The organism is Anaerorudis cellulosivorans (genome assembly GCF_025943985.1).
Taxonomy (GTDB): Bacteria; Bacteroidota; Bacteroidia; order Bacteroidales; family Dysgonomonadaceae; genus Anaerorudis; species Anaerorudis cellulosivorans.
The window spans coordinates 204,694-249,153 of sequence record NZ_JAPCWE010000001.1 but is presented as its reverse complement, the minus strand read 5'-3'; the positions used below and the strand labels follow the sequence as shown (position 1 = coordinate 249,153).

At 42.4% G+C, this 44,460-nt stretch carries 30 protein-coding genes and 1 pseudogene; 14 read left to right on the top strand and 17 right to left on the bottom strand.

What is annotated here, in order from left to right; translation table 11 throughout:
- A partial coding sequence (tnpC, locus tag OLM34_RS00900; RefSeq protein WP_264404558.1) for an IS66 family transposase occupies positions 1–908 on the top strand: 908 nt, incomplete at its 5' end.
- Positions 909–1,004: 96 nt separating this feature from the next.
- Here tnpC and OLM34_RS00895 read toward each other — a convergent pair.
- From OLM34_RS00895 to OLM34_RS00815, 16 genes and pseudogenes are all read right to left on the bottom strand, one after another.
- Positions 1,005–1,133: pseudogene (locus OLM34_RS00895) on the bottom strand (IS66 family transposase); the annotation flags it as partial.
- Between the two features lie 561 nt (positions 1,134–1,694).
- Positions 1,695–3,065 carry an MraY family glycosyltransferase gene (locus OLM34_RS00890; protein ID WP_264404556.1) on the bottom strand — a complete coding sequence of 457 codons (1,371 nt, stop codon included), beginning with the start codon at positions 3,063–3,065 and terminating at the stop codon, positions 1,695–1,697.
- A gap of 115 nt (positions 3,066–3,180) precedes the next feature.
- Positions 3,181–4,137, bottom strand: coding sequence for an NAD-dependent epimerase/dehydratase family protein (locus OLM34_RS00885; RefSeq protein WP_264404554.1), 957 nt, complete (start codon positions 4,135–4,137; stop codon positions 3,181–3,183).
- A 10-nt stretch (positions 4,138–4,147) separates the two neighbouring features.
- The gene (locus tag OLM34_RS00880) at positions 4,148–4,996 is read right to left on the bottom strand and encodes a hypothetical protein (RefSeq protein WP_264404553.1); all 849 of its coding nucleotides are present in this window, start codon (positions 4,994–4,996) and stop codon (positions 4,148–4,150) included.
- A gap of 66 nt (positions 4,997–5,062) precedes the next feature.
- Positions 5,063–5,809, bottom strand: coding sequence for a glycosyltransferase family 2 protein (locus OLM34_RS00875; RefSeq protein WP_264404574.1), 747 nt, complete (start codon positions 5,807–5,809; stop codon positions 5,063–5,065).
- Positions 5,810–5,813: 4 nt separating this feature from the next.
- Positions 5,814–7,802, bottom strand: coding sequence for a right-handed parallel beta-helix repeat-containing protein (locus tag OLM34_RS00870; protein ID WP_264404552.1), 1,989 nt, complete (start codon positions 7,800–7,802; stop codon positions 5,814–5,816).
- A 134-nt stretch (positions 7,803–7,936) separates the two neighbouring features.
- Positions 7,937–8,668 (bottom strand): glycosyltransferase family 2 protein, encoded by a 732-nt coding sequence (locus OLM34_RS00865; protein WP_264404551.1) that lies wholly within the window; start codon positions 8,666–8,668, stop codon positions 7,937–7,939.
- Entirely contained in the window at positions 8,634–9,845 is a 1,212-nt protein-coding gene (locus tag OLM34_RS00860; protein WP_264404550.1) for a hypothetical protein, read from the bottom strand. The genes OLM34_RS00865 and OLM34_RS00860 overlap by 35 nt, the downstream gene beginning before the upstream one ends.
- Before the next feature lie 43 nt (positions 9,846–9,888).
- Complete coding sequence (locus OLM34_RS00855; RefSeq protein ID WP_264404549.1) at positions 9,889–10,716, bottom strand: glycosyltransferase family A protein; 828 nt, start codon at positions 10,714–10,716, stop codon at positions 9,889–9,891.
- Positions 10,716–11,627 (bottom strand): glycosyltransferase family 2 protein, encoded by a 912-nt coding sequence (locus OLM34_RS00850; protein ID WP_264404547.1) that lies wholly within the window; start codon positions 11,625–11,627, stop codon positions 10,716–10,718. The genes OLM34_RS00855 and OLM34_RS00850 overlap by 1 nt, the downstream gene beginning before the upstream one ends.
- Positions 11,628–11,681: 54 nt before the next feature.
- A complete protein-coding gene (locus OLM34_RS00845; protein ID WP_264404546.1) occupies positions 11,682–12,746 on the bottom strand; it encodes a glycosyltransferase family protein in 1,065 nt (354 codons plus the stop codon).
- Positions 12,747–14,135 (bottom strand): glycosyltransferase, encoded by a 1,389-nt coding sequence (locus OLM34_RS11415; RefSeq protein WP_320051494.1) that lies wholly within the window; start codon positions 14,133–14,135, stop codon positions 12,747–12,749.
- Positions 14,128–15,129, bottom strand: a complete 1,002-nt coding sequence (locus tag OLM34_RS00830) for an NAD-dependent epimerase/dehydratase family protein (protein WP_264404545.1) — start codon at positions 15,127–15,129, stop codon at positions 14,128–14,130. The genes OLM34_RS11415 and OLM34_RS00830 overlap by 8 nt, the downstream gene beginning before the upstream one ends.
- Before the next feature lie 20 nt (positions 15,130–15,149).
- Positions 15,150–15,839 (bottom strand): WbqC family protein, encoded by a 690-nt coding sequence (locus OLM34_RS00825; RefSeq protein ID WP_264404544.1) that lies wholly within the window; start codon positions 15,837–15,839, stop codon positions 15,150–15,152.
- Position 15,840: 1 nt separating this feature from the next.
- Entirely contained in the window at positions 15,841–16,959 is a 1,119-nt protein-coding gene (locus OLM34_RS00820; RefSeq protein ID WP_264404543.1) for a DegT/DnrJ/EryC1/StrS family aminotransferase, read from the bottom strand.
- Positions 16,960–16,986: 27 nt separating this feature from the next.
- Positions 16,987–18,426, bottom strand: a complete 1,440-nt coding sequence (locus OLM34_RS00815; protein ID WP_264404541.1) for a lipopolysaccharide biosynthesis protein — start codon at positions 18,424–18,426, stop codon at positions 16,987–16,989.
- A gap of 155 nt (positions 18,427–18,581) precedes the next feature.
- Between OLM34_RS00815 and OLM34_RS00810 the strand changes: the two genes are divergently transcribed.
- Positions 18,582–19,856 carry a beta-galactosidase gene (locus OLM34_RS00810; RefSeq protein ID WP_264404540.1) on the top strand — a complete coding sequence of 425 codons (1,275 nt, stop codon included), beginning with the start codon at positions 18,582–18,584 and terminating at the stop codon, positions 19,854–19,856.
- A gap of 250 nt (positions 19,857–20,106) precedes the next feature.
- Here the strand turns inward: OLM34_RS00810 and OLM34_RS00805 are convergent, their stop codons facing one another.
- Positions 20,107–20,535, bottom strand: coding sequence for a UpxY family transcription antiterminator (locus tag OLM34_RS00805; protein WP_264404538.1), 429 nt, complete (start codon positions 20,533–20,535; stop codon positions 20,107–20,109).
- Positions 20,536–21,141: 606 nt separating this feature from the next.
- Here OLM34_RS00805 and OLM34_RS00800 point away from each other — a divergent pair.
- From OLM34_RS00800 to OLM34_RS00745, 12 genes are all read left to right on the top strand, one after another.
- On the top strand, positions 21,142–23,610 hold the full coding sequence (locus tag OLM34_RS00800) for an SLBB domain-containing protein (RefSeq protein ID WP_264404536.1): 2,469 nt from the start codon (positions 21,142–21,144) through the stop codon (positions 23,608–23,610).
- Between the two features lie 6 nt (positions 23,611–23,616).
- On the top strand, positions 23,617–24,789 hold the full coding sequence (locus OLM34_RS00795; protein WP_264404534.1) for a Wzz/FepE/Etk N-terminal domain-containing protein: 1,173 nt from the start codon (positions 23,617–23,619) through the stop codon (positions 24,787–24,789).
- Between the two features lie 135 nt (positions 24,790–24,924).
- Positions 24,925–29,196 carry a hybrid sensor histidine kinase/response regulator transcription factor gene (locus OLM34_RS00790; RefSeq protein ID WP_264404532.1) on the top strand — a complete coding sequence of 1,424 codons (4,272 nt, stop codon included), beginning with the start codon at positions 24,925–24,927 and terminating at the stop codon, positions 29,194–29,196.
- 202 nt (positions 29,197–29,398) lie between these two features.
- A complete protein-coding gene (locus OLM34_RS00785) occupies positions 29,399–31,093 on the top strand; it encodes a bacterial Ig-like domain-containing protein (protein WP_264404531.1) in 1,695 nt (564 codons plus the stop codon).
- 70 nt (positions 31,094–31,163) lie between these two features.
- The gene (locus OLM34_RS00780; RefSeq protein WP_413777172.1) at positions 31,164–34,328 is read left to right on the top strand and encodes a SusC/RagA family TonB-linked outer membrane protein; all 3,165 of its coding nucleotides are present in this window, start codon (positions 31,164–31,166) and stop codon (positions 34,326–34,328) included.
- A 29-nt stretch (positions 34,329–34,357) separates the two neighbouring features.
- On the top strand, positions 34,358–36,112 hold the full coding sequence (locus OLM34_RS00775) for a RagB/SusD family nutrient uptake outer membrane protein (protein ID WP_264404527.1): 1,755 nt from the start codon (positions 34,358–34,360) through the stop codon (positions 36,110–36,112).
- An 87-nt stretch (positions 36,113–36,199) separates the two neighbouring features.
- Entirely contained in the window at positions 36,200–37,864 is a 1,665-nt protein-coding gene (locus OLM34_RS00770) for an arabinan endo-1,5-alpha-L-arabinosidase (protein ID WP_264404525.1), read from the top strand.
- A 558-nt stretch (positions 37,865–38,422) separates the two neighbouring features.
- Complete coding sequence (locus OLM34_RS00765) at positions 38,423–40,117, top strand: sodium:solute symporter (RefSeq protein WP_264404524.1); 1,695 nt, start codon at positions 38,423–38,425, stop codon at positions 40,115–40,117.
- Positions 40,118–40,129: 12 nt separating this feature from the next.
- Positions 40,130–40,834, top strand: a complete 705-nt coding sequence (locus tag OLM34_RS00760; protein WP_264404522.1) for an L-ribulose-5-phosphate 4-epimerase — start codon at positions 40,130–40,132, stop codon at positions 40,832–40,834.
- 141 nt (positions 40,835–40,975) lie between these two features.
- On the top strand, positions 40,976–41,116 hold the full coding sequence (locus OLM34_RS00755; RefSeq protein ID WP_264404521.1) for a hypothetical protein: 141 nt from the start codon (positions 40,976–40,978) through the stop codon (positions 41,114–41,116).
- Between the two features lie 13 nt (positions 41,117–41,129).
- Complete coding sequence (gene araA, locus OLM34_RS00750; protein ID WP_264404520.1) at positions 41,130–42,635, top strand: L-arabinose isomerase; 1,506 nt, start codon at positions 41,130–41,132, stop codon at positions 42,633–42,635.
- Positions 42,636–42,639: 4 nt separating this feature from the next.
- The gene (locus OLM34_RS00745) at positions 42,640–44,316 is read left to right on the top strand and encodes a ribulokinase (protein ID WP_264404519.1); all 1,677 of its coding nucleotides are present in this window, start codon (positions 42,640–42,642) and stop codon (positions 44,314–44,316) included.
- Positions 44,317–44,460: the final 144 nt, after the last annotated feature.

Below are 44,460 nucleotides of genomic sequence, written 5' to 3'. Positions count from 1 at the left end.
TATTTTTACAATATATAAGCTGTTTTCTTGGATATATGACAAAATGGTTGATTTTCGAAGAATTTGCTATCTTCTTAAATCACCGGATTTTGACCGGAAAGTGGGTGGACATGCTCCGGATTATCCACTATGCAAAAAAGGAGTACCTCTGGATGGTAAGATCCGTAATGAAGAAACTGGTTTTCTTTCACTATGATGAAGGGTCAAGATCCGGAGAAACAGCCTGTTCTTTATTAAAATCATTTGAAGGTTACCTTCAAAGTGATGGGTTTAGTTCCTATAATGTTTTTGAAAGTAATGACCGGGTATGTCTTGTCGGCTGCATGGCCCATATAAGGCGACGATATGAAACAGCGTTGGATGAAAATAAAACGCTGGCCGAATATGCATTAAAGCAGATACAGCAACTTTACCGAATAGAAAGAATGGCAGATGAGCAGAACCTGTCGTTTGAGGAGCGCTGTAAAAAAAGGAATGAGCTTGCCGGTCCCATATTGCTATCTTTTGAAAAGTGGATGGAGAAAACATATCCGACTGTATTACCCAAGAGCCGTATGGGTGAAGCAATCGGTTACTCCTACTCTTTATGGCCGCGTATGAAAAATTATTTAAAAGACGGCAGATTAAAAATAGATAACAACCTGGCAGAAAATGCCATCAGACCGATAGCAGTATCACGGAAAAACTTTTTGTTCTGCGGTAACCACGAAGCTGCTCAGAATACTGCCGTAATCTGTTCTTTGCTTACATCGTGCAAAGAATCCGGTGTAAACCCCAGAGAGTGGCTTAATGATGTAATCTCAAAAATGCCATACCTTCAGAAACCGGGAAATGATGAAACCCTGAAGGCACTCTTGCCTAACAGGTGGAAAAAAGAGGAATCTAATAATACTCTAATAATACTCTAACGATTACCGGTAAAGTTTGGAATCTCTGTACCGAGATTATGAACGCCAAAGTTAATGAGGAATAAATCAAGGGGTATTTAATCGGGTGCTTACGGTTGTATCTTTGAACCGGTCATTCACCGTAGGAGGTGGTAGATTCACACCCATTTGCCCCGGCATTTGAAGCTGACGATAAAAAGGAAGATGATAGACATACTTGCCGATCATCAGCTCGGCCAAAAGGGTTGTAAACAGGAAATAGAAATACAGTGATTTCGGGAAAATCGACTACAGTGATTTCGGGAACAAGAGTACAGTAATCGTGCCTCAAAAATACATATTTTTTTACTGTAAAACAACCTCTTTTTTATTTTTTTCAGAAAATAGTTTGCCTGTTTTCCATCCGATAACTTGGTCCTTTTTTATGGAAAGCTTTCCATAAATCCGGCGAGTCGATGAGACGCAGAAAGAAAAAATAAATTACTTTTGTGGTATATATTTACAGGCTTTGGAGCGGTACCCTTTGCTCCGCTACAGCCGGTACCCTTTCGAGCGCTACAAGCGGTACCCTTACACCGCTATCATCACCGATTCGTAATTAATTTCCGATTTATTCTGAAGTTCACTCATTATTTACAAATCAATAGTAATAATTCAATTGCTAAGCAAAGCATGATTTTTCTCACAAAGGTAGGCAATTTAGCATAGAAAAAATAATTTTTACCCCTTGAGTTCACTGTTATTGAGGTGAGATTTAAGGGTCGGCAGAGTGGAAATGATTGGGTTGATTGGATAGATTAAGGATGGTTAGGGTTGGTTGGGATGGTTGGGTCGATCAGGGTTAGTCAGAAGAAAAATATCGTCTTTGTGTGGGTGGGCAATACTTTCGGCCGGTTCGGTTTCGTCCAGGTGCGACAGCGCAGGGTTTTTGGCTGCCGGTTGCGGCGCGTAAGCAGCAGATGATGCAGCGGTTGACGGTTGAGGCTTCGCAGATGCGGGTTTAGTTTTGGATGCGCCGGCTTGGGGGTAGCTTGCGTCATGGGTTGCACAAGATTGTGGGTGTGCCAATTCGGTTGCAGGTGCAATATATGTCTCATTCTCAATATCTTCCGCCTCGGTTGATGGGGAAAGATCTCCGTGAGCTGTGGAGATAGCAATGTTTGCTAAGTTATACGCAGATTGGCAGCTCATAACAGCCTGTTTGCAAAGATTATTCATCAGCTGCGGGCTGTTCGTCATTTTCATTAATTTAAACTTAAGGAAATACGTCGCCGTCAGTATGCCGGCAAGAATAAAGAAAATGCCCCAGCCCATGGAAGGATAAAGGCGGATGATGAGAACCGAACAAAGCAACTGCACCAGCGCGTAGGCCGTCGATACACCGAGGTGCGGCAGGTGACATTCGTTAACAAGTATCTGAAAGAAATGCAAGCGGTGAGGTTCTAATATGTTTTCTCTTCGAAGAAGGCGATGGGAAATGGTTCCGCAATTTTCTACACCGTATACCAACAGGAAACCGATCCAAATCAGGTTTTGTGTTTCGATCATCAGCCGCAGCAACAACACCACCACCCAAAAACCGATGCTGATGCTGCCCACGTCGCCGGCAAAACATTTGGCTTTCTTTCGGAAGTTGAAAAACAAAAAAACCACCGATGCAATCATCGGGTACCATATCAGATCGGGATTGACAAACGGAGAGATATAGAGGTTGACATATTGCATCGAACCCAGTATCACCAGCGAGCAAAGTCCGGTCATACCGTTGATGCCGTCCATAAAATTATACGCATTCAGGATAGCCACAATTAAGAAATAACCCAACCCGATTGCCCACCACGGATATCTTCCAAATGCACCGATGGCAATAAAGGCACACGTTATGCTCAGCAGTTGGAAAATCAGTCGGATTTTCTGCCTCACTTCAGACACATCGTCCAGAAAACTTACGGCAGCAATAGCCGTCAGTCCCAAAAAAATCCAAGCTGTCTCCTCCGATGGGTTCAGGGCAAAATAGATTGCTGCCGCCAGCCAGTAGATCACGCCCCCGCCTCTCAATGTTGGCTGGTTGTGCGAACTGCGACCGTTCGGTACATCCACAATTCCGTATTTTCGTGCAATCCGAAAATAAATCAATTCAGCAGCAAACAGCACCACCAACATGAAGGCGTATTCCATAATTCCTTATTTTTTCACGCCGGCGATCCGGCGATTACGAATTGAAATATTGACAAAGATAATTAAAAAATATATAGTATATCATCGACTGCCGGCAAAAATCGTGTTTTTATGGTTACTGGCTATAACGCATTAAAAAGCTTTCCAGTGTTTTCTTTATCCCCTCGTGTGCCGAAATCGGCATTTTTTCGATACCCAAAGCCGATTTTATTTTTTCGTTGCTCACCACGTAATTCTCCGTCAGTTTCCGCAACCGCTCCTTGTTGAGCGGCAGATGCAAAGCGCCACAAATGCCGGCAGCGCCGGTCATGAAAGACTTCGGTAGTTTCCATATCCGCGTCTTTTTTCCCAACGATTCATTTATCAACTGTATCAGTTCGTTAGTCGACAACGCTTCATCGTCGCACACCTGATAAATCCCCGAAGGAATATCGTCTCTCACGATAAGCTGTTCAACAACGAAAGCCATATTATCGATAGAACAAAACGAACGCCTGTTGTCGAAAGCCCCCAACGGCCAGGGAATTCCTTTGCTCACCACATTATACAGCAGGTTCAGATTTCCTTTGTTCCCCGGTCCGTGAATCATGCACGGCCGCAAAATATATATCTTTTTATCCTTTACTCTTGGATCTTGTTTTTCGGCTCTTAAAATGAATCCTTCTGCTCTAATCTTCGATTTCCCGTAAGGCCCCACTGGCGCAGGCGCCACCTCCTCCGTAAGTACATCACCCAGTACACTATTCGCAGCCGCTTTCACCGAACTGAAGAAAATGAATTTTCGTGCAGACGATTGTAGAAAATAATCAAAAATCTTTTGCGTAAGTCCTGTATTCACGGCAAAATATTCTGCAGCCTTACTCCTGTTCTTGGTATCGTGCGCTTTCCCCGCCAAATGCACAATTGCATCCGTTTCAGGAATTTCCGCCAATTGCTCCCAACTGTAAATTGCTTTCACCCCGTTTTTTGGAGTTTGATTTATATCCAATCCATAGAGGACGTGACTTTCTTTCCACTTTTCGGTGAAGTTGGAACCCACAAACCCGTTAATGCCCGTGATGAGAATGTTCATATTTTGTTGATTATATCTCAGGATCTGTAATTAATGCCATAAATGACTCAAGTGTAAATCTGCGATAAAACTTAATAAATCCAAGATAGAAAGTATATGCAATTAGCCCGCATATTGTTATAAATATAATCATTTTCCAATCAAAAGGCATTCTCCAATTTATACTTAAAATTCCTTTGATTAACAAGCAGTCAAAAAATAATGTAAATATTAGAGCTAAAGATCTTAAAAAACCATATAATGCCACATAATTATCCATTTTTTTGCTGTGCTTTGACTGTTTTTCATATTCATAATGGTAAATAATTCGGTGATAATCATAATTATTAAGGGTCTCTTTGTCGGAGACAGATAAGTTTAATTTTTTTAAAAGTCCGGGATATTTTTCTTTTAAATGCCTTTGGGTTGTTTCATCCAATGACCTGATTACGTAACTGTTTATTCTAAGACATTTTCCAATAAGGAATGAGCATATTGAAATGGGGAATAGCACGAAACAAAAGATTATTCTCCAAAATATCTTGACTATTTCAAGATTTTTAAAATTAAAGAGATTACTTTTCGGTGACTCTTTAGCCATAAGATAGGAAGATGGGTAATCATAATTCCATAATGAAAATCTTTCAACAATCAATGATGATAAATAGGCGAATAAATGACCTGCAACATAAGAAGCTAAAATTAAAAGAATTAAATTATTTGGCTTAAAAAGGGAAAATAAATTATCGTTATTATTATTCAATAAATCATAGATGCTGTTAGGTGATACTCTTAAGATAAACCAGAAGAGTATAATACTAATGGCTCCCGGGAAAGCATATCCTAAAAAATCATACAAGGAAAAAGGATTTTTACTCATTTCTAATAATGCATTTTTTCATTTGCAAAAAAGATGTCGTTTAATGAATGCCAGGGAGGACGATGCTCATACTTTCAACTCGAATATTTTATAAAGGTACTTAAGCATGATCATAAATATATTGGTAGTTATACCATATTTTCTACAAGCTTTTAGATCTTCTTTGTTTATTAACATTCTGTTATTCAGATTTTTGGTACTTTCACCTCCTGTTCGCATCGTAACAAAGTCTTTTTTTAAATATTGATATTTTATTTTGTGGGTGTATAAAAAACGAATCAACAGATCGAAATCGGAAGCAATTTTATAATCCAACGAATAAAGACCGTATTTTTCGTAACAACTTCGTTTGACATAAAAAGAAGGATGTGCGGGCATGATGCCAAATTTAAACAATGAGAGGTTAAAAGCTGCAGAAGAATAATAACGGACACATTTGTTCAGGTTATCAGGATTCACATAGTGAATATCGCCAAATACAGCATCAATTTCATCATTTTCAAATGCATTGACCATCGTGGCTATTACATCATTCGATGTAAAAAAGTCATCCGAATTCAATATTCCGATTACGTCACCGGTTGCAGCTTTTATTCCTTTATTCATCGCATCGTAAATTCCTTTGTCGGGTTCGGATATGATTAGAGACACTCTTTTTCCGTATTTTTTCACAAGATCCAATGTGTTATCCTTACTGGCCCCGTCCACAATAATATGTTCAATATCGGGATATGTTTGTGCATTTACGCTCTCCAACGTATCTTTTATGGTGGCTTCACTATTGTATGTAGCTGTAATAATGGATATTTTCATTGCATTATTTATTGCCATCCTGCATTATTTTTTTTGCAATCGTTGCATTGTAGGCATGGATTATTGCTGAATCCAGTTCAGCTTTTTTAACCCAATCATCGTCTCCGTATACACCTGCATGCGTGTAATCGAATGGTTTAAATCTTATTTTATTTATATTCCGTTTGTTTTTAAATCTGAAGTCATTGTGCTCCGGATCAACAAACATGGGGTCTGCAATAATGGAATTTTTATCTTTCCCCGTTTTTTGTTTCCATTCCTCAAATGAATAATTCAAAAAGCGAATATCCGTCGTTCGTGTATCCCAATATAAATTTTTATTCGCATCGATGCGTATTACATCCCATCCGGGTTTTCCAATCAATACACCTCTATTAAAAAAAACAATATTATTGGTAAAGGTGAATGAAAGATGGTTTTCTTTTCGTGTAGCTTCCAATTGAGCCTTGATATTATTTGCAAAAATATTGTTGCGAACAATATTCTCTTTTCCGTAGTGTTGATGAAATCCTGAACTTTTGCAATTATATACCAAATTATTTTCCAATATTATGCCTGTTGAACCTTCATCCGTATATAAACCCCACCCGCCATAATCATACGAGTATATATCGTGTATTACATTATGACTCACCTCTGTCCCTTCCGAAGGTCCTAAGGTATATATGCCTCCCATATCGCTCAATTCACCCCACCCCAAATGATGGATATGATTGTAAATAATTTTATTGTTTTTTGCAAGACTTGGTTTATAACCCCATACCCATCCTACTGATATGCCGGAATACCGGAAATCTGCTATATCGTTGTGTGAAATCGTATTGTTGCCCGAATGAAACAGGATAATCCCTACGCCCGTGGGTATTTCGTAACCTCCGGAGTGAACGATGTTATTTTCGATGATATTATTTTCGGTCATGAAAAATGGATTGGTCGGTATAGAAGGATCCCCGATTTTTATGCCTCCGATACCCAAATCGTGAAAATGACAATGAACAATTTTGTTATTGATACACCCGTTTTTCAGCCATATTGCATTATTGCTCGTATTGCCGATTTCACAATTTTCAAAAGTAATGTTTTGTGCAAAATTGACAGTTACTGCTGCCTTTGTATTGGCGGCAGCCTGCTGAGGCATTTCACCTTCTTTGGGCATGATATGTTTGGTATACTGGAACGATAAATTTTTGAAAACCATGTTTTTTACTTTATTCTCCGGTTCCCCTTCAATTTTAAGCAATTCATCCAATATGGGTATTTCTGCAAAAGTTGTTTCGATATTTTCTCCTTTACGCGGTATATAATAAAGTATCCCTTTTTCATCCAGATACCATTCACCGGCTTGATCTAAAAATTCTATTGAATTTTCAAAATAGAATAAGGAAGGAGCGCTTTCCAGATTAATTGCTTTAGGCAGAGGATGAGTAATTAAGGTAATGTTTTTTTCTTTTCTCGATATATTGGCAAGATGGCCTCTCAGTCTGTCCCATTTGAGATTAAAAGAGATAACTACATTCTTTAAATCTTCGGATGATATTCCATTTAATGCATTAATTTGATCGTTTGTCAAGAAAATCTTTTGAGTGGCTAAATTGTTGGAACCTTTCATTGGTACTTGTTGTACTCTGAATGTACGATAAAAGTCTCCCTGATTGGGCGTTCGGGCTCTTATTGCTCTTTTTCCGTTAATAAATACCTGCTGCGCATCCAATTTGTTGTTTTTTACAATATCGGATATATCCATCTTCCATAATATATCGGTTACTTTTTCGAATTTGCCTAAAGGAATACTTCCTTTAAAAACAGGCATTGTTTCCTTTTCACCTTCTATGATGAGTTGATATTCCTCATTCAGGATTTTGTCTGAGATAATAATAGGTTTATTCAGATAATATTCTCCTTTTTTTACAATAATTCTTACCTCTTTTTGATTGTTTTGTCCTTTTTCAAATGATACTTTTTTTAATGCGGCATCAAGACTTTCTAATGGCATGTCATATGTACCTGAATTGTTATCATTTCCTTGTTTAGATACATATATTGTTTGTGCTATTGTTTTGTTTATTGGCAGTGAAAACAATAAAATGGGAACAAATATAAAAAAGAATTTGTGGAAAAAATTTTTTATCATGGTTGAATTTTTATTGCTCCTTTTGTTTCCTTTTTTCTTTTGATTAATTCTTTCAAGATATAATACCGATATCGAATTCTATAACTTAATGGGTATGTACTCTTTCCTCCGCTTGGACTGGCATTATCGTTATGTCTTCTATATAGAACGAGTGGCTCGTTTAAAAAAAATGGTTTACCGTGAATTTCTACTGACAGTCCAATCCATATATCATGCATGGCGATATTTAAAGGGAAAGGGAGTGCATAATTTAATATTTCTTTCTTAAATGCCATACAACAACCCAGGTAAGTGTTTTTTACAAAATTTTTCCAAAATCCTGGTCCTGAATGCATAATTTTAAAAAAGGACCTTTCTGTAACTTGCAAATCTTTATCTACAATTTTACAGTCGGAAACAACGAGATCATATTCTTTTAAATAAGGAATGATTGTTTCAACTTTATGAGGTAACCACACATCATCTTGGTCACAGAGAAAAATATAATCTCCGGTTGCTAAATTTAAAGCGTTTTCAAAATTGGAAATGATCCCTTTGTTTGGATTTTTGTAAATCTTAATTCTTTGATCGTACAGATCATTGATTATATTGAGTGTATTATCTGATGAATTATCATCAGAAATTATTATTTCATCGGTATCGTTTAATTGCTCCAATATTGATACTAATTGTTCTTCAATATATTTTTCTCCATTAAATGTTGCTATGCAAACTGACTTTTTTCGCATTGTTTTTTTCCATTTTAATGTGGTATAAAACGATAGAATTTAATATCGCCAAGGAAGGATGAAATAATAGTGGGTTTCCTATTGAAGGGAAAAGGTATCCTAAACTCGACAACATAATAACATTAGCAATTATATTTTTTTTATTCCAACATTGTTTGAATAAATATAAAAACATATATATCCAATTAAAAAAAAGGATGATTGAAAAAATGCCAAATTTATGGATTACATTAACGAATGTGAGTTCAAAACCATAAGGTAATTCGGGATTACTGATATATCCTGGCACTGTGGCGCCTAATCCATTTCCAAATAATTTTAAATCAGCTAATAGAAAATTCAACTGTTCATAACGAGCTATATTAGAAATGTCTTCTTTTTTAAACATGTTTGTGATTATATTGAAGTAACCGGAAGTAATGATTACAGATAATAAAATTATAATCAAAAAAATAAAGAAAAAGAAAGAAAGATGAAGTTTGTTCCTTTTAACTTGACTTCCATAACTAAAAAGAACAATAATACCTATCACATAAATTATCCCAAGAGCAAACCCTTTGGACGCACATAAGAAAAATAATGTGATGAGAGATAACATAAAGTAAATAAAGGAAATTATTCTTTTATCAAGACCCATAAATTGGAAATCTTTTTTATTGTATAATATTTGATAAAAAGAAATGCCAAATAAACAATATATGATTGCAAGATTAGGGAAGTATATTCTAAATTGTCCCGTGCTGGAGAAACTTATATTGGCATCTACAAGAGGTATTGGATTTCCAGAAGCTATAGATATCATAAAAGCAAAAGCAAAAATACCTAACAAAAATCCAGACGCCAAAATAATTTTTACCAATAATTGTGTATCAATTTTATATCGGACGAGAACAAAATAAATAAAATAACATGTCATCCCGGCAAAATTAGAAATAACATATGAGGTATTATTACCCTTGATTAAACCTAAAATAAATCCATATGCCCAAATTAAAATAAAACTCAATGCGATTAAATCGGTAGTGGTAATTTTCTGTATTTTGTGTATTATTAAAGTATATATAAAAAAAAGGATAATAATTATTCCCAAAAAAATATAATAAATACCTGTTTCAAAACTTGTCGATAATGAAAGAAAGATTAATATTAGGGTTGTTGATCTAATTAATCTCAGCATTTGAAAATTGATTTTATGTAGTTAATTTCACAATTTGAAAATATTATTGTTTTAGTAAAATATTTTTTGCAGTAAAAGATGATTTTAATTTCTTTATATAAAGAATCAGAATTTTATATTTATTTTCCAATTTCCATATTTTTCTATATGAGATGATAGGATGTCCGAAACTATCATTGTACAACTTTTTGTGTTTGAAATAAATGTAATCAAGAGTTTCAAGTTGTTTTGTTTTATCTTTATTAATAAAAGTTATCATTGAACTTTCTTTTATTCGGTAGTAGAATCCTTTATAATTCAATTTGATCACTTTTTTATCTAATGAATAAACCATATTTATCCAAAATTCCCAGTCTTCCCATCCATACTTTAAATTTTCGTCATACCCGCCTATTTTTTTCCAGTCTTCCTTACGATATAGCGCACTACAAAAAATCAAATTTTCGCACAACAAATGTTTTTTATCGAAAGTTGGTAAAATCCAATCTTTATTTTCTGTTCCAAACAAATGGGCTTTACAGTAAACAATCCCCACGTCTTTGTCTTTTTCGAGAACTTTGATCCCCCTTTCCAAATATTCACTCCCTATTTTGTCATCACTGTCAAGAGGTAATATGTATTTTCCACTTGCATGTGCAATACCGTAATTGCGTGCGCTGCATAAACCTCCGTTTTCTTTTTTTAAATAAACAAATCGCGAATCTTTTTTTTCCCATTCAAGTGAAATTTTTTCGGTTTCATCGGTGCTGCCATCATTTACAATAATACACTCCCAATCCTCATAAGTTTGATTCAAGACAGATATCAGGCATTCATTCAAAAATTCTACCTGATTATAACAAGGGACTATAACTGAAACTTTTATGCTCATCAATTCCGATTTAAAGTAAATTTCATTTTTAAAAGTTGAATAAAATCACTAATTAAATGGGCTAATCTTATATTGTGAAAAGCGGGGATTAACCCTACCTTTATCCATTTACCATTACTACATGATCTTTTGAGCTGGATAATAAAAGGTATTACATTCATCCGATATTGGGGCTTGTCAATTGACATTAAAAAATTATATTTGTTTATTGCGACTTTAAGTCTTGATGTCACATGGTCATAACTATATTCATAATCGAGCGAATTGTTCCTGACTGTTGAACAGTACAGAAAATGAGTGTCTATAATAATTTTTTTAGCCAAATTGCCGCTTTTAGATGAGAACATAACGTCATTGGCTGTAAAAATTTCATCAAATTGTATTTGATTAGCCTTTATAAACGAGTTTGAAAATATTTTTGCCCATGGCGGATTGATGCAGTATCTTACTTCTTCCAGTATTATTCCTTTTTTAAGAGATTCAATCAGCCATTCATTATAAATCTTTCCTCTGCTTTCAATAGGATGCATTGTATCACATTCAACCGAATTCGAAAGGAAAAAAATGATATCAGCATCAACCTTTTGGTACTTATCCATTATTTCATTAAAACAATCATTAAAGAAATCATCTGCATCAGCAAAAATCAACCATTTTCCTTTTGCTTTTGATAAACCGATATTTCTTGCATAGCCGGCACCTTTTCCTTCTTTGGTAAAATATACTTCTATATTTGTTTCATTCAGGCCAGGGAATTTTGAAAAATCCACCATTCCCGGATCACTATTATCATCTACTACGATAATTTGGACATCATTTCTTTTTGGTATTGAATCCAAACAGCGTCTCAATAGTGTAGGGATATTTTTGTGAGGAATTATAATTGAATAATTTGTATTAAGCGGATTCATAATAATATTTTGACTACACTGAATTCAAAAATAAGAAATATATTTGTTACGTTTTTACAATACAGATTCATATATTGATTTTATTTCAATAGCTATTTTATGAGAATTGAGATTTTTTGTTGCATATTCTTTATTTTGTGCCCCCCAATGAGCTTTTGCTTTTTCAATTCCTTCAGACATTGCTGAAACAACAGACGAGTTATTTTTTGGATTAAAATACGGGTTTCCTGTATTTCGAAGTATTTCACCTACATTTCCAATATCAGGGCCTATAACAACTTTTCCAAAAAGAAATGCCAGCGGGATATTCCCAGAATTCAGAATTTGACATCTCTGTATAAAAATGATGTCGGCAGCAGAAAAATAAAATGGAAGTGCTTCATTCCCTATGAAACCTGCTTTTAATCGGCTATTAGCTGTATAATGTTGAACATTGCATCTTTCTTTAATACCTTTTATAAGACTTCGAGGATGATTTACAGAAAGTTTGAATTGATAAAATCTTGGAGCGAATAAATACTTATTCGGGAGTTTTAATTTTTTGAAACCATCCAGTACCATTTTTCGCTCCTCGTTATTTCGGAATGAGCCAAAACACAAGAAAACAAATTTGTTTTGAGGTATTTTTAGTACTTTCCTTGAATCGATTTGAGAAATATTTGTTTCGTACAATGCATCGTAGGTATGGTGCGGAATTATATAATGAAGGACTTTGTCATTTCTGACATTTTCCTCAAATTGTTTTTTGCTAAAATAACCCATGTGAAAAACAACATCACAATTTTCTTCGATGATTTCATACAGTTTTATTGTAAATGGATTATTACAATAATGAGGTTTTATGTTATGCCGAGTATATATTATTGTGATTTTCCTTTCTTTTATTAAATTAATTTGATTTATCAGCATCGAAAGTTCTTTTTCTGATATCCTTTGCCACTCGAAAATTGCTTCGGGCCATTGGAAATGGATAATGTTATATTCTTCAAAGTTGTTCCAGAAAAGATCTAATCCCCAATCTACTTTGCATCCTATATTTTCGAGTTCCTTTTTTAATGTGAACACATAAGGATTATCGATATTTTGATTTTTATTGCTATAAACTAGTAATACTTTCATTTATCGGAATTTAGGATGATAATTTATTGTATATTTTAGTGCGCTTTTTCGTATTCCTATAGGTTTGGCAGGTACTCCTCCTACAATGGTCATAGGTGGAACATCTTTTGTTACGACTGCCCCACATGCAATTACTGCCCCTTTTCCAATTTTCACAGATGGCAATACTGTAACTCTTGATGCAATCCAAACATAATCTTCTATAATTACATCTCCACCAACGGTCCTATGATAGTCGTCATGGACGTCGTGTTCCAACGTCCAAATATTCGTCTCACGTGCAATATCAACATTATTGCCTATTTTTACTTTTCCTCCTCTACCATCTAAAAATACATTATTATTGATCACGCAATTATTGCCTATTTCTATGTTATCTGGAGCAATAAAATTTACACCTCGTAAGAAAAATGAATTTGATCCAACCTTGTGAAACTTTTTTTTAACTACAAACATTCTTAAGGAAGAAATGGGCATTCTCATGATAAAGGGTATTAATACAAAATTGTTATATTGACTTAAATATTCCCTAAAATGATTCGCCGATCCCATAATTTTTTTTGGAATATATTTTAATAAAAAGTTTTGTTTCCTTTTTAAACTTCTTTTATATAGATACTTGGTAAAAGAGTTGGGGGAAATTTTATAAAGTTCCCTATATGAGTGAATGTCCATATTTTTTCTTTTTAGTTGGGAGGAACCAGCCCAAACCCCATCTTTGTGCCTTCTATAAATTGCCATATTATCATTTAAAAAGTACGCATTTTTATTTTCAAGGCAATAATAGAAAAGATGTAAATCGTAAAAATTGCTATATTTATTTATTAAATCAAAGATTAGAACATCTTTGCGGAAAACGATTGTAAGCGTTCCAATAAACCATTCTTCAAATAATTCCTGAAGTGTGAATTCAAATCCTTTTTTATCAGCACTTTTTTGAATATGAGCATCTATGATATTTTTATTCAGTTCCTTAAATTCACCATTCTCAAGTCTATAAAATTGATGGAAACATGCGTTGTATTCAGGATGAGATTCAAGTATTTCTACCTGTTTTTGCAGTTTATACGGGTCAGTCCAGTAGTCGTCGCCTTCGCACAAAGCGATGTATTTTCCCTTAGCACGAGGAAAATTAAAAATAGCTGATCCTCTTTTACCTTTTTCCCATTGATTTTCAATTTCATAAATAGGCTTAATAATGTCGGGGTATTTTGCTTCATATTCTCGTATAATATCTGCCGTACCATCGGTTGATGCATCATCGTGAATCAATATTTCAAAAGGAAAATTTGTTTTCTGCATTAAAAAACCTTCAATAGCATCACGAATATATTCTACATGATTATAGGTTAGGCAAGAAATTGAAACTACAATTTTTTCATTAATCATTATTATTCATAATTATTTTAAACATTGGATTGTTCATCTCTTTTTTCATATCCTCTAACATTATTTTATAGGGATATTTTACTTTGTAACCGAGTTCCTTTTTTGCTTTAGTAATATCATACAAATACGATATTTGGGAAGGTTTATCTGGCCTATATATTATTGGGGATTTTTTACCTGGTTTGCCAAAAGCTTCAACAATTCCTTTAATTTGTTCTTCTAAAGAAATAGGGGTTCCGCTACCAACATTGTAAATGCCATGAGCAGTAGGATTTAAAATTGCTTTTTCGATCAGTTGAATAAAATCTTTGATATATACAATATCTTTTTTTATTGTTGGATCTCCCCATATTTCTATTGTTTCTCCTCTTTGTGCTTTTTCTATAAAAGTTAGATAAGCCATTTTAGTTTTTAAGCCGTTTACATACATAGTATCATCTGGCCAATAACAATAAATAGTTGGCATTCTAAATATAATATTTTGAATTCCATATTCTTGATGGTAATATTCTGTCAAATCTGCAGCTGCTATTTTACTTATTATATAAGCTGCATGATCTCCTTTCAAAATAGGTTTACGTACCACATCATCTTTGATATATATTCCTGTATTCCAGTAACCTGCAACGTCCGAATGTGATAATGCAAAAATAATTTTATTTATATTGTTTTCTCTGCAATATTCCAACACATTTAACGTGCCCGTTATATTAATATCTATATATTTATACGGATTATAGCCAGACATTCTTGCAGGCATCATGCCAGCAAGTAAAACCACGCAATTGAAATTATTTTTAGGTATTTTTTTAAATGATTCTTTTTTTGATATGTCCAATTGAAGATAATTAATCCCTTTATTTTTGAAATAATCAGAATTTCTTTCTTTAAATCCAGTTGCAACTATGTTATAGTTTTTATTGCTCAAATAATCTGTGAGATAAAGACCGGTGGAACCAGTTGCTCCAATTATAAGGATTTCTGTCTTGTGCATATAAATTATTTTTAATATTGCTAAATTAATTCATAATCATCCAACATTTTATTTATTTCTTCTATAGAATTAAACATCATAACATCTAATATAGAAAGCCAAGGGATGAATTCGTTCTTGAATTGAGTGTATGAAGTAGAATAGGTTTTTATGAATTTTAAATCGATGCATGCTTTCTTAAATGATTCTTTATCATATAAATCTTGTCCTCCAATAGCATTGATATATGTATCTGCATTCAGCAATTTGCTTATATGTATAATTTTTTCTTGACCTTTTAATTCGTTATTCTTTTCCATGGATGATGAATAAATAATTTCTGTATCGATTTTTAAATAGTTACAAATATGGATGATGCTGTTCCCGATAAATTTTGCCAGATTTTTATCTTCGTAGTTTAAAATATTTTCTATAACCGAGAAAGCAGATTCGAAATAGGGGGCTTTATTATATGAATGATATATCGTTTTTAATAATTTATTTTGATTCGGTTGAACGGATATTTCGTTTATAAGTTTATTTGCGCTTGCTCCCTTTAAAATCAAATTAAACATAAATTTACTACCATTTAACAGCATATAGTTTCTATTTATCCATCCTCCTTTTATAAATTGTACATCATCATAAATTAGAAAGGTATCTGCTGCTTTAATTAGTTGGAAGTAACCTATATAGGGTAAAAAATAAGGCTGCATGATTGCTAATTTCATCTTACAGTTTATTTTTTATACTATTAGAAATTAGGGTTACTTCATTTAAATCGAGTTCCGGGTAAATGGGTAAACAAATCACCTCGTTAGCTATCTTATGTGCATTGGGCAAGTTTTCCTTAGCTGCAGAGGGTAACCCCCTATACGTAGAAAATTCGCTAATTAACGGATAAAAGTATCTGCGTCCATAAATGTTGTGTGCCTTTAATTTTTCATACAGCTCGTCGCGGCTCATTCCGTATTCTTTTTCATCGACAAAAATGGGAAAGTAGGAATAATTGTGTCGCACCTCCGGAAAATCTTCCAAAAAGGTTATTCCCTTTACGTCTTTTAGCTGCTCTCTGTATTGTTGGGCAATGGCTTTTCTTTTTGCAATGGCATCGTCCACATATTTCAACTGCAACAAGCCAAAAGCTGCCCGAACTTCATCCATTTTGCCGTTGATACCAGGAGCAACAACAGTGGTTTCTCCGGCAAACCCGAAATTTTTCAAGTAATCGATGCGTTGTTTGGTTTTGGCGTCATGACACACCAATGCGCCTCCTTCGAAGGTGTTGTAGGTTTTGGTGGCATGAAAACTTAACGTAGCCAAATCGCCGGCATTCAACAGGGATTCCCCTTCGACTTCTACGCCAAAAGCGTGGGCGGCATCGTAGATTACTTTCAAACCATACGTATCGGCAATCTCTTCTATTCTTTTGGTGTTGCACGGATTGCCGTATACATGCACCGGCATGATGGCTGTTGTTTTGGGCGTAATGGCAGCCTCAATCTTTTCGGGATCCAGATTTCCCGTTTTTGGATCGATGTCCACAAACACCGGTTTTATGCCGTTCCACCACAACGAATGGGTGGTTGCCACAAAACTGAAAGGCGTGGTGATGACTTCACCTGTGATGCGCAACGCCTGTATGGCTACCATCAGAGGAAGTGTTCCGTTGGTAAATAAACTGATATAGGGTACCTTGAGGTAACTGCACAAAGCCCTTTCCAACTCTTGATGATAGGGGCCGTTGTTGGTAAGCCACTTGCTCTTCCAAATATCTTCCAGATAAGGAATAAATTCCTCCAGCGGAGGCAGGAGCGGAGAAGTTACGGTTATTTTTTTCTGATTATTCATATTGACTACAAAAATATCCAAAATATTTTATTTTCTGATAATAAGCAGATCTTTTATGAGCTTCAATTCGTCAAATTTGATAAAATAAGCTGTCGATATATATAATATTACTCCTATTCCGGAGCCAACAAACAATCGTATGAAATCTCGAGAAGCTATCATCATGTGGGTATCGAATACCCACAAAAAGGCTCCCATGAATATACTTAAAAAAACACTCGGGGCCAAATCTTTAAATTGATCCCATACCGAATAATTCAGGAATTTACCGCTGTAATGGCAATTAATAAATAAAGCAACAAAGGAAGTCGCAACTTTTCCCCATAATAGGCCGATTATTCCCAAGCGGTAAGTAAATAATAGAGTTATCACAGTGATTATTTTTTTTATAATTTCCAGTTTGAGAAAAAGATCGCTTCTTCCTTTGGTCTTCAAAATGTTCAGATTATAGGAATGAATGGGATATAAAACACCTGCTATACATAGAATTCTGAAATAAGGAACGGCTGGTAGCCATTTTTCGGTAAACAGAAATCGGAATAATGGAATCCCTAAAACGCCCATGATAACTATTAAGGGTGTTATAATAAAAATGACTATTTTCATAATTTGACTGTAAATGTACCTTAATTGTATATTATCTTCTTGAATTTTTGAGAATAAAGGGTAGGTAACCTTATTTAAGGCCGAACTTATGTTGATCACCGGCAGTTGTTGCATGGAATTGGCTTTGTTGTAATAGCCAAGTGGGGCGGCAGTATAGATTTTACCGATCACAATTGTATAAATATTTTGAAAAATGGTATCGATTAATCCTGATAAAGCCAATTTATATCCGAAATCAAAATGGAATCGAAATTTTTCTTTATCAAAAATCTTTTGGGGACGCCAAGAAGAATAAAACCAAAATTGGACGGAAGAAAGTAATGTTTGCAAAAGAGCCATTATTACCAACGACCATACTCTAAAACCGCTATATGCCAGTATAATGCCCGTGGTTCCTCCTATAAGTAAGGAGGGTAGTTGAATTTTCAGTTGTGTTTTGAAATCCATTTTTTTGGTAAATAGCGTTTGTTGAACGGAGGAAAATGCTCCAATTGGCAATGAAAGCGCATAAACTCTTATTATACGAGTTAATTCGGGCATGTTAAAAAAAATGGCAATCCAAGGTGCAACTAAGACTAGGAGAAAGTAAACAAGGATACTTGTGACTAAGTTAAAATAAAAGACAGTTGAAAAATCGGCATCATCGGGATGTTGAGTTCTGATTAACGAATTGGTCAATCCTCCGTCAATTAATACAGAGCCAATGTTCATGAATACTCCAAAAACGGCAATTGTTCCAAAATCGCTTGGCATAAGGATCCGCGCTAGGACCAAGGAAACAATAAAGCTAATGATTTGTGTGCCAAATTGTTGTGCAAATGACCATACGATTCCCCCTAATGCTTCTTCTTTAAGCGACATGGTTTCTTATTTGTCAAATGTGTAAATTCAGAATTGATGTGCAAGTTACAATAATTATTTGATTTTCCTTTTAATGATTTTTATCGTTGTGGAAGATTATTTCTATTTATTGAAATAATTTATATCTTTACGGCATAAAAAATTAAATCAAATTTATGATAGTTCATTATCGGAAAGCGTATCTCCTGCTTTTATTGATATTCATATTTACCGGCTGTTTGACTGATGCAGGAGAAGATTATAAAACCATCATAACAACAGCTAAAGATATTGCTACATTAACCACTAATGTGGATTTAAGCAGATATCCTAAAGTAAAAGATACAACAGATTTTCCCATTATAGCATGGTTGGGAGTACCACCCAAATATACAAATATCGAACGTTTCCGCGAAGCTAAGGATGCAGGTATAACTATTAATTATTCTGCCTACCCGAATGCCGATAGCGTGCAAAAAGCGTTGGATATTGCTAAGCAGGTAGGAATGAAAATATTAATCCGTTGTCCCGAATTGGAGAGTAATACCCTTTCAACCGTAAAAAAGTTTAAAGATCATCCTGCTAATGCTGGGTATTTTATTAAAGATGAACCAACACTTTATGATTTGCCGTACTTGAAAAAGATTATTCAAACAATAACTTCAATTGATGACCAACATTTATGGTATGTAAATTTATACCCTAATCATGCATTTAATTTAGGAATGCCCAATTATCAAGAATATGTAAGACAATTTGTAGAAGAATTATCATTGGAAGTAATATCGTTCGATTTTTATCCTATTCTTAATGGTAACAATATCCGATATGGATGGTATAAAAACCTCGAGATCATTCGAGATGAAAGCAGAGATACGGGAAAGCCCTTTTGGGCATTTGCTTTAGCCACTTCTCACGGAGATTATCCCATACCTACTTTAGAACATTTGCGACTTCAAGTATATTCTAACTTAGCCTATGGTGCAAAAGGAATTCAATATTATACCTATTGGACTTATAACAGCCTGAACTTTCAATATTATTCCGGTCCAATTGAAAAGGACGGATCAAGAACCCTTGTCTATAATCATCTAAAAAAAATGAATAGCGAAATAAATGCGCTAAAGCATATTTTTTTATCCGGTGAAGTAAAAAATGTAAGTCATTATGGATCCCAGATACCTGATGGAGTGAAACGCTTAGCAGCCTTGCCTGATTATGTGAAGTCTTTGGAAATAAGATGTAATACGGCACTTATTTCTGAGATTGAAAATGATTCCAATAGGTTCTTGATGATTCAAAACAATGATTTGCATAGTCCTATTGAAGTAACTATTAAAGTGGATTCATTGACGAAAATTGTTTTGAAAAACGGTTCCATTATACCTTTTTCGCTTATTAATCAACCTTTTAAAATTGAATCAGGGGATATGGTATTATTTATGAGATGAATGTTTTTTCAAACGATCAATAATCCTTATTTAGTTAATTATTTATCACTAGTTCCAATCCCTACTTCACGGCTTCGCCCTTTCAGTCCCATGTGCGTTGTTGCCACAAGACCTACTCTTCTTTATTTTAACCCGTTTGAGCGAAAACGGTTTCGCTGTTGGTTGTCAACCTCCGGTTACCGCAATACTTCCAGCACCTGCGGCGAGAGGGTGACCATCATCACCTGCCGGATGGCTTCGATGCGCAGGGCTACCTTCTGCTTGCCCACGTGCTGTACCAGTTCGCCTTCAACGCCCGTGAGGGGCCCTTGGACGATGCGCACCCGCGTGCCGGGCTGCAGGTCGTCGGGCAGGCATTCCACTCGAGTTCGGCATCCATCACCCGCTTCAGCGTGTCGATCTCCTCATCGCGCACTACGGCGGGCTTGCCGTCGAAGAAAACGTAACGCACAATGCCCGGCGTGTTCAATACGTTGTAATAGTGGAGGTGATTGATGCGGACAAAGACGTAGGAACGAATGGCCGGTTCGAGTACCAGTTTGCGCCGGTCGCTCCACTGCCGCATTACCCGCTGCAGGGGCACGTAGGCTTCGATACCTTGCTCCGTCAGCCGTTCGGCCGCTTTTTTTTCGAATCGCGAGCGCGTGTAAAGCGCATACCATTTGAGTGCTTTGTCCATTTATAGAACCCGATTGCATTTGTATGCGGACGCAAATTTAGTTAATTCTTTTTATATGGTGTCCGATTTCTTGTTAAAAATTGAGTTTTTTCTTATACCCTTTGGTTTTTGGCGTCCGGGTATTCGGTTTAACAACGCTTTTTCTGCCTTTTTATTGCATGTCCTTCGCTCCTTCTTCGCTCTTCCTTCGCTCTTCCTTCGCTCTTCCTTCGCTTCAAGGCAGGGACGACAACATCGGATTCCGCGTGATCGGTATAAAACGAAGCTATATCTTTGCCGCATGTAGAGCGGGATACAGGAGTGGAGACAGCGCAAACTTTAGGCGAGGATGACGCAAGCCTGATGCAACCATGGAGCGAGGAAGGTGCAGCCTTGGTACGGAGAAGGTACGGAGAAGGTGTCTTGTTCCGAAATAGATTTACCGTAAATATAAACAAAAATCAGTATAATGCAGTGAGTTGAAAAAAAGTGAGCAGAATTTTTGGAGGGGGATGGGTTGTTTTTTGAAAAATTCCATTAATTTTGCTCCAAAATAGTGTTCCGGGTCAACAAATCCGATCGACCAAACCCGATTGAACGCGATCAAACATAGACAAACAGCACGTTATGAAGCAACTGACACGTATTTATGGGATCCTGGTGATTTTGTTGTGCATCTCGACTTCGCTTGTTGCGCAAATGAGCGACGAACAAATACTACAGGAGATGATGAATTACAGCAATGCCGGGATGACACAGGAACAAATCTATTTGGAACTGACAAAAAAGGGGGTTACCGTGGATCAGTTCCAACGCTTGAAAAAGCGATACGGATACGAAAAGAATTCTCAACCAAATGTTTTACGTTCCAATTATGATCTGAAAAATCAATATGGGAGAACATCAAAAGGAATGTTCCCTTATCCAGATGAAAAGGAAAGAATGAAAGATGAAGGTATGTTTCTGCAAGATTCGTTGATAAGGGATATACCGGGGTGGATGATTATTCCTCAGGAAGAGCAAATTTTCGGGCAGGATTTTTTCTCCACCCATCGCCTTACCTTCGAGCCGAACATGAATATGCCGACGCCGGCCAACTATGTACTGGGGCCGGGCGACGAGGTGATCATCGATATATGGGGAAATTCCGAATTGAATGTGCGTTATACCATAGCTCCCGACGGGCATATCACCGTACCGGGATTGGGACGGATTCAGCTGAGCGGCATGCGGGTGGATCAGGCAACGGCGCATATACGCAATGCTTTTTCTACGATTTATTCCGATCTGGATTCCCCCGAACCGCGTACCTTCCTGGCCATATCGGTAGGGAATGTGCGTACCATTCGGGTAAACGTGATGGGTGAGGTGGTGACGCCGGGTACCTACACGCTGTCGTCGTTCGCATCGGCTTTCCATGCGCTGTATGCAGCGGGGGGCATCAACAAAATCGGCAGCCTGCGTACGATCCGTGTTTTTAGGGCGGGCAAGACGGAGGCGGTCATCGATATCTACGAATACCTGATGCACGGCAACAATGCGGGAGATATTACGTTGCGCGACGGCGATATTATCAAGGTGGATCCGTATGGTGTACTGGCTCAGGTAACGGGCGAGGTGAAGCGACCGATGTGGTACGAGATGAAGGAAAACGAAACGTTGGACGACCTGATTCGTTTTGCCGGCGGGTTCCGGGGTGAAGCATATAAGGAGAATGTGCAACTGCGCCGCAAAGGAACAAGCGAGATGGAGGTATATACGGTGAATGCGCTGCAGTTTCCCGATTTTCGGATGCGCGACGGCGACCAGATCTCCGTGGGCAATATTCTTACCCGCTTTGCCAACAGGGTGTCCGTCGAGGGTGCCGTGATGCGTCCGGGAAGTTATGCCATCGGAGACGATATAAAGACGGTGGGCGATCTGATGAAGATGGCTCAAGGTCCGCGCGAGGATGCTTTCCTGTCGCGGGCGTTGCTCTATCGCGAGAAAGAGGATCTGACTCCCATTGTGGAGTCGGTGGATGTGGAGGCGTTGCTGAACAACCGCATTCCCGATGTTCCCTTGCGCAAAAACGATCGCCTGTTCGTTCCTTCGGTGATTTCGCTGCTCGATAATTTTACGATCAGTGTGGGGGGTGAGGTGCGCGCTCCGGGTACGTATGCCTATGCCGACAATATGTCGATCGAGGATGTGATTGTGCAGGCGGGCGGGTTGCGCGAATCGGCTTCCACTGCCCGTATCGATGTGTATCGGAGGATAAAGAAACCCGAAAGTACAATCGATTCCGGTGTGACGGGCGAGGCGTTCAGCTTTTCGTTGAAAAACGGACTGATCATCAGCGGCGACAAATCGTTTACATTGGAGCCTTTCGACGAGGTGTTCGTGCGTCGTTCGCCGGGATATGAACCCCAACAAAATGTGGCGATCGAGGGTGAGGTGTTGTTTGGCGGGCAGTATGCCAAATTGACCAAAGACGAGCGGTTGTCGTCGCTGGTGAATAGGGCAGGAGGGCTTACCCAATTTGCTTATCCTAAGGGAGCACGACTGCAACGTCAACTGACCGAAGCGGAACAGCGGCGTACACGTGAAGCATTGATGGCCAAAACTTTGTTGGAAAGTGAGAAAGTCATGCCATCGGATTCCCTGATGAAGAAAGATTCTACTTTGGTGGCCGATTTGGATTTGCGTTATCAATATGTGGGTATCGATCTCGAAAAGGCATTAAAAAACCCGGGAAGCGAAGACGATATTGTGCTGCGGGAGGGCGATGTGCTTTCTGTACCGATTTACAACCCTACCGTAAAGATTTCGGGAGGGGTGCTGTATCCCAATATGGTGGCATTCAGCAAAAAGAAGAATTTGGACGATTATGTGGAGATGGCCGGCGGTTATTCGCGTCTGGCCATGAAGGGCAAAGCGTTTGTGATTTACATGAACGGGCAGGTGGCTACGGGCCGTAGGGCGAAAATAGAGCCGGGATGTGAAATCATTATACCGGAGAAGCCGGAACGTTCACAGATATCGCTTCCCGAAATATTGGGTATCGGCAATTCGATTGCCACACTGGGACTGCTCATTACGAATCTGATAAAATAAGCCGCCATGGATGAAAACTACAAACAACCGATCCCTACGGTTCCGGTATCTTCGACACCGGCTGGCGAGGAAGAAATCGATCTGACGGAGCTGCTGGGCAAATTGTGGCATAAACGCAAATTCATCCTCAAGACGACAGGAATTTTCTTGCTTATAGGATTGTTTATTGCGTTATTTTCGCCGGTGGAATATACGGCTCAATGTGTTGTAGTTCCACAAGGGAAAGATAACCAAGGAGGGAATTTAGGTGGTTTGGCATCGATTGTAGGTGTAAATATTGGAACAAGCATTATATCGGAAGGGGTTATTTCTCCTGTGATGTATCCGACCATCATTCAAAGTTTCCCTTTTGCCGAAGCAATGATGGAAATCCCGATCACAGTAAAAAAGTCGAAGGATAAACCCATTACGTTGTATGAATATTACTCCGACAAAAAATACCGTACTTTTAATATTGTCAGCACTATCAAAAAATATACGATAGGATTGCCGGGCACCTTAATTTCGTTATTCAAACCTGCCGGGATTACAAATCCAACTTCGCTTGCCAAAGAAAATAATGACAGCGTTCCTTCCGTATTCGTAATTACACCTCAGAAACAGGCTGTTTGCAATGCGATCAAAAATGCCGTTCAATACGAATATAATCAAAAAGAAAAGTATATTACCCTTGGGTATACATTTCCTGAACCTGAGGCTGCTGCTCAAATTACAGAGCAACTTCGTAAAACGCTCGAAGAATATGTAATAACTTACAAGACTGAAAAAGTGAAAGAAAATTTGGCATTTGTTGAACGAAGCTATGAAGAGGCTAAAAAAGAATTTTTTCGAAAACAGACGGCTCTTGCTGCATTTCAGGATGCAAATCGAGGGCTGACTACTGCAATGGCTAGGACAACTGAGCAACAATTGCGGAATGAGTATAATATTGCTTTCACGGTGTATAATGAGTTAGCCAGACAATTGGAACAGGCTAAATTATCCGTTAAGGAAACTCAACCGGTTTTTACGGTAATTGATCCCGTTATAGTTCCTTTAGAAAAAAGTGCTCCCCGTCGAGGGATGATCCTGGTGGTGTTTGTATTTTTGGGGCTGATTGTTGCTATCGGCTGGGTGTTTGCCGCGCCCTTTTTCAACCACCTTTCCCGCGAAATCAAGCAACAACCCGCCGACGCTTGAACGCGGTACGTTATTGCCAATAAAAATCTCCATTTTTCTGCTTGGAGGGCGGTGTATTTTACCCAAACCGATCTGCTGTTTTGCGTATTGTATTTTTTGTGCTAAATTTGTGGAAACTCCATTGATTTTAGTAGGATGAAAATGCGACCCTTTCTTATCGTGGTTTTCATGCTTTGGCTGTCCTCGGTTGTGTGTTTGGCCCAACGCTTTACATCCGATAATTACCTCATCGATTATATCGTGATGGATAACGGGTTGATGCACAATTTTGTTGACGATATTTATCAGGACAAGCGCGGATTTGTGTGGTTTGCCACCGGAAACGGTCTTTCGCGATTCGATGGCTATGAATTCGTGCATTATACCATGAACAGTTTTCCCGTCGGCCTGAAAGGAAATTCCGTGCACAAGGTATGCGAGGATGATTTCGGAAGGCTGTGGATTGCTTCGGATGGAGGGTTGGATGTGTTGTCGCTTTCGGAACAAAAACTTGTGGATTTGTTTCCGGGGGCGGATGGCGATTTTTCTTTTTCGAATCAAACCGTCCTTAATCTGGAAAAAGATGCGAAAGGCGATTTTTGGTTGTTTTCGATAAACACGTTGTACAAAATCGTGTTGAACGCGGATGGGGAAATCGAATCGGTTTTCAAACTGACCATCGACGATCATCCGGTGCGCTATATTGCCATGGCCGACATCGATGGGGATGGGAATATCTGGATCGGCGTAAGCGACAAAATTTTAAAAACGTTTGTCGATAACGGAAATGAGACGATACGGACGCAACCGGTTTCGCAGAAATTGGTTTTCCCGCGCCATACGCAGGTTAATAAAATCCTGTGGAAAGAAAACGAGGTTTGGATGGCAACCGACCGGGGGTTGTACCGGTATTTCAAAAATGAAGATGCCGTAAAAATATACGTACACGACGCAAATGACGGGCGATCGATATCGCAGGATTTTGTTACCGATTTGTGTGTGACGTCTTCCAAAATGTTGATTGCTTCGACCCTCAACGGCATAAATATTTATCAGCCGTCGACCGATCGATTCGAGCGCGTTTGTCGGGACGAAAACTCAACCAAAATTACCCTGAACAGCAATTTCGTTAACTGTTTGTTTTCGTCGGGCGATATCCTGTGGATAGGGACCGAAACCGGGGGTGTGAACAAAATTACACCTCGCAACGTGTACGTGAAAATTTATACCCATCAAGAAAATACGCCGGGCAGCATTTCCAAAAATCCGGTGAATGCGATTTTGGAAGATGGGGACGGAAATTTGTGGGTTGGAACGGTGGAAGGTGGGCTTAACCGGAGAAAAAAAGGGACGAATTTTTTTGAACATTTCACTGCCGTTTCGTCGGCACGCTTGGGCCATAATTCGGTAAGTGCGTTGAGTATCGACGATGAAGACCGCCTTTGGGTGGGTACATGGGGAAACGGCGTCACCCTGTTGGATCGGAAAAATCCGGCGAAACCGGCATCGCGCTACCTGAATGCGGCAAGTGAGCCGGGCTTTTTGATCGATTTCGTAGGTGCACTGCAATACGATACAATTAACCGGGGGATGTGGCTGGGAACCAATCAGGGATTGTATTTCTACGACCTGAATACGGAAAAGCTCACGGTTCCGTTTAACGACCGGTCGTCAACGTCCATCAGTAACATCATCGGATCGGCCATCGACAGAAACAACCGGTTGTGGATCGGCTGCGACGAGGGGGTGTATGTGGTGAATTTGAATCGTGAAGGGAAGGATTTTTTTTCATATACGCATTACAAATACAAACCGGATAATCCGCAATCGCGACTGATCGATAAAATTACCTGTATTTATTTGGACAGCAAAGGCGTTTTATGGCTGGGGAGCGACCGGTTCGGCTTGTACCGGCGCATGACCGATAAGCAAGGGAACGATACGTTCAGAAATTATACGATGGCGGATGGGTTGGCGAGCAACAATGTGCGGGGTATCCTGGAAGACGATTCCGGCAATTTGTGGATCAGCACGAATAACGGCCTTTCTTTCTTTGATGTGAAAAACGGCCAATTTTCGAATTTGTATAAGGAGGACGGTTTGTGCAGCAGCCAGTTTTATTGGAATGCCTACTGCAAAACCGACGACGGTACCTTGTATTTCGGTACGGTCGACGGACTGATCGGCATCGATGCCAAATCCATATTTTCGGATGTTCGAAAATATACGGTGACGTTGACCAATTTGGTGGTAAATAACCGGCCGGTTTTTCCCGGTAAATGTATCGATGCCGATATTTCGATCAGCAATCGCATGGTGATCCACGAAAAAGACAAATCGTTCAGGATCGGTTTTTCGGCCCTGAATTACTTTTCGACATACCATTATGTATATGCTTACCGACTGTTGGGCTATGATGAAGACTGGATAGAGGCGCCCAAAAACGAGCATTCGGCGGCTTATATGAATCTGCCTCCCGGCAAATATGTTTTTCAGGTGAAATATACGCCCAAAAACCGGAAAGATTACGGAGAAATAACGCAGTTCGAGATCCGCATCAAACCCTATTTCTATAAGACGTTTTGGTTTAAATCGCTGATTGTCGCTTTCCTTCTTTTTTTGATTTTGTCGTGGTATTTTTGGCGTATCCGTTCGTATGAAGAGCAGCACAAAAGATTGGAGGAAATAGTGGACGAACGCACGCAACAACTTGAAAACCAAAATGAAATACTGAAAAGACAAAAATTTGAATTGGCGCAGCAAAATGTGGCGCTCAATCAGCAAAAAGAGGAAATTTTGCGCCAAAAAGAGCAGATTGTGGATATGTCGCGAAAAGTGCAGAAAATGAATCAGGAACGGTTGGATTTTTTTACCAATCTGACTCACGAATTCCGCACGCCGATTACCTTGATTGCCGGTCCCGTGGAACGTGCGCTGCGGTTGAGTACCAATCCGTATGTGATTGAACAGTTGCATTTTGCCGAACGTAATTCGAAATATTTGCTCACGCTTATCAATCAGTTGATGGATTTCCGGAAAATCGAATCGCAACGCACGGAAATCAATTATCAGCAGGGCAATTTTATGGTTTTTCTGAATTCGCTTTCCGAGCAGTTTGCCTTTCAACTGAAAGAACGGGATCTTGAATTGCGTATGGTTTGCGATTTGCCGGAACCGGATTTTTTCTTCGATGAAGATGCTTTCCGTAAAATACTGACCAATTTGCTGTCGAATGCCATAAAATATACCCCCAACAGTGGAACGATAACCCTGTATGCCAAATCGCTCGGCGATGGGTCGAATGGGCAATCCGAAAGATTGTACCTGGCGGTAAAAGATACGGGTACGGGGATTCCCGAAGAAGAGTTGGACGAAATATTCAAGCGCTTCTATCAGAGCCGAAATCATGCGCATTATACGGTTCAGGGACAGAGTGGAACGGGAATCGGATTATATCTGTGCAAGCAACTCGTTGACATGCTTGGAGGAAAAATCCGGGCAAAGAATAACAAAAGCGGAGGGAGCACTTTCCGAATGATCTTGCCGTTGCATCGGACAAATCCAAATGCGGCGGAAGGGGTTTCGACCGAGCCGGTTTCCGTACATGCAAATGAGCATAAGGAGAATATCGAAGACAGGAATAATTACAAAGAATGGGACAAGGATAAGCGTTGTTTTCTGATTGTGGAAGACAATATAGACATGGGGAAATACATTTGTTCGATTTTGAATCCGTATTACAACACCATAGAAGCGGCTAACGGGGAAGAGGCCTTGACGATTTTGCAAAGACACAATATCGATTTTATTATCAGCGATCTGATGATGCCTGTGATGGATGGTTTGACCTTGTCGAAGCGGGTAAAAGAGAATATCGAGTTGTCGCATATTCCGTTTTTGATGCTAACTGCCAAATCGTCGGAAAGTACCCGAACCGAAAGTTACCGGTTGGGCGTAGATTCCTATTTGGTGAAACCGTTTAGCGAAGAAGTGCTGCTTGCCCGAATACAGAATATACTGAAGGCAAGAGATCGTTATCAACAACAGCTGATCAGTCAAATGGATACTTCGGTACTTGAGTTGAGCGAAGAATCGAAAGACAAAAAGTTCATGGAAAATGTGCTCGAAATCATGAAACAGAACTATCAGAATCCGGCGTTCGATGTGCGTGATTTCGTGGAGGCGATGAACGTCAGTAAATCGTTGTTGAACAAGAAACTCAATGCGTTGAGCGGGAAGTCTGCCGGACAATTTATTCGTGTTTATCGGCTGAATTTGGCTTACAATCTTATTCTTCACAACAAGGGAACCAAAAACAAAACCATATCCGATATTGCTTATGAAGTCGGATTCAACGATCCGAAATATTTCACCCGCTGTTTCACCCGCCAGTTCAACATTACCCCGAGTAAATTGATGGAAGAGTAAGCGTATGCTGTGTTAAAAATAAACCTGTGTTCGTTTATCCACTTTATTTAATCTTTTGTCCACCCTTGTTAACCAAACTATTCGAATCTTTGCATTCATAAAAGTGTCTTGCTGTTTGTTAAGTTACGTTACGTTAGATTCATATTATGATAGCATGCACCTTAATTTCGATAATAAGTGATAAATAATCAAATTTAATTTTATGAAGACAACTAAATTAATCAAGTGCGCTTTGTACGCGGCAATGTTGGCTGTAATTGCCTTTGCCGGGTGCGAAAAATTGGAGGGTTATTCCATTGATGCGCCCGCTGACCTGCAGAGCAGGATCGATTCGATTGCGGCCGAAAAGGCTAAGCATTCAACCGGCGATACTACGTATATCGACATCGCTACGACGATAGTTGGAGCGGAAGATAACAGTGCTGCCTGGTGGACGGCTTTTTCGGATTATTTCGTTATTCCTTCAAACAAACTGTTGCATTTGGAGTTTGTGAACCACGGTACCGGTGTCAACAACTGGAACAACTGGAATCTTGTTGTTGCCAATGTTGCCGATCGTGATGCCGCCGACTATGCGGAATATTTTGTTCTTCGCTCGGATGCCTACGGCTGGGGTAACGATGATTTCGATCTCAAGATGATCTCCCATAACTATCCCGACATCGATGGGGATGGTGATATCTGGAACGACTTTCGAACTACCATGCAAGGGGCTCATGTTACGTTGGAAATTGATCATTCGCCGACCGGCAATGTGTTTGTAACGGCTACGGCGGTGGGTACAAATGGGGTAGAGCTGGTGATGACGTATCAGCAACCGGTTTCTGCTACGGAAGATATCGTGGCTTTCTTGGTTTGCGACGGGAGTCATTTCGAGATGAAGGAAGCTTATCTCATCCCTTCGAAAGTGACTGTTGTGGAAGATGTCGAACCGGTTTCAATTACGGTCGAGGGTGCTCCGGAGTTTGTCGAATTCGGCAACGACGATTTCTGGGGCGACGCGAAAGCTGTGGTTACTTTTGCCGACGGATCTTCCACTGAAGTCGATTTTTCGGATTTGTCTTTCAATGTTATTCCCGATATGACAACTCTCGGGAAAAAGACGGTGGTTGTGGCTTACAACAAAACCAAACAGGGAGCATACTGCAAGGCTGTATCGACCGTCTATACCCTGGAGGTGACAAATCCTGTGGTGAGTCTGGAGGTTACGACGTTGCCGTACATAACGACCTACTATTTCTACAATAGCGATCCTATCCGGTTCAATCCGGCAGGCATGGTTGTGACGGCTACCTATTCCGACGGTACAACGGCGGTTATGGATAACGATAAGCTTCAGTTCGGCAAAATCCAACCTGTGGAAGGTGCTCAGGAAGTGACCGTGTCTTATACGGGTACATCAGGCACGGTGACGACCACCGTTTCGGTGACTCTTGTAAAGGGTATAGGTCAGGTAGGTGCTACCGACTTCTCTTCTGCATGGTGGACGGCATTCTCCGATGACTATGCTGTTCCGTCGGGTCGTAGCAAGACGATAAAAATGTATTGCTATTCCGACAACCTTGCCAACTATCACAGTCCTTCCACCATTTTGCGGAAAGCCGACAAAACCGAATATGCCGTGGTCCGTATGGATAATTTCGGATGGGGCGACGGTTATAGTACAGCCACCGCCACAAGTGACTGGAATTGGGATACCTTCGCTTCAAACATCAGTGGCTCCAAGATCATTCTTACCGTTACAAACAACGGGAACAACACGGCCGATGTGCTTTACGATGTTACGTATGCCAACGGCGAAAAACATTTCCAAAAGTATGCGGGTATTACCGTTGACAGTGCCGACCTGAATTGTGCACTCGTAATAGAAGGGGCCTACATTGTTATTGTTGAATAATCACAAAGCTAATAATAAGTAAACTATGAAATATTTCTATTTAATTCTGTCGGGATTGCTCACGTTAGCAATGGCAACTTATGCAGACGGGATCGGCAGTGCCGATGCGATGTCGATAAATCAAACCGGTGAAATTACCGTAAAGGGAAAAGTCGTCGACGAGAACGGTGAATCGCTTCCCGGTGCGACGGTGCAACAAAAAGGCACCACACATGGTGTCGTTACCGACATCGACGGTAACTTTTCTATTGTTGTTCCTTCGGATGCTACACTGACAGTATCGTATGTGGGATACAAAAGTACGGAAGTAAATGTGGGTGGAAGAACCGATCTCGGCAACATCACCCTGGTTTCGGATATAAAAGAACTCGAGCAGGTGGTGGTGATCGGTTACGGTACACAACGCAAGGTCGATCTCACCGGGGCTGTTGCCATAGTCAACACCGAAGAGATGAAGAAAGTTTCGCACTCCAACATATCGACAATGCTCGAAGGAAAAGTTCCCGGTGTTCAAATTACCTCCGACGGACAACCGGGAGCCGACCCAAACGTGCGGATTCGCGGTATCGGTTCGTTCGGCAGTACCGCACCGCTGTATGTCGTAGATGGGGTGCCGATGGGAACAACCATACGCGACTTCTCGCCAAACGATATCGAGACGCTGCAGGTACTTAAGGATGCTTCTGCTGCCGCAATCTACGGTTCGCGTGCTGCCAACGGTGTGATTATCATCACCACCAAGCAGGGGAAGAAGAACCAACCCATGAGAATAGATTACCGCGGTTACTTTGGTGCAGACCAAGTGGCTTCCGGTGTATATGATGTGATGGATGCCGTACAATATGGCCGGTATATCACGATGGCTTACCAAAACAGTGGGATGAATGTTCCTTCGGGATACGATCCGACAAGCCCCAATTATTTGTATAACGCCGACGGTACGCCGAAAGTCAACACAAATTGGTTTGACGAGGCGTTCAAAACCGGTATTCGTCAGAATCACAACATCAATATGTCGGGCGGTGGTGCCAACAATACCTACAACATTGCGCTCGACTACTATAGCCAGAAAGGGACAATGGAGGGTGCGGGTCCCAACTTCGAACGTTACACGGCTCGTGCCAATAATGCCATGGATGTTAAGTTTATCAAATTCAAAACGAGCGTCGTGTACAGCCACAGCAATCAGGACAATATGGCGCTCAGTAACGCCAACGAGTATGTTCAGGGATTGTATGGTGCACAATATCCGGTAATGGCCTCGGCTTTGATTTTACCCCCGACCATTAAGGCTTACGACGAATCGACCTGGGTGCTCGACGATAAAATTTCGGCGGCCTCGCAATATACGTACGACTCTTACGGATACGGTACGTATTACGACGACGTGCATGGCGACTTGCGGGTAACGAACGTTTTGCTTACCAATAGTTTGCTGAAGAGAAACACAATTGTCGATCGCTTTGTCGCTTCGGGTTCTGCAAATGTCGACCTCCTGACCATGGTTGGCCGCGAGAGCAGCAATCACAAGTTCGATTACAACCTGAACTTGTCGTACAGCAAAACCACGGCAAAGGACTTGACATTCGTTCCTGCATTTATACAAAGTACAACCAACTATTTGTCAAAGAGCAATGAACGCCTGTCGCAGGGTTACCGCAATTATAGCGATGCACTGATAGAAAACTATGTAAACTACGAGGGCAAACTGGGTCGCCATAGTATCAATGCGGTGGTTGGTCAAACTTTCGAGCGCGAACTCTACCACACGCTTACCGGCGATGGCGTTAATCTGCCCGAACCCTACTACCTGCAGGTGAGCAACGCCGAAGAGACTTCAGCAGGAAGTTACGAAAGCGAACATGTGTTGGCTTCCTATATTGGTCGTCTCAACTACAATTTCGACGAGAAATATCTTTTCTCGGCAACCGTGCGTCGCGATGGTTCGAGCCGGCTTTCTCCGGATGACCGCTGGGGTTGGTTTCCTTCGGTATCGGCCGGTTGGCGTATCGAACGCGAGAACTTCTTCACGGTACCCGAATCGACGATCAACCTGTTTAAAATTCGTGCCAGCTACGGTGAACTTGGCAATGAAAACATAGGCGAATACCAATACATGGATATCATGGCAAGGAATAATTACACCTACAGTTTCGGGAATAACAAGGTTACCGGTTCTTCGATATCCAACTACGTAAACACGGCCATCCGATGGGAAAAGAAGAGAACTCTCGATGTGGGTCTCGACCTCGGTATGTTCAACAACAGGGTGGAATTTACGTTCGATTGGTATAAATCGACATCCGATGACCTTCTTTACAGTGTGGCTGTACCGGCCAATGCAGGTGTGACGAACGAAACCGTAACGATGAACGCAGCAACGATGGTAAACTCGGGTCTCGAGTTTCAGCTTACCTATCGCAATCATCAACATCCGGTTAAATATGACATTACCGGCAACTTTTCTACCTTGAAGAACAAGGTGACAAAGCTGGGTGTTTCGGGCGAACCGCGTACCGATGGTTATTGCCGTACAGAGGTGGGTCGTGAAGTGGGTTCATTCTACGGCTACGTTTCCGAAGGTATTTTTCAGTCACAGGCAGAGATCGATAACCGGGTCAATGCCGAGGGCTTATACATCAATCAGCCCGGGGCAAAACCGGGTGATGTGGCCTATGCCGACCTTAACAGCGACGGGGAGATTACCAACGAAGACCAAACTTATCTTGGCAGCGGCATCCCCGACGTGCATTTCGGTTTGAGTGCAAGTGTGGAGTGGAAAGGATTCGATTTGAGCATATCCACATTTGGAGCCGGCGGTTTCAAGGTAGTGGATTTCGTGGATGTTACCTTGCACAGTTCCTATGGTGCGCTCAACAAGAGCGTGGATCTGTTGAACGCCTGGACACCGGAGAACACCAATACCGATGTGCCGCGCGTGGCTTACAAATCGACAGGTTCGATCACCAACGATATGTTCAGTCAACGTTTCCTGCAAAACGCAACCTATTTGAAAATTGCCAATGTCGAATTGGGCTACAACCTCCCCGACAGTTGGTTTGGCGGGTTTGTACACGGCATTCGTTTATACGTATCGGGTCAAAATCTGGCCACATTGACGAAGTACAGAGGATACAACGTGGACTTTGCCGGAGGTACATTCACTCCCGGTTATAACTATTGTTCGTATCCGACGCCTCGAACGATCATGTTCGGAATAAACCTGTCATTTTGAAGATTTAATTTATAAAAAAGCGTATCATTATGAAAAAGTTAAATATAATGCTGTCGATGTTGGTGCTTATCGCGGGTTTGACGGCCTGCAACGACGCACTCAATGTTGTAAACCCGAACAATCAGACAACGTACGATTTTGGTGATTCGGAGTCGGAACTTCAGGAGGCTATCATTGCCTGCTATAACCGAATACGGCTCGAAGGTACTTTTGCCCGCGTGGGCTACACGTTGGATGCCGTACGTGGCGATGAAGTTTGGAACTCGTCTCAACAGTGGTATTTGGAGTACGACAACCTCAATTCTCCGGGTACAATCGAAATCGGCGACTTGTGGCCGTGGCGCGACTTGTATCATGTGGTGAACCGCACAAACTTCGTATTGTCGAAAGTCGATGCGGTGGATATGTCGGAAGAGGCGTATAATCAGATAGCCGGACAGGCACTTTTCCTCCGATCGTTGGCATATTATCACCTGGCTACCTATTACCAGACTGTTCCATTGATTACCGACTATGCTTCCTATTCAAACATCAACACCATGTATGCAGCCAACAATACGCAAGACGAGGTGTTTGACCAAATAGAAGCCGACCTCACGAAAGCAATGCAGATGTTGCCTTCGCGCGATAAAGGCGGCGAATGGGCTCAAGGTCGTGCCACATGCGGTGCGGCTGCCGGATACCTGGCTCGTGTATTGATGTTTCGTCATAAATATGAAGAGGCTTACGTGGTACTGAAAGATATCATCAAAGGTGAGTATGGACATTATGAGCTTATGGACGACTATGGCGACAATTTCAGGGAAGGTTCGCCATACGAAAATAACAAAGAGAGCCTCTTTGAAGTGCAGTTTATGGATTATGGCACAGGAGGTACCGATGAAGAATGGACGCCGGTAAACATAAGTTCTCAAGCAACTCAGGGTCACGCTGTGGAAAGCAATTACGCTTCTCAGGAAATGGGTAGTTGGGGCGACTTGGCGGGCTCACCTTGGCTGTACAACTTATTCAAAAAAGAGAAATGTACGGATGGTCGTCTCGATCCGCGTTTATACTGGACACTGGTTACGTACGAAAGTGAATATAGTTCCTATACGGGGTTGAAAACGGCGGCATATCCTGACGGGGATCCGCGTTGCAACATCATTTATCAGAAAAACATTACGGCAACGCCCGTGTCGAATACCGCACAAGGCGGTATATCGATAGCCAAGTTTACCAATGCACGAACCAATCTCTACAGCTCGATTACCAACGGATTGCATTGTGGAATCAACTTGCGGTTGATGCGGTATAGCGATGTGTTGCTGCGTGCGGCAGAATGCGAAAACGAAATCAATGGGCCGACGCAAACGGCGATTAATTACATAAATGAAGTTCGCCGTCGTGCCGGACTTGAAGATCTGAAACTCGAAGACTTCCCGACTGCTGATCATCTTTTCGAACAAATAGCAAATGTGGAACGACCGAAAGAATTCGGTTGCGAAAACGGACGCGGGATCGACCTGATTCGTTGGGGATTCTTCTACGATGCGAATCGGCTGAATCAGTTGGTTGAACACGGTTATTATAAGCTCGACGGAAAAGCTTCAACCGAAGAGCTCACGGCTGAAACGGCTACCGCTTCATCTTTCCAACATTATTACAAGGGACATGAATATTTTCCCATATATCAAGGAACACTGAATGCCAATCCGAATCTTAAAGGTAACTCGGCAAACAAGAATGAAGATAATGGGCCTGCTTTTAAAGAAAAATGGAGTATTCATCCTGTTGTGAAATAGAAATTGTTTGATTACATTAGGGATTTCCTTATCGACTGTTTTTTTGCATGTCGATAAGGAAGTCTTTACATATTAATTGTATTGCTCATGAGAATAAAGGATATATTGTTATTATTTAGCTGCATGACGACGCTGTTGGCCGCCGGATGCAGTAAGGAGGATATTGAAACCGGGGAAGAAAAGCCTGATTCGGAAACAAACTGGACCATTCCGACCTATCCCGACGACTATTCATCGATTGCATCGTGGTCAAACCGAAACCGGTGGAACCTGGCCAACACTCACGATCCGTCGGTTGCGTATTACAAGGGGTATTACTATATGTACGGCACCGATGCTTCGTATGGTAATGCGCACGAAGGACATGGCCACTTTCAGGGCAAACGCTCAACCGATTTGGTGAATTGGGAATGGGTAGCCGGACCTTTTTACGATCCGCCAACCTGGGTTGCCGACTCGCTCAACGCCATTCGTTCGCGCATGGGGCTCGAGGCCATTTCCGAAGAAGAGATACAGTACGGTTACTGGGCACCGGTTGTTCGCCGGGTCAACATCGGAGGGCAGGAGATCTTGCGTATGTACTACAGTATTGTCATCGATAACTACATTAAAACAGGGAAACCCAACACTTCGGCCAACTTTGATGGAAGCTGGACAGAACGTGCCTTTATCGGTATGTGCGAATCGACTGATCCTGCCGGTGCTGTTTGGACCGACAAGGGATTCGTTACCACTTCGTCATCGGATCGCGGACGGGATTACAGTCGCTCGAGTTTGTCGGATTGGAATGCCTATTTCTACTATAATGCCATCGACCCTACGTATATCGTAACACCCGAAGGGAAACATTACCTTATTCATGGTTCGTGGCACAGCGGTTTCGCACTGTTGGAAGTGGATGCTACAACCGGAAAGCCGATCAACAAGCTCGGTGAACCTTATGCTGACAGTGCAAGTGAACTCACGGCACGGTACGGCAAGCGAATCGGCACGCGTCGGGCATCGTCGCGCTGGCAGGGCAGTGAAGCTCCCGAAATCATATACAAAGATGGCTACTATTATTTATTTATGGCTTACGATGCGCTCGATGTGCCTTACAACACGCGAGTGGTTAGAAGCCAAAACATCGACGGGCCATACTACGACATCACCGGCCGCAACTTTACCAACGGTGAAGGCGATTGCTACCCCATTGTAACCCACCCGTATAAATTTAATCTCGGTTACGGATGGGTGGGCATATCGCACTGTGCGATTTTTAAAAAGGAAAATGCCGATGAGTGGTTTTATATGTCTCAAGGGCGATTGCCTGTCAATGTGGGCGGAAACCCTTATTCCAATGCCATTATGATGGGGCATGTGCGCCGCATTGTGTGGTGTCCGGCTTCTATAAACGAACCTGCTAACCTGTGGCCGATAGCGCTGCCCGAACGTTATGCTGCCGTACCCGATTACGGTACCATAACCAAAGATTCGCTTGTCGGGACATGGGACCACATTAAACTGGAATATACCTACGGTCGACAAAACACGGCAACGGCCTTAACGCTCAATGCCGACGGGACGATGTCGGGGGCACTGACCGGAAATTGGAGTTACGACGTGGCAAAAAAACAACTGAAATTGGGTAACGTGATTGTTTGCGTCGAACGTGAGGTGGATTGGGAAGCTTCCCCGCGCCGGGTGACACTGGTATATGCGGGTACCGAAAAAAATCTGAATGCAACCTATTGGGGCAAAAAAGTAAAATAATGCGATTTATATCCTGAAACCGTTGCTTTTCGATTGCCGGATGATTTACAAAAGGTAAGATATTCGATTTATATGCGCTTTGACGAATATCCGAAGTGTTTTAAGCAAGTACATGTCCGCCACGGCTGTGCCTGCTGTATTGGAACAGGTATGAAAATCGCTTTCAGGTGTTGGATAGGGGGAATTTAAAAAATGTGTTGAATAACATATTGTTTAAATTCAATAGTAAAATAATAAGTATTATTTTTACACGAATTTTTATGTAAATACTCGCTGATCATGCCGTTTTAATCGAAATACTTGGAGTAAGGCAGTACGAAAGGCGTTATGAATCGTCCTGCTGCGGGGCATGAGTTGTACGCGAAATGCGATATACGATTCGGATGTGAAAAAAGTTCGTATAAACACATCCTAAAATAGGTAAAGCAATTTTTTTTGTAGGTGAAGGAAGCATGGTTAGGTACTCGAAAAGGGAAATACAGATTTAATGTACATTTAGATTTATTATAAATACCGATTTACTATAAATAAAGTTGAACATTTAAATTAAAGCATCTTGTGGAACTATTAGATTGGGTTGTGATAGCCGCATTCATGGCTGCCCTTATCGGTGTGGTGATATGGGTAATGAAGAAGGGGCAGGAGAACACTGCCGATTACTTTTTGGGAGGCCGCGATGCGACATGGATTGCCATCGGGGCGTCGATATTTGCATCGAACATCGGTTCGGAGCACCTGGTGGGCTTGGCCGGAGCGGGCGCTTCGAGCGGTATGGCGATGGCACACTGGGAGATTCAGGGATGGCTCATTCTGTTGTTGGGATGGGTATTCGTTCCGTTTTACAGCCGGAGCATGGTGTATACCATGCCGGAGTTTTTGGAGAAGCGCTACAATCCGCAATCGCGGACGATTCTTTCGGTGATTTCGCTGATCAGCTACGTGCTGACGAAAGTGGCGGTTACGGTGTATGCCGGCGGACTGGTATTTCAACAGGTGTTCGGCATAAAGGAGCTTTGGGGAATCGATTTTTTCTGGATTGCCGCGGTCGGATTGGTGGTGTTGACGGCACTCTATACCATCTTCGGAGGGATGCGTGCGGTGTTGTACACGTCGGTGCTTCAGACGCCGATCCTGTTGTTGGGGTCCGTGGTGATTCTGGTATTGGGATTGAAGGAGCTGGGCGGCTGGGATGAGATGATGCGCATTTGCGGTGCCGTGCCGGTGAACGATTATGGTAACGTGATGACGGATCTGATCCGTAGCAACAAGGATCCGAATTTTCCGTGGCTGGGCGCCTTGACGGGGTCGGCCATCATCGGGTTCTGGTATTGGTGTACCGACCAGTTCATCGTTCAGCGTGTGTTGTCGGGAAAGAACCAGAAGGAGTCGCGCCGGGGAACCATTTTCGGTGCCTATCTGAAGCTGTTGCCGGTATTTCTGTTTCTCATACCCGGCATGATTGCCTTTGCGCTTCATCAGAAGTCGATCGGGGCAGGCGGAGCAGGTTTTCTGCCGATGCTGAGCAACGGGACGATCAATGCCGACGTGGCCTTTCCCACGCTGGTGGCCAAGCTGCTGCCTGCGGGATTGAAAGGGGTTATCGTGTGCGGTATTCTGGCCGCGTTGATGAGCTCGCTGGCCTCGCTGTTCAACTCGTCGGCTTCGCTGTTTACCATCGACTTTTACAAGCGGTTCAAGCCGCAGACGTCGGAAAAGAAACTGGTGGTGATCGGTCAGCTGGCCACGGCGGCAATCGTGGTGCTGGGCATCTTGTGGATTCCCATCATGCGCAGCATCGGCGATGTGCTCTACACCTATCTGCAGGACGTACAGTCGGTGTTGGCTCCGGGAATAGCGGCCGCTTTCCTGTTGGGCGTGACCTGGAAGCGCACCTCGGCCAAAGGCGGGATGTGGGGACTGATCACCGGGTTGATCATCGGCCTGTTGAGGTTGGGAGCCAACGTGTTTTACAGTAATGTGCCCGGAGCGCCGCAGTCGCTTTTCAAATACGTATTTTACGATATCAACTGGTTGTTCTTCTGCGGCATGATGTTCCTGTTCTGCGTCCTGGTGATCGTGTTGGTGAGCCTGTTCACCGAAGCGCCGCCTCTCGAGAAGATTCAGGGACTGGTTTTCGGTACGGCTACGCCGGCACAGAAAGCCGAGACGCGAGCCAGCTGGAACCACTGGGATATCATCCATACGGTGATTATCCTGGGAATAACGGTGGCTTTTTATATTTATTTCTGGTAAAAAATGGTGCCTATGTTGGAAGAACTGAAAAAGGAAGTGTGGCAGGCCAACCTCGATCTGGTCAAACACGGACTGGTGCTTTTTACCTGGGGTAACGCCAGCGCCATCGACCGGGAGAAAGGGTTGGTGGTGATTAAGCCTTCGGGCGTTTCCTACGACGAAATGAAGCCGGAGGATATGGTGGTGGTAGACATGGACGGACGGGTGGTGGAAGGACGACTGAAACCTTCCTCCGATACCCCGACGCACCTGGTGCTCTACAAGGCTTTCGGGGCGATCGGCGGTGTGGTGCATACCCATTCTACGTATGCCACGGCGTGGGCTCAGGCAGGCAGGGATATTCCCAACCTGGGCACCACGCATGCCGATTATTTCGGCGGCGACATTCCCTGTACGGCCGACATGACCCGCGAAGAGGTGGAAGGGGATTACGAAAGGGAAACGGGCGAGGTGATCGTGCGGCGTTTTGCAGGTATCGATCCGGTGTATGTACCGGGCGTGCTGGTGAAGAATCACGGTCCCTTCAGTTGGGGAAAGGATGCTGCGGAGGCCGTGTATCATGCGGCGGTGATGGAGGAGGTGGCCAAAATGGCGGCCGTTACTCTCGACATTAATCCGCAGGCGACGATGAATCCGCACCTGGTCAAGAAGCATTTCTCCCGCAAGCATGGTCCCGGTGCGTATTACGGACAGTCGTCAGGCGAAAAAGGAAGTTGATATTCCGCTGCGCAGGGAAAAACGTCAGAGAAAAACGTCAGAGAAAAACGTCAGAGAAAAACGTCAGAGAAAAACGTCAGAGAAAAACGTCAGGGAAAAAGAAAGTGAGGGAAAAGAAAGGCGCAAAAAGAACAGTGAAGAATGAGCGGCAGGAAAAAAAACAGTGAACAGCGAAGAATGAACGGCAGGGAAAGAACAATGAAAGAAGAGCGGCCGGAAAAGAACAATAAAGAACGGCAGGGAAACATGCCGCAAACGAAAATGACAAATTTCAACGTATAAAAAAGATAACGATATGAACAGTTTCAACGATTATGAAGTATGGTTCGTAACAGGTGCACAGCTGCTGTACGGCGGCGACGCGGTGATTGCCGTGGATGCCCATTCGAACGAAATGGTGAACGGACTCAACGATTCGGGCACACTGCCCGTGAAAGTAGTATATAAAGGTACGGTGAATTCTTCGGCCGAGATCAGCAAGGTGTTTTCCGAAGCTCAGACCACCGCATCGTGTATCGGGGTGATCACCTGGATGCATACCTTCTCGCCGGCCAAGATGTGGATCCACGGGCTGCAGAACTACCGCAAGCCGTTGCTGCATCTGCACACGCAGTTCAACAGGGAGATTCCCTGGGAAGAGATCGACATGGATTTCATGAACCTGAACCAGTCGGCACACGGCGACCGGGAGTTCGGCCACATCGTGAGCCGGATGCGCCGCAACCGCAAGGTGGTGGTCGGTCACTGGAAGGAGAAGAAGGTGCAGGAACGGATTGCCGTGTGGATGCGCGTGGCTGCCGCCTGGGCGGATGCACAGGACATGCTGGTGGTGCGCTTCGGCGACAACATGAACAACGTGGCCGTGACCGACGGCGACAAGGTGGAAGCCGAGATGCGGCTGGGATATCATGTGGATTATTACCCCATCGGCGATTTGGTTGCCTATCAGGATCGGGTGACCGATGCGGATATCCGTCGGCTGGTGGACGAGTACGAACAGACTTACGAGTTGGCTCCCAACGTGAAAGAGGGAGGCAAAGACCGCGGGCAGGTGATCGAAGCCGCACGGATTGAAGTGGCGTTGCGCCGTTTTCTCAAGGACAAGGGCGCGAAAGCCTTTACGACGAATTTCGACGAGCTGCACGGGCTGAATCAATTACCCGGCTTGGCTTGTCAGCGGCTGATGGCCGAAGGCTACGGTTTCGGAGCCGAAGGCGACTGGAAGACGGCCGCCCTGTGCCGCACGATGGGATTCATGGGGCAGGGGCTGGAAGGCGGAAGCTCGTTTTTGGAAGACTATACCTATCATTTCGACGGGGAGAAGAGCGCGATTCTGCAGGCGCACATGCTGGAAGTGTCTCCGGCCATCACGCGGGAGAAACCGCGCCTCGAGGTGCATCCCCTGGGTATCGGCGGGAAGGCTGATCCGGCACGGCTGGTGTTCACGGCTCACGAAGGAAAAGGCATTGCCGCCACCATCGTGGACATGGGCAACCGTTTCCGCATGATCGTGAACCACGTGGAGGTGATCAAACCCAAGAAGTTGCCCAAGCTGCCGGTGGCCTGTGCACTGTGGATACCGCAACCCAACTTGGAGGTGGGTGCGGCAGCCTGGATTCTTGCCGGAGGAACCCACCATACGAGCTTTTCGTATGCCTTGACGCAGGAATTTATGGAGGATTACGCCGACATTGCGGGCATCGAACTGCTGACGATCGACGAGAACACCACCATGGATGATTTCAAGAAGGAACTTCGCTATAACGAAGTGTATTATTTGTTGAACAAAGCATTGATGTAACGATATGGCGGAAAAATATGTCATCGGCATGGATTACGGTACCGACTCTGCCCGTGCGATACTGGTGAATGCCCGCACGGGTGAGCAGTTGGCCACATCGGTGAAATACTATCCCCGGTGGGCGGAAGGCAAGTACTGCAATCCGGCCAAGAACCGGTACCGTCAGCATCCGCTCGATTATATCGAGGTGCTGGAAGCGAGCGTGAAGGAATGCCTGGCGATGAGTCCGGCAGATGTAGCCGAAAATGTGATCGGCATTGCCTTCGATACCACGGGAAGCACACCGGTATTTACCGACGAAGAAGGTACTCCGTTGGCCTTGTTGCCGGAGTTTGCGGAGAATCCCAACGCCATGTTCGTGTTGTGGAAAGACCACACGGCCGTGAAGGAAGCGGCCGAGATCAACGCGTTGGCCAAACGCTGGGAGATCGATTACACGGCTTATTGCGGCGGGGTCTATTCTTCGGAGTGGTACTGGTCGAAAGCGTTGCACATTTTGCGTGAAGACGAACAGGTGCGGGGCGCGGCTTATTCGATCGTCGAGCACTGCGAATGGATGCCGGCACTGCTTACGGGTGTGAAACGGGCAAAAGATATTGTGCGCAGCCGTTGTGCCTGCGGACACAAAGCGATGTGGCACGCGAAATGGGGGGGACTGCCGAGCGAGGAGTTCCTGACGGCATTGGATCCGCTTTTGTCGGGTTTCCGCGACCGGTTGTTCACGGATACCTTCACGGCCGACGTACCGGTGGGACATCTGACGGAAGAGTGGGCAAAGCGGTTGGGGCTTACCACCGACGTGGTGGTGGCGGGCGGCGCCTTCGACTGCCACATGGGAGCGGTGGGAGCCGGCATCGAGCCCTATACGATGGTTCGGGTGATCGGCACCTCGACCTGCGACATCATGGTGGCTTCCTACGAGGAGATGGGCGATAAGCTCATCGCCGGTATCTGTGGTCAGGTGGATGGCTCGGTGATCCCGGGTATGATCGGACTGGAAGCCGGGCAGTCGGCTTTCGGCGACGTGTATGCCTGGTTTAAGCGGGTGTTGGAATTTCCGCTGCACCGCATCGTATCGCAGAGCACGCTCCTGGATGAGGAAACGAAGAAGAAGTTGATCAGGGAGACGGTTAACCGGATTATTCCCGCATTGACGGCGGAGGCCGAAAAGCTGACGGACAACGGCAGTACCCTCGTGGCTACGGACTGGATGAACGGTCGACGTACGCCGTTTGCCAATCAGGAGCTGACGGGAACGATTACGGGTTTGACGCTGGGCAGCTTGGCACCGCAGATTTTCAAGGCATTGGTTGAGGCCACGGCTTTCGGTTCGAAAGCCATCGTGGAGCAGATGCGCAAGGAAGGGGTGCGGATCGACAACATCATCGCTATCGGCGGTATTCCCTTGAAATCGCCGTTTGTGATGCAGACGCTGTGCGACGTGCTGAACATGCCGATCAAGGTGTGCCGCACGGAACAGGCGTGTGCATTGGGCGCAGCCATGTTTGCCGCTACGGCAGCAGGTTTTTACAAGCGGGTTGAGGATGCTCAGGCTGCAATGAACCCGGGATTCGACCGTGAATATGCGCCGGATGCCGCGAATGCGGAAAAATATGCCGGGTTGTATAAACAGTACCTGGAAATCGGCAATTTTACCGAGAATATTCTTACTAAACATTAATTATTTATTGGCTATATATCCTCTCCCTTATGAAAGGAATCGGCAAAATTCGATTTTTGTACTTCAGGAATATACGTCAATGATTTCAAAGATTATAAAATACAAAATACAAAATACAAAATACAAAATACAAAATACAAAGTA

What these genes read in the sequence shown, in the direction of transcription:
- OLM34_RS00890 (WP_264404556.1), bottom strand. Translation starts at nt 3,065, where the DNA reads ATGGAATACGCCTTCATGTTGGTGGTGCTGTTTGCTGCTGAATTGATT.
- OLM34_RS00885 (WP_264404554.1), bottom strand. Translation starts at nt 4,137, where the DNA reads ATGAACATTCTCATCACGGGCATTAACGGGTTTGTGGGTTCCAACTTC.
- OLM34_RS00880 (WP_264404553.1), bottom strand. Translation starts at nt 4,996, where the DNA reads ATGAGTAAAAATCCTTTTTCCTTGTATGATTTTTTAGGATATGCTTTC.
- OLM34_RS00875 (WP_264404574.1), bottom strand. Translation starts at nt 5,809, where the DNA reads ATGAAAATATCCATTATTACAGCTACATACAATAGTGAAGCCACCATA.
- OLM34_RS00870 (WP_264404552.1), bottom strand. Translation starts at nt 7,802, where the DNA reads ATGCCATTAGAAAGTCTTGATGCCGCATTAAAAAAAGTATCATTTGAA.
- OLM34_RS00865 (WP_264404551.1), bottom strand. Translation starts at nt 8,668, where the DNA reads ATGCGAAAAAAGTCAGTTTGCATAGCAACATTTAATGGAGAAAAATAT.
- OLM34_RS00860 (WP_264404550.1), bottom strand. Translation starts at nt 9,845, where the DNA reads ATGCTGAGATTAATTAGATCAACAACCCTAATATTAATCTTTCTTTCA.
- OLM34_RS00855 (WP_264404549.1), bottom strand. Translation starts at nt 10,716, where the DNA reads ATGAGCATAAAAGTTTCAGTTATAGTCCCTTGTTATAATCAGGTAGAA.
- OLM34_RS00850 (WP_264404547.1), bottom strand. Translation starts at nt 11,627, where the DNA reads ATGAATCCGCTTAATACAAATTATTCAATTATAATTCCTCACAAAAAT.
- OLM34_RS00845 (WP_264404546.1), bottom strand. Translation starts at nt 12,746, where the DNA reads ATGAAAGTATTACTAGTTTATAGCAATAAAAATCAAAATATCGATAAT.
- OLM34_RS11415 (WP_320051494.1), bottom strand. Translation starts at nt 14,135, where the DNA reads ATGATTAATGAAAAAATTGTAGTTTCAATTTCTTGCCTAACCTATAAT.
- OLM34_RS00830 (WP_264404545.1), bottom strand. Translation starts at nt 15,129, where the DNA reads ATGCACAAGACAGAAATCCTTATAATTGGAGCAACTGGTTCCACCGGT.
- OLM34_RS00825 (WP_264404544.1), bottom strand. Translation starts at nt 15,839, where the DNA reads ATGAAATTAGCAATCATGCAGCCTTATTTTTTACCCTATATAGGTTAC.
- OLM34_RS00820 (WP_264404543.1), bottom strand. Translation starts at nt 16,959, where the DNA reads ATGAATAATCAGAAAAAAATAACCGTAACTTCTCCGCTCCTGCCTCCG.
- OLM34_RS00815 (WP_264404541.1), bottom strand. Translation starts at nt 18,426, where the DNA reads ATGTCGCTTAAAGAAGAAGCATTAGGGGGAATCGTATGGTCATTTGCA.
- OLM34_RS00810 (WP_264404540.1), top strand. Translation starts at nt 18,582, where the DNA reads ATGATAGTTCATTATCGGAAAGCGTATCTCCTGCTTTTATTGATATTC.
- OLM34_RS00805 (WP_264404538.1), bottom strand. Translation starts at nt 20,535, where the DNA reads ATGGACAAAGCACTCAAATGGTATGCGCTTTACACGCGCTCGCGATTC.
- OLM34_RS00800 (WP_264404536.1), top strand. Translation starts at nt 21,142, where the DNA reads ATGAAGCAACTGACACGTATTTATGGGATCCTGGTGATTTTGTTGTGC.
- OLM34_RS00795 (WP_264404534.1), top strand. Translation starts at nt 23,617, where the DNA reads ATGGATGAAAACTACAAACAACCGATCCCTACGGTTCCGGTATCTTCG.
- OLM34_RS00790 (WP_264404532.1), top strand. Translation starts at nt 24,925, where the DNA reads ATGAAAATGCGACCCTTTCTTATCGTGGTTTTCATGCTTTGGCTGTCC.
- OLM34_RS00785 (WP_264404531.1), top strand. Translation starts at nt 29,399, where the DNA reads ATGAAGACAACTAAATTAATCAAGTGCGCTTTGTACGCGGCAATGTTG.
- OLM34_RS00780 (WP_413777172.1), top strand. Translation starts at nt 31,164, where the DNA reads ATGGCAACTTATGCAGACGGGATCGGCAGTGCCGATGCGATGTCGATA.
- OLM34_RS00775 (WP_264404527.1), top strand. Translation starts at nt 34,358, where the DNA reads ATGAAAAAGTTAAATATAATGCTGTCGATGTTGGTGCTTATCGCGGGT.
- OLM34_RS00770 (WP_264404525.1), top strand. Translation starts at nt 36,200, where the DNA reads ATGAGAATAAAGGATATATTGTTATTATTTAGCTGCATGACGACGCTG.
- OLM34_RS00760 (WP_264404522.1), top strand. Translation starts at nt 40,130, where the DNA reads ATGTTGGAAGAACTGAAAAAGGAAGTGTGGCAGGCCAACCTCGATCTG.
- OLM34_RS00755 (WP_264404521.1), top strand. Translation starts at nt 40,976, where the DNA reads ATGAGCGGCAGGAAAAAAAACAGTGAACAGCGAAGAATGAACGGCAGG.
- araA (WP_264404520.1), top strand. Translation starts at nt 41,130, where the DNA reads ATGAACAGTTTCAACGATTATGAAGTATGGTTCGTAACAGGTGCACAG.
- OLM34_RS00745 (WP_264404519.1), top strand. Translation starts at nt 42,640, where the DNA reads ATGGCGGAAAAATATGTCATCGGCATGGATTACGGTACCGACTCTGCC.